Origin of the sequence: Stenotrophomonas sp. NPDC077420 (assembly GCF_044543385.1) — a bacterium.
Classification (GTDB): Bacteria; Pseudomonadota; Gammaproteobacteria; order Xanthomonadales; family Xanthomonadaceae; genus Stenotrophomonas.
In genome coordinates, this window is record NZ_JBITVZ010000003.1 from 72,891 (window position 1) to 128,320 (window position 55,430).

53 protein-coding genes and 1 pseudogene (1 of these 54 only partly in view) are annotated in these 55,430 nt (G+C 68.3%); 4 read left to right on the plus strand and 50 right to left on the minus strand.

The window, feature by feature from the left end; translation table 11 throughout:
* The 3 genes in view from ACIGII_RS03995 to ACIGII_RS04005 are tightly spaced (at most 22 nt apart) and all read left to right on the plus strand, a layout consistent with a single transcriptional unit that may run on beyond the window.
* Window positions 1-292, plus strand: the 3' end of a protein-coding gene (locus ACIGII_RS03995) for a carbohydrate porin (protein WP_399634154.1). It extends 989 nt beyond the left edge of the window; only the last 292 of its 1,281 coding nucleotides appear in the window; its start codon lies beyond the left edge, outside the window; the stop codon is at window positions 290-292.
* Between the two features lie 22 nt (window positions 293-314).
* A complete protein-coding gene (locus tag ACIGII_RS04000) occupies window positions 315-1,337 on the plus strand; it encodes an amidohydrolase family protein (RefSeq protein ID WP_399634152.1) in 1,023 nt (340 codons plus the stop codon).
* Between the two features lie 11 nt (window positions 1,338-1,348).
* Complete coding sequence (locus tag ACIGII_RS04005; protein ID WP_399634150.1) at window positions 1,349-2,224, plus strand: amidohydrolase family protein; 876 nt, start codon at window positions 1,349-1,351, stop codon at window positions 2,222-2,224.
* A 264-nt stretch (window positions 2,225-2,488) separates the two neighbouring features.
* On the opposite strand, the gene ACIGII_RS04010 is transcribed toward ACIGII_RS04005, so the two are convergent.
* The 24 genes from ACIGII_RS04010 to flhB all read right to left on the minus strand — a co-directional run bounded on the left by ACIGII_RS04010 (window position 2,489) and on the right by flhB (window position 31,180).
* Complete coding sequence (locus tag ACIGII_RS04010) at window positions 2,489-3,556, minus strand: chemotaxis response regulator protein-glutamate methylesterase (protein ID WP_399634148.1); 1,068 nt, start codon at window positions 3,554-3,556, stop codon at window positions 2,489-2,491.
* Complete coding sequence (gene cheD, locus ACIGII_RS04015) at window positions 3,553-4,149, minus strand: chemoreceptor glutamine deamidase CheD (protein ID WP_068851592.1); 597 nt, start codon at window positions 4,147-4,149, stop codon at window positions 3,553-3,555. Before cheD ends, ACIGII_RS04010 begins: the two co-directional genes overlap by 4 nt.
* Window positions 4,146-5,009 carry a CheR family methyltransferase gene (locus ACIGII_RS04020; RefSeq protein WP_399634147.1) on the minus strand — a complete coding sequence of 288 codons (864 nt, stop codon included), beginning with the start codon at window positions 5,007-5,009 and terminating at the stop codon, window positions 4,146-4,148. The genes cheD and ACIGII_RS04020 overlap by 4 nt, the downstream gene beginning before the upstream one ends.
* 85 nt (window positions 5,010-5,094) lie before the next feature.
* Window positions 5,095-7,359: a methyl-accepting chemotaxis protein gene (locus tag ACIGII_RS04025; protein WP_399634145.1), complete on the minus strand. Its 2,265-nt coding sequence runs from the start codon at window positions 7,357-7,359 to the stop codon at window positions 5,095-5,097.
* Between the two features lie 227 nt (window positions 7,360-7,586).
* Window positions 7,587-9,953, minus strand: coding sequence for a methyl-accepting chemotaxis protein (locus ACIGII_RS04030; RefSeq protein ID WP_399634143.1), 2,367 nt, complete (start codon window positions 9,951-9,953; stop codon window positions 7,587-7,589).
* Window positions 9,954-10,047: 94 nt separating this feature from the next.
* A complete protein-coding gene (locus ACIGII_RS04035) occupies window positions 10,048-10,431 on the minus strand; it encodes a hypothetical protein (protein ID WP_399634141.1) in 384 nt (127 codons plus the stop codon).
* 109 nt (window positions 10,432-10,540) lie between these two features.
* Window positions 10,541-11,032 (minus strand): chemotaxis protein CheW, encoded by a 492-nt coding sequence (locus ACIGII_RS04040; RefSeq protein WP_399634139.1) that lies wholly within the window; start codon window positions 11,030-11,032, stop codon window positions 10,541-10,543.
* Window positions 11,033-11,188: 156 nt separating this feature from the next.
* Window positions 11,189-11,965: a flagellar brake protein gene (locus ACIGII_RS04045; protein ID WP_399634137.1), complete on the minus strand. Its 777-nt coding sequence runs from the start codon at window positions 11,963-11,965 to the stop codon at window positions 11,189-11,191.
* A 149-nt stretch (window positions 11,966-12,114) separates the two neighbouring features.
* Complete coding sequence (locus ACIGII_RS04050; RefSeq protein ID WP_399634136.1) at window positions 12,115-14,358, minus strand: methyl-accepting chemotaxis protein; 2,244 nt, start codon at window positions 14,356-14,358, stop codon at window positions 12,115-12,117.
* Window positions 14,359-14,837: 479 nt separating this feature from the next.
* Window positions 14,838-16,814, minus strand: coding sequence for a chemotaxis protein CheA (locus tag ACIGII_RS04055; RefSeq protein ID WP_399634134.1), 1,977 nt, complete (start codon window positions 16,812-16,814; stop codon window positions 14,838-14,840).
* Window positions 16,815-16,862: 48 nt separating this feature from the next.
* Window positions 16,863-17,228 carry a response regulator gene (locus ACIGII_RS04060; protein WP_038688521.1) on the minus strand — a complete coding sequence of 122 codons (366 nt, stop codon included), beginning with the start codon at window positions 17,226-17,228 and terminating at the stop codon, window positions 16,863-16,865.
* Window positions 17,225-17,533, minus strand: coding sequence for a lipid asymmetry maintenance protein MlaB (locus tag ACIGII_RS04065; RefSeq protein WP_095363812.1), 309 nt, complete (start codon window positions 17,531-17,533; stop codon window positions 17,225-17,227). Before ACIGII_RS04065 ends, ACIGII_RS04060 begins: the two co-directional genes overlap by 4 nt.
* A 210-nt stretch (window positions 17,534-17,743) precedes the next feature.
* Complete coding sequence (locus ACIGII_RS04070) at window positions 17,744-18,805, minus strand: chemotaxis protein CheW (RefSeq protein ID WP_399634132.1); 1,062 nt, start codon at window positions 18,803-18,805, stop codon at window positions 17,744-17,746.
* The gene (locus ACIGII_RS04075) at window positions 18,802-19,584 is read right to left on the minus strand and encodes a ParA family protein (protein ID WP_399634131.1); all 783 of its coding nucleotides are present in this window, start codon (window positions 19,582-19,584) and stop codon (window positions 18,802-18,804) included. The genes ACIGII_RS04070 and ACIGII_RS04075 overlap by 4 nt, the downstream gene beginning before the upstream one ends.
* A gap of 4 nt (window positions 19,585-19,588) precedes the next feature.
* The gene (gene motD, locus ACIGII_RS04080; protein WP_399634129.1) at window positions 19,589-20,587 is read right to left on the minus strand and encodes a flagellar motor protein MotD; all 999 of its coding nucleotides are present in this window, start codon (window positions 20,585-20,587) and stop codon (window positions 19,589-19,591) included.
* Between the two features lies 1 nt (window position 20,588).
* Window positions 20,589-21,329, minus strand: coding sequence for a flagellar motor protein (locus tag ACIGII_RS04085; protein WP_399634127.1), 741 nt, complete (start codon window positions 21,327-21,329; stop codon window positions 20,589-20,591).
* A 79-nt stretch (window positions 21,330-21,408) separates the two neighbouring features.
* Window positions 21,409-23,235 (minus strand): chemotaxis protein CheA, encoded by a 1,827-nt coding sequence (locus ACIGII_RS04090; protein ID WP_399634126.1) that lies wholly within the window; start codon window positions 23,233-23,235, stop codon window positions 21,409-21,411.
* Window positions 23,236-23,239: 4 nt separating this feature from the next.
* Window positions 23,240-23,854 (minus strand): protein phosphatase CheZ, encoded by a 615-nt coding sequence (locus tag ACIGII_RS04095; RefSeq protein ID WP_399634124.1) that lies wholly within the window; start codon window positions 23,852-23,854, stop codon window positions 23,240-23,242.
* Window positions 23,854-24,246 (minus strand): chemotaxis response regulator CheY, encoded by a 393-nt coding sequence (cheY, locus tag ACIGII_RS04100; RefSeq protein ID WP_017357461.1) that lies wholly within the window; start codon window positions 24,244-24,246, stop codon window positions 23,854-23,856. The genes ACIGII_RS04095 and cheY overlap by 1 nt, the downstream gene beginning before the upstream one ends.
* Window positions 24,247-24,262: 16 nt before the next feature.
* Entirely contained in the window at window positions 24,263-25,009 is a 747-nt protein-coding gene (locus ACIGII_RS04105; RefSeq protein WP_399634122.1) for an RNA polymerase sigma factor FliA, read from the minus strand.
* Window positions 25,006-25,893 carry a MinD/ParA family protein gene (locus ACIGII_RS04110; protein WP_399634120.1) on the minus strand — a complete coding sequence of 296 codons (888 nt, stop codon included), beginning with the start codon at window positions 25,891-25,893 and terminating at the stop codon, window positions 25,006-25,008. The genes ACIGII_RS04105 and ACIGII_RS04110 overlap by 4 nt, the downstream gene beginning before the upstream one ends.
* Window positions 25,880-27,799 (minus strand): AAA family ATPase, encoded by a 1,920-nt coding sequence (locus ACIGII_RS04115; RefSeq protein WP_399634119.1) that lies wholly within the window; start codon window positions 27,797-27,799, stop codon window positions 25,880-25,882. The genes ACIGII_RS04110 and ACIGII_RS04115 overlap by 14 nt, the downstream gene beginning before the upstream one ends.
* A 148-nt stretch (window positions 27,800-27,947) precedes the next feature.
* Window positions 27,948-30,053, minus strand: a complete 2,106-nt coding sequence (flhA, locus tag ACIGII_RS04120) for a flagellar biosynthesis protein FlhA (protein ID WP_399657417.1) — start codon at window positions 30,051-30,053, stop codon at window positions 27,948-27,950.
* Complete coding sequence (gene flhB / locus ACIGII_RS04125) at window positions 30,050-31,180, minus strand: flagellar biosynthesis protein FlhB (RefSeq protein WP_399634115.1); 1,131 nt, start codon at window positions 31,178-31,180, stop codon at window positions 30,050-30,052. The genes flhA and flhB overlap by 4 nt, the downstream gene beginning before the upstream one ends.
* 90 nt (window positions 31,181-31,270) lie before the next feature.
* Here flhB and ACIGII_RS04130 point away from each other — a divergent pair.
* Window positions 31,271-31,645, plus strand: a pseudogene (locus tag ACIGII_RS04130) (EamA family transporter); the annotation flags it as partial.
* A 58-nt stretch (window positions 31,646-31,703) separates the two neighbouring features.
* Here ACIGII_RS04130 and ACIGII_RS04135 read toward each other — a convergent pair.
* The 26 genes from ACIGII_RS04135 to ACIGII_RS04260 form a co-directional block, all read right to left on the minus strand.
* Window positions 31,704-33,845, minus strand: a complete 2,142-nt coding sequence (locus tag ACIGII_RS04135) for a putative bifunctional diguanylate cyclase/phosphodiesterase (protein WP_399634114.1) — start codon at window positions 33,843-33,845, stop codon at window positions 31,704-31,706.
* Window positions 33,846-34,056: 211 nt separating this feature from the next.
* A complete protein-coding gene (gene fliR / locus ACIGII_RS04140) occupies window positions 34,057-34,848 on the minus strand; it encodes a flagellar biosynthetic protein FliR (RefSeq protein WP_399634112.1) in 792 nt (263 codons plus the stop codon).
* Window positions 34,849-34,855: 7 nt separating this feature from the next.
* The gene (locus ACIGII_RS04145) at window positions 34,856-35,125 is read right to left on the minus strand and encodes a flagellar biosynthetic protein FliQ (RefSeq protein WP_102945495.1); all 270 of its coding nucleotides are present in this window, start codon (window positions 35,123-35,125) and stop codon (window positions 34,856-34,858) included.
* A 7-nt stretch (window positions 35,126-35,132) separates the two neighbouring features.
* Window positions 35,133-35,915 (minus strand): flagellar type III secretion system pore protein FliP, encoded by a 783-nt coding sequence (gene fliP, locus ACIGII_RS04150; protein ID WP_399634110.1) that lies wholly within the window; start codon window positions 35,913-35,915, stop codon window positions 35,133-35,135.
* A gap of 2 nt (window positions 35,916-35,917) precedes the next feature.
* Window positions 35,918-36,319 (minus strand): flagellar biosynthetic protein FliO, encoded by a 402-nt coding sequence (fliO, locus tag ACIGII_RS04155; protein ID WP_399634108.1) that lies wholly within the window; start codon window positions 36,317-36,319, stop codon window positions 35,918-35,920.
* Window positions 36,316-36,657, minus strand: a complete 342-nt coding sequence (gene fliN, locus ACIGII_RS04160) for a flagellar motor switch protein FliN (RefSeq protein ID WP_399634107.1) — start codon at window positions 36,655-36,657, stop codon at window positions 36,316-36,318. The genes fliO and fliN overlap by 4 nt, the downstream gene beginning before the upstream one ends.
* Entirely contained in the window at window positions 36,654-37,661 is a 1,008-nt protein-coding gene (gene fliM, locus ACIGII_RS04165; protein ID WP_399634106.1) for a flagellar motor switch protein FliM, read from the minus strand. Before fliM ends, fliN begins: the two co-directional genes overlap by 4 nt.
* 9 nt (window positions 37,662-37,670) lie before the next feature.
* Window positions 37,671-38,204, minus strand: coding sequence for a flagellar basal body-associated protein FliL (gene fliL / locus ACIGII_RS04170; protein WP_399634104.1), 534 nt, complete (start codon window positions 38,202-38,204; stop codon window positions 37,671-37,673).
* A gap of 131 nt (window positions 38,205-38,335) precedes the next feature.
* Window positions 38,336-39,481: a flagellar hook-length control protein FliK gene (locus tag ACIGII_RS04175; RefSeq protein ID WP_399634254.1), complete on the minus strand. Its 1,146-nt coding sequence runs from the start codon at window positions 39,479-39,481 to the stop codon at window positions 38,336-38,338.
* A complete protein-coding gene (gene fliJ, locus ACIGII_RS04180; RefSeq protein WP_399634102.1) occupies window positions 39,481-39,936 on the minus strand; it encodes a flagellar export protein FliJ in 456 nt (151 codons plus the stop codon). Before fliJ ends, ACIGII_RS04175 begins: the two co-directional genes overlap by 1 nt.
* A 3-nt stretch (window positions 39,937-39,939) precedes the next feature.
* Window positions 39,940-41,322, minus strand: a complete 1,383-nt coding sequence (locus ACIGII_RS04185) for a FliI/YscN family ATPase (RefSeq protein ID WP_399634100.1) — start codon at window positions 41,320-41,322, stop codon at window positions 39,940-39,942.
* Window positions 41,319-41,954 carry a FliH/SctL family protein gene (locus ACIGII_RS04190; RefSeq protein ID WP_399634099.1) on the minus strand — a complete coding sequence of 212 codons (636 nt, stop codon included), beginning with the start codon at window positions 41,952-41,954 and terminating at the stop codon, window positions 41,319-41,321. Before ACIGII_RS04190 ends, ACIGII_RS04185 begins: the two co-directional genes overlap by 4 nt.
* Window positions 41,951-42,964, minus strand: coding sequence for a flagellar motor switch protein FliG (fliG, locus tag ACIGII_RS04195; protein WP_399634097.1), 1,014 nt, complete (start codon window positions 42,962-42,964; stop codon window positions 41,951-41,953). Before fliG ends, ACIGII_RS04190 begins: the two co-directional genes overlap by 4 nt.
* A complete protein-coding gene (gene fliF, locus ACIGII_RS04200; protein WP_399634095.1) occupies window positions 42,957-44,606 on the minus strand; it encodes a flagellar basal-body MS-ring/collar protein FliF in 1,650 nt (549 codons plus the stop codon). The genes fliG and fliF overlap by 8 nt, the downstream gene beginning before the upstream one ends.
* Before the next feature lie 12 nt (window positions 44,607-44,618).
* Window positions 44,619-44,978, minus strand: a complete 360-nt coding sequence (fliE, locus tag ACIGII_RS04205; protein WP_145477728.1) for a flagellar hook-basal body complex protein FliE — start codon at window positions 44,976-44,978, stop codon at window positions 44,619-44,621.
* Between the two features lie 336 nt (window positions 44,979-45,314).
* Complete coding sequence (locus ACIGII_RS04210; protein WP_399634093.1) at window positions 45,315-46,340, minus strand: YadA-like family protein; 1,026 nt, start codon at window positions 46,338-46,340, stop codon at window positions 45,315-45,317.
* Window positions 46,341-46,579: 239 nt separating this feature from the next.
* On the minus strand, window positions 46,580-46,753 hold the full coding sequence (locus ACIGII_RS04215; protein ID WP_399634091.1) for a hypothetical protein: 174 nt from the start codon (window positions 46,751-46,753) through the stop codon (window positions 46,580-46,582).
* Window positions 46,754-46,965: 212 nt separating this feature from the next.
* Window positions 46,966-48,459 (minus strand): sigma-54 dependent transcriptional regulator, encoded by a 1,494-nt coding sequence (locus tag ACIGII_RS04220; RefSeq protein ID WP_399634089.1) that lies wholly within the window; start codon window positions 48,457-48,459, stop codon window positions 46,966-46,968.
* A complete protein-coding gene (locus ACIGII_RS04225) occupies window positions 48,456-48,833 on the minus strand; it encodes a response regulator transcription factor (RefSeq protein ID WP_399634087.1) in 378 nt (125 codons plus the stop codon). The genes ACIGII_RS04220 and ACIGII_RS04225 overlap by 4 nt, the downstream gene beginning before the upstream one ends.
* A 13-nt stretch (window positions 48,834-48,846) precedes the next feature.
* A complete protein-coding gene (rpoN, locus tag ACIGII_RS04230) occupies window positions 48,847-50,256 on the minus strand; it encodes an RNA polymerase factor sigma-54 (RefSeq protein ID WP_399634086.1) in 1,410 nt (469 codons plus the stop codon).
* Between the two features lie 266 nt (window positions 50,257-50,522).
* Complete coding sequence (locus ACIGII_RS04235) at window positions 50,523-51,155, minus strand: response regulator (RefSeq protein WP_399634253.1); 633 nt, start codon at window positions 51,153-51,155, stop codon at window positions 50,523-50,525.
* Between the two features lie 268 nt (window positions 51,156-51,423).
* Window positions 51,424-52,005, minus strand: a complete 582-nt coding sequence (locus tag ACIGII_RS04240; RefSeq protein WP_399634084.1) for a PilZ domain-containing protein — start codon at window positions 52,003-52,005, stop codon at window positions 51,424-51,426.
* The gene (locus tag ACIGII_RS04245; RefSeq protein ID WP_399634082.1) at window positions 52,002-52,307 is read right to left on the minus strand and encodes a hypothetical protein; all 306 of its coding nucleotides are present in this window, start codon (window positions 52,305-52,307) and stop codon (window positions 52,002-52,004) included. Before ACIGII_RS04245 ends, ACIGII_RS04240 begins: the two co-directional genes overlap by 4 nt.
* Window positions 52,307-52,723 carry a flagellar export chaperone FliS gene (gene fliS / locus ACIGII_RS04250; RefSeq protein ID WP_145477720.1) on the minus strand — a complete coding sequence of 139 codons (417 nt, stop codon included), beginning with the start codon at window positions 52,721-52,723 and terminating at the stop codon, window positions 52,307-52,309. The genes ACIGII_RS04245 and fliS overlap by 1 nt, the downstream gene beginning before the upstream one ends.
* A gap of 94 nt (window positions 52,724-52,817) precedes the next feature.
* On the minus strand, window positions 52,818-54,200 hold the full coding sequence (fliD, locus tag ACIGII_RS04255; protein ID WP_399634080.1) for a flagellar filament capping protein FliD: 1,383 nt from the start codon (window positions 54,198-54,200) through the stop codon (window positions 52,818-52,820).
* A 389-nt stretch (window positions 54,201-54,589) separates the two neighbouring features.
* Window positions 54,590-55,430 (minus strand): flagellin (locus ACIGII_RS04260; RefSeq protein WP_399657420.1); only part of this gene is annotated, 841 nt, incomplete at its 5' end.

Here is a 55,430-nt window from a genome sequence, read left to right on the forward strand (position 1 = left end):
GGACACCCTGGCGATGTTCGTGTCCAACACCCACTTCAGCGATGAGCAGATCGCGTTCCTGCGCGACCGCCGTGCGCGCAACGGCGGCACTGGTGCGCCGAATGCCGACGAGATCATCGCCGAGCTCAGCTATGGCTGGGCGGTGCACAAGGGCATCCGGCTGATGCCCAACCTGCAGTATGTGATCAACCCGGACCCGATCTACGCGCCGACCCGCACCACCGACATTCCCGACGCGCTGATCGTCGGGCTGCGCGTGGACGTCCACTTCGCCCAGCTGTTCGGCTGGTGATTCCTCCCCCACGAGGCCTCTGATGATCATCGATTGCCACGGTCACTACACGACCGCCCCCGCCAGCCACGATGCGTTCCGCAAGGCGCAGGTGGCCCACTTCAACGACCCCACGCTGCCGGCGCCGGTGTACCCGGTGATCAGCGACGACGAACTGCGCGAGAGCGTGGAAGGCAACCAGCTGCGCCTGCTGCGCGAGCGAGGCGCGGACATGACGATCTTCTCGCCGCGTGCCAGCACCATGGCCCACCACATCGGCGACGAGGCGGTGAGCGCGGAATGGACCCGGCGCTGCAACGACCTGATCGCGCGGGTGGTGGCGCTGTACCCGGAGACCTTCATCGGCGTGTGCCAGCTGCCGCAGTCGCCCGGCGTGCCCATCGCCAACTCGATCGCCGAGCTGGAGCGCTGCGTCAACGAGCTGGGCTTTGTCGGCTGCAACCTCAATCCGGACCCTTCCGGGGGCCACTGGAACGGGCTGCCACTGACCGACCGGGCCTGGTACCCGTTCTTCGAAAAGATGGTGGAGCTGGACGTGCCGGCCATGGTGCATGTGTCGGGCAGCTGCAATGCCAATTTCCACGCCACCGGCGCGCACTACCTCAATGCCGACACCACCGCGTTCATGCAGTTCCTGCAGGGCGACCTGTTCCGTGACTTCCCGGCGCTGCGTTTCATCATTCCGCACGGCGGCGGCGCGGTGCCCTACCACTGGGGTCGCTTCCGCGGCCTGGCCGACATGCTGGGCAAGCCGCCGCTGAACGAGCACGTGATGAAGAATGTGTTCTTCGACACCTGCGTTTACCATCAGCCCGGTATAGACCTGCTGTTCAAGGTGATCGACATCGACAACATCCTGTTCGGCTCGGAAATGGTCGGCGCGGTGCGCGGCATCGATCCGGAAACCGGGCAGTACTTCGACGACACCCTGCGCTATGTGGAAGCGCTGGGGCTGTCGGCAGCGGACCGCAGCAAGGTGCTGTCGGGCAACGCGCGTCGGGTGTACCCGCGGCTGGACGCGCAGCTGAAGGCGAGGGGGCTGTAATGGCGGATTTCGTGAAAGATGCCGATTGGCTGGATTTCTGCCCCGACCCGGGCCGGCCGGTGTTCGTGCCGCCGCCGGGCGCGGTGGATGCGCATTGCCACGTGTTCGGCCCGGGGGACCAGTTCCCGTATGCGCCCGAGCGCAAGTACACCCCGTGCGATGCGGGCAAGGCGCAGCTGTTCGCGCTGCGCGATCATCTTGGGTTCGAGCGCAACGTGATCGTGCAGGCGACCTGCCACGGTGCCGACAACAGGGCGCTGGTGGATGCGCTGCGCAGCGCCGACGGCCGCGCGCGCGGCGTGGCCACGGTGCGCGATACGGTCACCGATGAGGAACTGCGCGAGCTGCATGCGGCGGGTGTGCGCGGGGTGCGCTTCAACTTCGTGAAGCGGCTGGTGGATCCGAAGCCGGATGCGTACTACCACGCCATCATTGAACGGATCGCGCCGCTCGGTTGGCATGTTGTCGTGTACTTCGAGGCAGCCGACCTGGCCGAGCGCTGGAATTTCTTCACCTCGCTGCCGACCACCGTGGTAGTGGACCACATGGGCCGGCCGGACGTGACCCAGCCGGTGGACGGGCCGGAGTTCCAGCGTTTCGTGCGGTTGATGCGGGAGCACCCGAATGTGTGGACGAAGGTGAGTTGTCCGGAACGGCTGTCGCAGTCCGGGCCCCCGGACTACGACGATGTGGTGCCGTTTGCGCGATACCTGGTGGAGCAGTTCCCGGACCGGGTGCTGTGGGGCACGGACTGGCCGCACCCGAACCTGAAATCGCATATGCCCGATGACGGCAAGCTGGTGGATTTCATCCCACGGATCGCGGTTACCGCCGACCAGCGTCAGATGCTGCTGGTGGACAACCCGATGCGGTTGTATTGGGCGTGACGGTTGAAAAGCGTCACGACCAACGGTCGTGACCTACCAGGCCAAGCCCGGTAGCGCACGACCAAGCCAAGCCCGGTAGCGCACGACCGTTGGTCGTGCAGCCAGCCCAGCCCGGTAGCGCACGACCGTTGGTCGTGCAGCCATCCCACCCCGGTAGCGCACGACCGTTGGTCGTGCGGCCAGGCCAAGCGCGGTAGCGCACGACCAAGCCAAGCCCGGTAGCGCACGACCGTTGGTCGTGCGGCGACGCGCAGCGTCGGGGTGTCATCCCCGCGCCAACGCCATCAGGCGTTCGGCGACCCGCTCCAGCGGAACCTGCTCTTCGGCAGCGCCCAGCTTGAACGCGGCGCCCGGCATGCCCCACACCACGCTGGTGGCTTCGTCCTGCACCAGGGTGGGCGCGCCCACGTTCTTCAGCTCCAGCAGGCCACGTGCGCCGTCGTCGCCCATGCCGGTGAGGATGGCACCGATGGCATTGGCCCCCGCGCTTTCCGCCACCGAGCGGAACAGCACGTCCACCGCCGGCTTGTGCCGGTTCACCGCCGGGCCGTCATCCACCCGGCAGCGCCAGCGCGCACCGTCACGGATCACCCGCAGGTGCTTGCCGCCCGGCGGCAGGTAGGCGTGGCCGGGCAGCACGGCTTCGCCGTCGCTGGCCTCGCGCACCGACATCGCCGAATGGCGGTCCAGCCGCTCGGCGAAGGCGGTACTGAAGGTGGCCGGCAGGTGCTGGGTCAGGACCACCGCCGGCGCATCGGCGGGCATCCCCTCCAGCACCACGCGCAGCGCCTCGGTGCCGCCCGCCGACGCACCGATGGCGATCAGGCGGTCGGTGGTGCGGAACTGGATGGAACGGGCAGGCGAGGGCGATACCGCGTCCAGGGTGATGCGCGGGGCGATCGGGCGGGCGAGGGTGCGTACGCGCGAGCGCGCGGCCATCTTCACCTTGCCGATGATCTCCTCGGCGTAACCCTGCAGGCCGCGGGCCACATCCAGCTTGGGCTTGGAAATGAAATCCACCGCACCCAGGGCCAGCGCCTGCAGCGTGGTGTCGGCACCGCGCTCGGTCAGCGAGGAGATCATCACCACCGGCAGCGGGTGCAGGCGCATCAGGTTTTCCAGGAAGGCCAGCCCGTCCATGCGCGGCATTTCCACGTCCAGCGTGATCACGTCCGGGGCCAGGCGCTTGATTTTCTCGCGCGCCAGCAGCGGATCGGCAGCGGTGCCGACCACTTCGATGGCCGGATCGCTGGCGAGGATCTCGCTGAGCATCTGCCGCACCACCGCCGAATCGTCGACGATCAAAACCCTGCAGGGCGAACCGGTAATCATTCGAACAACTCCACGCCACCGGTGACCGGGGCCTTGGACAGGCGGGCGCGCACGGCCGATTCGGTCGCGGCCACTTCGGCCTCGTGCGCGTGCGGCAGGCGCTGCACCACCACGCGGCCGGTGTCGGCGAAGAACCACACCTTGCGCGGGTGGATGCCGCACAGGTCCTCGGCCAGCACCGGGATATGTTCGGCCTGCAGGTACTGACGCACGAACTCGGCGTTGCGGGTACCGACGGGGTTGCTGGTGAAGCCCTTGAGCACGTTGGCGCCGCCGAACACCTTGGCTTCCAGGCGCTTGCGGTGCGCGCCGCGCTTGAGCAGGTCGTTGATCAGCAGTTCCATGGCATAGCTGCCATAGCGCGCCGGGGCGCCATCGCCGACATTGCCTTCGGGCAGCAGGAAATGGTTCATGCCGCCGATCTTCAGCACCGGGTCGCGCAGGCACGCGGCCACGCAGGAGCCGAGGGTGGTGGTCAACGCGGTCTCGTCATCGACGACCAGGTACTGGGTCGGCAGCAGCTTGGCGGCGGTGACCTTGAAGCGGCTGTCGAAGTAGCGCATCACATCGTCGGGGCGGGCGGCCAGGTTCATGCCGGGGCTCCGGGCGCGCGCTTGTACAGGGTGCGGCCGCATGGCTGGATCAGGTCGGCGGCGTGCAGGTAGTTCTCCGAATGGCCGGTGTACAGCAGGCCATCGTCGCCCATGTGCTGGATCAGCCGCGACAGGATGCCGCGCTGGGTGGGCTTGTCGAAGTAGATCATCACGTTGCGGCAGAACAGCGCATCGAACGGGCCGCCGACGTCGTAGCGTGGGGCAAGCAGGTTGAGCGGGCGGAAGTCGATCAGATCGCGCAGGGCCGGATGGACCCGGCACTGCCCTTCATTCGGACCGCTGCCCCGCTGGAAGTAACGTTTCTTGATTGCCACGTCCAGGCCCGACACACGGTCGATGGCGTAGACCCCGCGGCTGGCCGTGGCCAGCACCTGGGTGTCGACGTCGGTGGCCAGGATGCGCACCGGCGGCTTCAGCGTGCCGAACGCCTCGCAGGCGGTGATCGCCATGGAGTACGGCTCTTCGCCGGTGGAGGCGGCGCAGGACCACAGCTGCAGGGTGCCGTTTCCGGCCCGCGCGCGCAGTTCGGCGTCGAGCTTCTCGAAGTGGTGCGGCTCGCGGAAGAATGCGGTGAGGTTGGTGGTCAGCGCGTTGGTGAACGCCTGCCACTCATCACCGCCCTGGTTCTCCAGCTGGTCCAGGTAGTCCTGGAAGCTGCGCAGGCCGAGCGCGCGGAGGCGACGGGACAGCCGGCCGTACACCATGTCACGCTTGGCCGGCGCCAGCGAGATGCCGACGCGCTGGTAGATCAGGTCACAGATGCGGCGGAAGTCGCGGTCGGCGAACTCGAATTCGCGACCGTTCGCAGGGCTGGCGGCAGGAGGGGATGGCGGGGTCACGGGCGGCGTCCATCAAGGGGTTGGGCCGGGCAGGGCCCGGCGGTGCGTCGTTCAAGCGTGCAGCTGTGCGGGATATCGCGCGTCCTCAGAATTCCTGCCAGTTGCCGTCATCGCTCGGGGTCGTGCGCGGGGCACGGGCTGCCGACGGCTTGGCTGCGGCCTTTGCGGCGGCCGCCGGCTTCACGCTGCGCAGCGGCGCTGCCGGCGCCACCCGTGCGGCCACGGCGCTGACTGCCGCAGCCACCTGGTTGTCGAGTCGGAAGATGGACACCGCGTCGGCCAGCTGGGTGGCCTGCTCTTCCATGGCGCGTGCCGCAGCCGTGGCTTCTTCCACCAGGGCGGCGTTCTGCTGGGTGGTTTCGTCCATCTGCACCACGGTCTGGTTGACCTGTTCGATGCCGGCCGACTGCTCCTGCGAGGCCGCCGAGATCTCGGCCATGATGTCGTTCACGCGCTGCACCGAGGCGACGATTTCACCCATGGTGGTGCCGGCCTGCTGGACCAGTGCCGAACCGTCGGCCACGCTGGCCACCGAGTCGTCGATCAGGCCCTTGATCTCCTTGGCCGCACCGGCCGAACGCTGGGCCAGGGTGCGTACTTCCGAGGCGACCACGGCGAAGCCGCGGCCCTGTTCGCCGGCCCGCGCCGCTTCCACGGCCGCGTTCAGGGCCAGGATGTTGGTCTGGAAAGCGATGCCGTCGATCACCGAGATGATTTCGGCGATGCGCCGGGAACTGGCTTCGATGGCACGCATGGTGGTGACGACCTGGCCGACCACCTCACCGCCCTGCGAGGCCACGCTGTGCGCGCCGATGGCCAGCTGGTTCGCCTGGCGGGCGTGTTCGGCGTTCTGGCGCACGGTGGAGGTCAGTTCCTCCATCGAGGCGGCGGTTTCTTCCAGGTTGGCGGCCTGTTGCTCGGTGCGGCGCGACAGGTCGCTGTTGCCGGTGGCGATTTCGCCGGCGGCCAGGTTGATGTTTCCGGCGGCCTGCTGGATCTGGTCGACGATCTGGGTCAACTGGGCCACGGTGGCATTGGCGTCGTCGCGCATGCTGGCGAACACGCCCTGGTAGTCGCCGTGCATGCGTGCGGTGAGGTCGCCCTCGGCGATCGCCGAGAGCAGCTGGGACAGCTTGCCCAGGTTGTCGTCGCTGACCTGCATCATCGCGTTGAGGCTGGCGATCATCTGCGCGAAGTCGTGGTCGAAGCGGTCCACGTCGCCGCGCTGGCTGAAGTCGCCGGCGGTCGCGGCCGTGCCCAGGCGCTTGATCTCGGCGTTGATGCTGGCCAGGTTGTGCTTGACGGTGTCCACGGTGGTGCTGATGGCGGCCTTTTCGCCCGGGTAGCGGGCGATATCGGCGCTGAGGTCGCCCACGGCGTAGCGCTGCACCACGGCCAGCACGTCCTGCATGGTCTGCACGTGCGCACCGACCAGGGTGTTGGTTTCGTGCACCATCAGGCCGTATTCGCCCGGGAAGGCAGTGTCGTCCATGCGGTAGCCGGTCTGGCCGGCGTCGTGCTGGCTGGCCATTTCGCGCTGCGCGCCGATCACCGCGTGCAGCTGCTGCTGCATGCGGCCCATGCTTTCGAGCAGGCGGCCCGGTTCGTCCTGGGCCTGCGGGCCGATGCGGGTATCGAGCTTGCCGTTGGCAATGCTCTGGGCCACGCCGGTGGCCTGGCGCAGCGGACCGGTGATGCGGTTGCCGATCAGCCAGCTCAGGGCCAGCACCACCAGCACCAGCGCGCCGCCGCTGGCGGCCATGATGCCGGTGAACGCGAGCGCATCGGACTGCACGTCGTCCATGTAGACGCCGCTGGTGACCACCCACTGCCACGGAGCGTACATGCCGGCGTAGGTGGCCTTTTCAATCAGGTCGTCGCCGGCGCCCGGCTTGGTGGTGGAGTAGTAGGTGAAGCCACCGCCGGTCTTGGCCATGTCCACCTGCTGCAGGTAGATCGGCACGCCGTCCTTGGAGGTGTAGTCCTTCTGCACCTTGCCGACACGCGCGGGCGCAAACGGATGCATGAGCAGGGTGTAATCGGTGGCCAGCACGTTGTAGTACGCGCTGTCGCCGTCGGCGCGCATGCTGTTCAGCGCCTCGAGCGCCGAGGCTTTGGCCGCTTCTTCGGTCAGCTCGCCGGTGGCGGCCAGGCGCTTGTAGTGGTCGAAGATGCCGTAGGTCAGTTCGACCTGGGTCTTCAACCCTTCCTTGCGCGTCTCGGCCAGATCCAGGTACTGGATGCGCGCGGCAATGATGGCCAGGGCGATCACGCCGACGGCGATCAGGGCGGTGAGCAGGTTCAACTTGCCCCGGACGGACAGGTTGGAGAAGCGACTGGAAAGATTCATGGGCGTGGGGTCTTTTCGAACGGGGGCGTACTGCGATGCCTGGAGAGCGGGCGGAGGCCGTGGCGGCCGACGTCGACAAACGTGTCGAGGCAATGCTGTTATCGGCAGGAAACGCCAGCTATTGAGGTGCGTGAGCTGAGCGGATTCAGCTTCAGACATGGAAAGGCCCCGATGCCGGGGGCATCGGGGCCTGCGTTTTCCACCGCTGCACCGTGGCGCGGCGCGGTTTAGAACTCCTGCCAGTCGCCTTCGGCGAGCTCGGCGGCCACCGCGCGGCTGGCCGGCTTGCGCGACGGTGCCGGTGCGGCGGCCGGGCGGGCAGCCGCACGCGGTGCCGATACGGCGACCGGCGCGGCAACGGCCAGGTCCTGCTCGTCGAGGCGGAAGATCGACACGGCCTCGCTGAGGTGGCCGGCCTGTTCTTCCATCGAGCGCGCCGCAGCGGTGGCTTCTTCCACCAGCGCGGCATTCTGCTGGGTGGTTTCGTCCATCTGCACCACGGTCTGGTTGACCTGCTCGATGCCGGCGGACTGTTCCTGCGAGGCGGCGGAAATCTCGGCCATGATGTCGGTCACGCGCTGCACCGAGGCGACGATCTCGCCCATGGTGGCGCCGGCCTTGTGGACCAGCGCGGAGCCGTCATTGACCTTGCTGACCGAGTCGTCGATCAGGCCCTTGATTTCCTTGGCGGCACCGGCCGAACGCTGGGCCAGGGTGCGCACTTCCGAGGCCACCACGGCGAAGCCGCGGCCCTGTTCGCCGGCACGCGCCGCTTCCACGGCCGCGTTCAGGGCCAGGATGTTGGTCTGGAAGGCGATGCCGTCGATCACCGAGATGATTTCGGCGATCTTCTTCGACGAGGTCTGGATCGCGCTCATGGTGGTGACCACCTGGCCGACCACTTCGCCGCCCTGCGAGGCAACGGTGTGCGCGCCGATCGCCAGCTGGTTGGCCTGGCGGGCGTGTTCGGCGTTCTGGCGCACGGTGGAGGTCAGTTCCTCCATCGAGGCCGCGGTTTCTTCCAGGTTGGCAGCCTGCTGTTCGGTGCGGCGCGAGAGGTCGCTGTTGCCGGTGGCGATTTCGCTGGCGGCCGAGCTGATGGCCTGGCTGGACTGCTTGATGCGGGTGACGATGCCGGTGAGCTGTTCGGCGGTGGCGTTGGCGTCGTCACGCATGGTGGCGAACACGCCGTCGAACTCGCCGTGCATGCGCACGGTCAGGTCGCCCTGCGACAGCGCGGTGAGCAGGCCGGAGATCTGCTCGATGCTGGACGCGTTGGCGTCGAGCAGGCCGTTGATCTGCTGGGCCAGCTGCAGGAAGAAGCCGTCCTTGCCTTCGGCGGCGATGCGGCCGGAGAGGTCGCCGGCGGCGGCCTGGGCGATGACGCGGGCCACTTCGGCTTCGACCAGCGCTTCGGGTGTGCGGTCACGCCATTCGACGACGTGGCCGACGCTCTCGCCGTCCTCGTTGCGGATGGTCGACACGACCTGGGCGAACTGGGCATCGCCGAACTGCATGGCACGTCGGGCCACGCCGTGCTGCTTGAGGTTGGCCAGCAGGGTCGGGTCCATCTCGCCGCGGTGTTCCAGCACGGTCAGCGGGCGCCCGACGAGCGTGGTGGTGGCGTCGAAGTCGGGCAGCTGCTTGCGCAGTTCGTCCTGGTACTGGGACAGGGTCTGCTCCAACGCGCGGTTGGCATAGACGATGTTGAGGTGGTTGTCGGTGAGGTACACGCCGGTGGAGCTGTAGTCCAGCGCGGTGCGGATGCGCAGGTTCTCGCGGGCCACGGCCTGTTCGGTCTCGGTGCGTTCGCGCAGGTCGCGCTGCATGCGCTGCATGGCCTGCATCAGGTCGCCGACTTCATCCTTGCGGGTGACGTCGATATGGCCGTCGAGCTTGCCGCTGGCAACTTCGTTGGACACCGAGACCGCGCCGCGGACGGCACCGACCAGCGAGCGGGCGAACAGGTAGACCAGCACCAGGCCGAGCGCGGCACCGCCGAGCAGGGCGATGACGGTCAGCGTGGCCGAGGTGGCGTAGGTGCTTTCAGCCTCTTCGCGCGAGGCGCGGGCAAGGCGGTTGTCTTCGGCAATCAGGGTTTCGAGCGCGGTCGATGCCTTGAGATGCTTGGTGCGGGTTTCACCAACGAAGGTGTCGATGGCGTCGTCGGGCAGGTCCAGCTCGAGCATTTCGCTGACCGCGTCGTAGGAGGCGAGCGAGTCGTTCCAGTCCTTGGCGAAGGCGTCGAACAGCTTCTTCTGCTGGGGGCTGTCGATCAGGTCGGGGTACTTCTTGATCGACGCGGCGATCTTGCCGCGCAGGTCGGCGGCGCGGGTCTTGGCTTCGGCCTTGACGTCGTCGCTGGCGCGGATCAGGCCCTGGTAGGCCGAGTTGCGGTATTCACCGAGCATGCCACGCATTTCGCCGGCCATGCGGATGCTTTCCATCCGGTTGCCGGCCAGTTCGGTGGTCACGTTGTTGAGGGAGTGCAGGCCACGGTAGGCGACCACGCCCTGCAGCAGCATCACCAGCAGGATGACGCCGAACGTCAGCATCAACTTCGGCATCAGTTTGAGATTCTTGATCCATTGCATGGTGGTGCACTCTCCGGTGGCAGACGCGTCCGGGCAGCAGGCCCGGTTGCAACGACCACGCCGGCGCGGGCCGGCGTGGCAGGGCATGGGGCGGTTACTTGATGTTGGCGAGCTTCAGGCCGGCCGGCGAGCTGACTTCGATTTCAGCGCGCGAGGCGTCGCGGGCGATCTTGCCGATCACGCACACGGTCTTGCCTTCCAGCGTTTCCAGCGGGAAGTTGAACTTGCCGCGGTTGGCGCCGGCGATGCGGGCCGAGAAGGTGTGGCGCGGGAAGGCGCCGCCCATGTACAGGAAGGTCGGCTGGCCTTCGGAGCCTTCGGCGTAGCGGGCCTTTTCGACCTTGCCGCAGACCATGCCGTCCTTGCCGACGGCGCGCGGCGCCAGCTCCGGCGGGATCATTTCGGCGGACTGGGCGAAGGCGGAGGAAGTGGCCGTGGCGAGGACGGCGATCGACAGCAGGGTGGGCAGGGTCTTCATCGGGAGGTTCTCCGGGGGATATGGATAAATCCAGCTATCGGCCGTTGGCGACAGAACTGAAGGATTTTGTTGAATGAAAATCGATCCTGGCGTGCGCGGTGGGCGCGGATCAGGCGGCGGCGTCTTCGACGGCGGCGGCCTGGCCCATGTCGGCGCTGTCCAGCAGGGTTTCGATATCCAGCAGGATCAGCATGCGGTCGTCCTGGGTGCCGATGCCGGAGATGAAGCGGGTATCGACGGCGGCGCCGAATTCGGGGGTGGGGCGGATCTGGTCCGCATTGAGCGGGATGACGTCGGAGACGCTGTCGACGACGATGCCGACCACGCGGTTGTCGACGTTGAGCACGATCATCACGGTGAAGGCGTCGTAGCGGGCTTCGTCCAGGCGCAGCTTCAGGCGCAGGTCGATGACCGGGACGATGGTGCCGCGCAGGTTGATCACGCCCTTGATGTAGTCCGGGGCATCGGGAACGCGGGTGACCGAGTCATAGCCGCGGATTTCCTGGACCTTGAGGATGTCCACGCCGTAGTGCTCGGCGCCGAGGGTGAAGCTGAGGTACTCGCCGCCGCTGCTGGCGGCGTTGGGGTTGCTGTCGTTCATGGAAGGAATCCTGGGTCGGGCGTGGCGGTCGGAAAACCGGGGCGTCACGCTGGATATCGGCCTGGGATGCTGCGACTTTAGCGGGTGTCGCGAAAGGCAGCCGACCAACGGTCGGCGCTACCGGGACCTCGCCGCCCTGCGTCCGAAGCCCCGGGTTCAATCGCCGTTCTTGCGGGCGCTGCGCTGGCGGTCGATGCGGAAGATGTAGCGCTGGATGGCGCTGTCGCCGCCGCGGGGCAGGCCGTCGAAGCGCATGCCGATGCGCTTGGTCTCCACGCCATTGGGCAGCTTGAGGGCGAGCTGGTTGCAGACGATCAGCGAAATCTGCAGCGGCCCGGTGTCGGGCATGTCCAGGCGGGCGTCGTAACGCTTCTGGATGGAGAACACGTTGCAGTCCACCGGCACGGTCACCGCCAGGCCGCCGCCGCTGATGTCGACCACGCGCAGGTGCAGGGCCTCGCTGCGGTCTTCGTTGATCGGGAACACCAGGTGCGGGGAGTCGGTGACCGGTGTTTCCAGCCGGTACAGCTCGCGGCGCTGCAGGTGCACCAGTTCGGTGGGGAAGGGGACGCGGAAGGCCACATGGCCGTAGCCGCCGGTGCGCTCCAGGTGGTCCAGTCGGAACCGCACCATCACCCGGTCCAGCTGTGCGAAGCAGAGCAGGTGGCCGGCGTCTTCGGCCGCGCGGTTGGAGCTCTCCGAGGGGCTGCCGTCCAGCAGCAGGTAGTCCTCGTCCTCGTCCAGCTCCAGGATCGCGCTCGGGAAGGACTGGTCGCGGCCACCGAGGTGTGCGGTAAGCAGCGAGCGCTGGTCGATCAACGCCTGCAGCAGCTGGCGGATCTGCCGGGGATTGCGGACCAGGTAACGATCGTCCGTGCCGTCATCGTGGCCGGCATGGGACGCGTCGTGGGTTTCAAGGCTGCCTTCGGACATGGACTCTGCTGCATTGGGCGGGTACGGATGTCGTGCGAAATCCGGTCTCTGTCCGTTTATCGGCAGCGGTTCACAATAATGTAGGGGAAATCTGTGTAAACGCAGACACCCCGCCGAAGCGGGGTGTCCAAGGGCTGCAACCGGCAGGATCAGAACTCCTGCCAGTCGCCTTCGCCGGCCAGCGCCGGCTCGCGGACCGCCGGGCGGCGCACCGGTGCCGCGGCGCTGCGCGGGCGCGGCGGTGCCGGGCGGGCGCCGGGCGTGGCTGTGGCTGCGGCTGCAGGCGCGGCCACGGCCTGGCCGTCCAGCTTGAACAGCGCCACCGCGTCGGTGAGTTGGCCGGCCTGCTCTTCCATCGAGCGCGCCGCGGCGGTGGCTTCCTCCACCAGCGCGGCATTCTGCTGGGTGGTTTCGTCCATCTGCATCACGGTCTGGTTGACCTGCTCGATGCCGGCCGACTGTTCCTGCGAGGCCGCCGAGATCTCGGCCATGATGTCGGTTACCCGCTGCACCGAGGCCACGATCTCGCCCATGGTGGCGCCGGCCTGGTTGACCAGCGCCGAACCTTCGGCGACCTTGCCGACCGATTCGTCGATCAGCCCCTTGATCTCCTTGGCCGCACTGGCCGAGCGCTGCGCCAGGGTCCGCACTTCCGAGGCGACCACCGCGAAGCCGCGGCCCTGTTCGCCGGCGCGCGCCGCTTCCACCGCCGCGTTCAGCGCCAGGATGTTGGTCTGGAACGCGATACCGTCGATCACCGTGATGATGTCGGCGATGCGGCGCGAAGACGCGTCGATCTCGTGCATGGTGGTGACCACCTTGCCGACCACCTCACCGCCCTGCGACGCCACCGAGTGCGCGCCGATCGCCAGCTGGTTGGCCTGGCGCGCGTGTTCGGCATTCTGGCGCACGGTGGAGGTCAGCTCCTCCATCGAGGCGGCGGTTTCTTCCAGGTTGGCGGCCTGCTGCTCGGTACGGCGCGACAGGTCGTTGTTGCCCGAGGCGATCTCGCCGGCGGCCGTGCTGATGCTGCCCGAGGCATGCTGGATGCGGCTGACGATCCGGGTCAGCTGCGCCACGGTGGTATTGGCGTCGTCGCGCATGCTGGCGAACACGCCGTGGAACTGGCCCTGCATGCGGGCGGTGAGGTCGCCGTTGGCAATGGCCTGCAGCAGGTGCGACAACTGCGAGAGGTTGCCGTCGGCCACGTCCATCATGGTGTTGAGGTGCTCGATCATCACCCGGAAGTCGTGGTCGAAGCGCTGCGCGTCGCCGCGCTGGCTGAAGTCGCCGGCGGCGGCGGCCTGGGCCAGGCCCTGGATCTGGGTGTTGATCGCCAGCAGGCTGGCCTTGGCCGCGTCCATCGATTCGTGCAGGATCGCGCGGGTGCCGGGCAGGCGGCGCGCGTCCTTTGACAGGTCGCCGGCCGCGTACTGGTTGAGCACGTTGATGGCGTCCTTGATCGAGTCCAGGTGCTCGAAGATGACCGTGTTGACGCCCACCGCGAGCTGACCGTACACCCCGGGGAAGTCTTCCGGGATGCGGTGGCTGATGTCCGGGCCGGCGTGCATTTCCACCATCTGCTGGGTTTCGCTGGAATAGCGGCGCAGCATCAGGGTCATGTCGCGGGTCGCGGCGAGCATGCGCCCGGCCTCGTCGGCGGTGGTGCTGGTGGGGATGTTCACTGACAGGTCGCCACGGGCCACCGCCTGGATGGCCTGCATGGCCTGGCGGATCGGCCGGGTCACCGCGCGCGAGATGACAACGCCCATCGCCACCGCGAGCAGCGACAGCAGCACGATGCTGGTGATGATGGCGACCACGCTGCTGCGGTGGGTGGCATTGGCGTCGGCGATCTTGGCCTGCATCAGGCTGCTGCTGAAGGCGCCGAGTTCCTTGAGGTCGTCGAACATCTTGCGCCGCGCCGGACGCGACTTTTCGTCGGAGATCTGCTGGGCCAGCGCGCCATCGCCGGCGGCAACGGCCGCGCGCATGTCGGTGTTGGCGGCGAAGTAGGCCTCCAGGTCGGCGGCGACCCTGGCGTACAGGGCTTTTTCCTTCTCGCCAGCCGGCAGCGCGGCGTAGGCGCCGAGCTCGTCACGCACGGTCTTGGCGGTGGCATCCATGCGCTTGTTGTAATCAGCGACTTTGTCTGCCTGGTCCAGCATGGTCAGCTGGGCCAGTTCGAAGGTGCGGAATTCGCCCAGCTGCGCGCGGACTTCGCCCAGATGCTGCACGGACGGGATGTCGTTGCTCGCCATCTCGGCAAGCTCGGCGTTGACGCTGTTGAGCCGGACCAGGGCGAAGACGCCCAGCGCGACCGTCATCAGGGTGGTGAGGGCGAACCCGACCGCGAGTTTGCGGCTGATGGGCAGATCATGGAACCACTTCATGCGGGGAACTCCGGGCAGGGCAGGGACGCACAGCCGTGGGAACGCTGGGCGGGAGGGCAAAGGGCGAAAAGCGGCGAAGCGGCAGGGCGTCAAGCAGGCGATGAATGTCTCTTCGCTATTGCGGATAACGGCGGCGCGCGTCGGTTTCTTGAGTGCGCGATGTCACATTTTTTCGTGGTCCGCGCCGTGGCGCGGGTTGCGGTCGATGGTTGCGAAAGCAAGCAATACCAACGGGTTTGCCGTGCGGTGGCGAATGGCCCACCAATACGCGGCCGTATCGGGCCCGACCGACGTCACGGTTTTCCGTGGGCCGGACACCGCGCGCAGCGCGGCCCAAGCGTCCGAAGCCCACACGGGTACGGTTGCCGTCGTGGGTCCAACGTTCAGGGCAGACCGAAGCCGCCCAGCAGGCGTCCCGAACAAAAAAAACGCCCCCGTCACCAGACGGGGGCGTTTCGAGCGGGCAGCGCCCCAGGGCGTTACGCCGCCTGCGGCACCCGCAGCGAGCGCACCAGGCCGCCGATGTCCACGATCAGTGCGACGCGACCGTCGCCGAGGATGGTGGCACCGGACACGCCACCGATACGCCGGTAGTTGTTCTCGATGTTCTTCACCACCACCTGCTGCTGGCCGACCAGTTCGTCCACTTCCAGCGCGATCTTCTGCCCGTCGCCTTCGACCACCACCACCAGCGAGTCGTCGCTGGTGCGCCGCCCGTAGCCGTAGTACTCGCTCAGCGAGAGGATCGGCAGGTACTCGCCACGCACGCGCAGCACGCGGCCTTCGCCGGCCATCGAACGCACGTCTTCGGCCTGCGGCTGCAGCGCTTCGAGCACGTAGGCCAGCGGCAGGATCAGGGTTTCACCGGCCACCGAGACGGTCATGCCGTCGAGGATGGCCAGGGTCAGCGGCAGGCGGATCAGCACGCGGGTGCCGTTGCCGGCCCGGCTTTCCAGCTGCACTTCGCCGCCCAGCGCCTGGATGTTGCGGCGGACCACGTCCATGCCCACGCCACGCCCGGAGAGGTCGGTGACGGCGTCGGCGGTGGAGAAGCCGGGCTGGAAGATCAGGTCCCAGACCTGCGCGTCGGTGGGGTTGTCCGGCACGCTCAGGCCGCGCTCCAGCGCCTTGGCCAGGATCTTGTCGCGGTTCAGGCCACGGCCGTCGTCGCTGACTTCGATCACGATATGCCCGCCCTGGTGCGAAGCGGCCAGGGTGATGGTGCCGGTTTCGTCCTTGCCGGCGTCACGGCGGACGTCGGGCATTTCCAGGCCGTGGTCGATCGAGTTGCGCACCAGGTGGACCAGCGGGTCGGCGATCTTTTCGATCAGCCCCTTGTCCAGTTCGGTACCTTCGCCGACGGTGCGCAGGCGCACCTGCTTGCCCAGGCGCGAGGAGAGGTCGCGGACCAGGCGCGGGAAGCGGCGGAACACCGCGTCCACTGGCAGCATGCGCACGCCGATCACCGCTTCCTGCAGGTCTCGGGTGTTGCGCTCGAGCAGGTCCAGGCCGGCGAACAGCTGTTCGGCGTGGACCGGGTCCAGGGCGTTGGAGACCTGCTTGAGCATGGCCTGGGTGATGACCAGTTCGCCGACCAGGTTGATCAGCGCGTCGACCTTTTCCACGGCCACGCGGATGGAGGATTCCGCTTCCTGGGCAGCCGGGGCGCTGGCGGGCGCGGGCGCGGCGGCGACCGGCGCGACCACCGCGGCAGGCGCTGCCACCGGCGCGCTGGTGGCCAGGCTGGGCGGCGCGGCCGGACGGATGTCCAGTTCGCAGTCGTCCACGACCCAGGCGAAGGTGTCTTCGATCTTGCTGCGCGGCACCTTGCCGACCAGGCCCAGGTCCCAGGCCAGGTGCGCTTCGAGCGGATCGAGCTGGTCGAAGCCGGGCAGCCGCTCCAGGCGTGCGGCGACCTGCAGCGAACCCAGGTGTTCGAGTTCGCGGATGATGCGCAGCGGGTCGTTGCCGCTCATGAACAGCGACGGCGCCGGCACGAAGCCGATCTGCCACGCTTCGGGGGTGTCGTCGACCTTGGCGGCGGCCGGTGCCGCAGTGGCAGCGGCCTGGCCGGACAGCACCGCTTCCAGGCGCGCCTTGATCGCGGACACCGCCTGCGGGTCGGCCGGCTGGCCGTGTTCGGCTTCGCGCAGCAGCGCGCGCAGCACGTCCACCGAGGACAGCATCGCATCCACCGCGGCCGCTTCCAGGGCGCGCTTGCCGGCACGCAGCTCATCCAGCAGCGTTTCCAGCACATGGGTCAGGCCGGCGATGGCGTCGAAGCCGAACGTGCCGGCGCCGCCCTTGATCGAGTGCGCGGCGCGGAACACCGAGTTGATGATTTCCGGATCCTGCTGGCCCGATTCCAGTGCCAGCAAGCCGGCTTCCATGGCGTCCAGGCCCTCGCGGCTTTCCTCGAAGAAGGTGGCGTGGAAGCGTTGCAGGTCCATGCTCATGGCAGTTCGGGTCCGGTTACCAAAGGGGAAGGGGGGGGCGGGGCAGGATCAGCCCAGGACTTTCTGGACGGTGGCGACCAGCTGTTCCGGGTTGAACGGCTTGACCAGCCAGCCGGTGGCGCCGGCGGCCTTGCCTTCGGACTTCTTGTCGGCGGCCGACTCGGTGGTCAGCATCAGCATCGGGGTGAACTTGTAGTCCGGCAGTTGGCGCAGCTCGCGGATCAGCGAGATGCCGTCCATGTTCGGCATGTTGACGTCGGTGACCACCGCGTTGAAGCGCTGGCCCTTGGCGCGGCCCAGCGCGACCGCGCCGTCTTCGGCTTCCTCGACGGAAAAGCCAGCCGAAGTGAGGGCGAAGGAAACCATCTGGCGCATCGACGCCGAATCGTCCACCACCAAGATACGTGCGCTCATGCCGCGTTCTCCACAGATTTCAGGTTGTCATGGGTTGCATCCAGGCCCAGGGCCTGGGTGACGCCGAGCAGTCGCGCGGCGTCGCGGAAGGTGGCGGTGCAGCCGTCGAATGCGGTCGGGTGGCCGGCCTGGCGGCGGGCCTCGACGAAAGCACACAGGACCTGCACCGACGCGGTATGGATACGGCCGACCTGGCTGGCGTCCAGCGTCAGGTCGCCGCCCTGGTCCACCAAGGGGGCCAGGCGTGTTTTGAGCTCGGTGCTGGTCTCGATACCGAGATCATCACCCAGGGCCACAGTGCTCATCGTTGCTCCGGACAAACGGTTCCTAGGTCAATAACGGCGCAAGTTCCGAAACCTTTAGGGCGGGGTTGTTCCGGGATCGCTTCGCGCCGCGTGGGACACGCATGGCGTGTCGCTATGCATTTCCGGCCATGCACGCGATGCCGGACACAGCTGCGCTCAGCCTTGCGTAGCGACACGCCATGCGTGTCCCACGCACGGCCGGCGACATTCCTAATTCAACAGCTGCGTGGCATCCAGCAGGATCATCGGCTGCGCCGTGACCCGCGCCACGCCGCGGAACAGGTCGTTGGAGATCTGGCAGATGCGGGCGGTGTCGGGCGGTTCGATCTGCGAATCGGTCAGGTTGGCCACGTCCTCCACGGCCGACACGCGCAGGCCCATGGTTTCGCCGTTCTCTTCCAGCACCACGATGCGCGTGTTGGCGTCGTCCTGGGCCGGACCGGTGCCCAGGTGGATGCCCAGGTCCATCACCGGGACCACCTGGCCGCGAAGGTTCATGATGCCCAGCATCGCCGAGGCGGTGCCGCGCAGCGGCAGCAGCGGCACCGGCAGCACCACTTCCTGCACCTTCAGCAGCTCCAGTGCATAGGCCTGGGCGCCGCAGCGCAGGCGCAGCCAGCGCGAGGCGCGCTCGCTGGCGCGGCGGTCGCTGCGCGGGCTGGACGCGGGGTTGCGGGCCTGGGCCTGCAGTTCCTGCCAGCTGCTGGGGCGGCCGGACGGTGCCGGCGTCGTCGGCGCCGGGGCGCTGCGCGCAACCGGCGTGGGCACCACCGGCGCTGGCGCGGCAGCCGGGGCGGTCACCGGTGCGGCGACGCGGACCGGCTCGGCGGCCACGGCGGCGGCCGGGCTGGCCGCGACAGGCGCGCTGGCGAGCAGCTGCTCGGCGGGAAGGTCGTCCCAGCTCGGGCGCGGGGCGTCGTCGACCGGGCCCAGGGCGGGGTCGTTGAGGAGTTCGTCAAGCAGTGCCAGGTTGGCGGGCGCACCCGGCGAGGTGGGGGTGTCAAACGCGGCGGCCGCAGACGGCGTGGCCACCGGACCCAATGCAGGATCGTTGAGCAGCTCATCCAGCAGCGCCAGGTGGTCCGGTGCACCCGGTGAGGTGGGGGTGTCGAAACCGGGGGGTGCCGGGGCGGCGGCAAACTCGGCCCGGATGGCGTCGGCAACACCGGTGCCGTCGTCCTCGTCGGCACGGGCGGCCACGACCGGCGCCTCCGGCACGGCGTCGCCCAGCAGTTCCACCAGATAGTCGTCCAGTACGCCGGTGCTGCTCATGCCGCGCGCTCCATCTGTTGGGCATCGTCAGCCAGGATCCACTCCAGCGCGCGGCGGTAGGCCAGCAGACCCCGGCCCGGATAGTCATCCGAGGTCAGTGGAACGGTCAGGCTGGCGGCATTGCAGATGCGGGTGTCGACCGGAATCGCGTCTTCCCAGACCCGCTGGCCATGGCGGTCCTGCATCAGTTTGAGCGTTTCGTTGCCGGCGCGGGTGCGACGGTCGAACAGGGTCGGCAGGATCGACATCGGCAGCGGGCGACGGCGCGAACGCTCGACCATCTCTCCGGTGCGGACCATGCCGTCCAGCCCGTGCAGCGCCAGCGGCTCGGCCTGGGTCGGGATGATCAGGCGGTCGGCCGCGGCCAGCGCGTTGATCATCAGCAGGCCCAGGGTCGGCGCACAGTCGAGCAGGATGTAGTCATGCTGGCCCTGGTGACGGGCCATGGCGTTCTGCAGCGCCAGGCCGAGTCCGGGCTGGTTGGCGCTGCGCCGCTCCAGCGTGGCCAGCGCCGCCTGCGCGCAGATGTAATCCAGGCCCGGCACGGCGCTGCGGTGGGCAAGCGCGCCCAGCTCCGCCGGCGGGGTGCCGAACAGTTCCAGCACGCCGGCCGGCGGCGGGTCCAGCGGAACGTTGAACGCGCGGGTCAGCGACGAATGCGGGTCCAGGTCGATCAGCAGGACGCGGTGGCCCAGCGTGGCCAGGCCGCGGCCCAGCGCGAGGGTCGTGGTGGTCTTGCCCACGCCGCCTTTCTGGTTGGCGATTGCCCAGATACGCATCGGTTCACTCCTTCATTGCAGGGGGGACGGCGGCGCCAACACGGCTGCCGGCCGGCACCGGTGGCAGCTGCACCGGGGCGAGGGGGGAAACAGGGGCAGGTGCGGCCGGCGCCGGCGCCGGTGCGGCGCTGGTTTCGGCGGTGAGCTGCGGGCCCAACGGATCCGCGCCCTGCGCGGTGTCGGCCAGGATGATCACCATGACCCGGCGATTGCGGTTGCGGCCCTGGGCGCTGGCATTGTCCTCGCGTGGGCGGAACTGGCCATAGCCGACCATCGCCAGTCGTGCCGGCTGCACGCCCTGGTCGGCGAACAGGTGCACCACGCTGGCAGCGCGCGCGGCCGACAGTTCCCAGTTCGACGGGAACTGCGCGGTGGCGATCGGCACGTCGTCGGTGTGGCCTTCCACGCGCACCCCGTTGGGGGCGTCGTGCAGCACCTGGGCCAGCGAGGCCAGGGTGCTCCTGGCCTGCAGGTCCAGGGTGGCCGAGCCGGTGGCGAACAGGATGTCGCTGTTGATTTCCACTTCGATCCACAGCTCGGTGCGGCGCACGCTGATCATGCCGCGATCGATCAGCGGTGCCAGGGTGGCGGTGAGGCGGTCGGCGATGCCGTTGAGCTGGCGTTCGGCGCGCTGCAGCTGTTCCTGGTTGTGCACCGACACCGGCATGCGCATCTGCGAGGCCATGGCCGGCAGCAGGGTGGGGTCGTTGCTGGGCGACGGCGCCGAGGGCCCGACCCGATTGCCGGCCTTGATGACCGACGGGCTGTCCCAGCCGCCGCCCTGCACCTGCTGGTTGCCGACCTGCACCGGGTTGATGGTGCGCGGCGCGCCGCCGAAGGCGGTGGTCAGTGCGTCGGCCATGACCCGGTACTTGCCTTCGTTGAGCGAGGAAATGGCGTACATCACCACGAAGAAGGCAAGCAGCAGCGTCATCAGGTCGGCGTAGGGGATCGCCCAGGCCTCGTGGTTGGCATGCTCTTCGTGGGCTTTCCGGCGGGCCATGTCAGTGCAGGAACCCGGACAGGTTGGTTTCGATGTTGCGCGGATTCTCGCCCTGCGCGATCGAGATCAGGCCTTCGATGATCATCTCGCGGTCGCGGCTGTTGTGATGGATCACGCTCTTGAGCTTGGCCGACACCGGCAGGAACAGCAGGTTGGCCGAGGCGATGCCATAGATGGTGGCGGTGAACGCGGCGGCGATGCCGTGGCCGAGCTTGCTGGGATCGGCCAGGTTCTTCATTACCGCGATCAGGCCCAGCACCGCGCCGATGATGCCCAGGGTGGGTGCATAGATGCCCATGCCTTCGAACACCTTGGACGCGGCCAGGTCCTTGCTTTCCTGGCTGCTCAGTTCGATTTCCAGCATGTGCCGGATGGTTTCCGGTTCCACGCCGTCGACCAGCAGCTGCAGGCCCTTGCGCAGGAACGGATCGTCCTGGGCATCGACCTGCGTTTCCAGGCCCAGCAGGCCCTGGCGGCGGGCGATGTTGCTCCATTCCACGATCTGGCGGATCAGCTCGGCGCGGTCGCTGCTGGGCGGACGCACGATCCAGCGCACGATCCTGAAGGCATGTTTGAACACCGCCGGGGAGGTGTGCAGCAGGATCGCGGCCAACGTGCCGACGATGACGATGACGAACGCGGCCGGGGACCACAGCGACGCCAGCCCGGCACCCTTGAGGATGCTGCCGCCGACCAGCGAGGCCAGGGCGAGGAAAAGTCCGATGAGGCTGAGTCTGTCCATTGTTCCGTTATCGGCGCGCGTGAAGGGGTCTTGAGGTGGGGGTGGGTCGGTGGTTCAGCCACGCAGGGCGTGGCTCTACTCAGCGCAGACCATCCACGTCGAGGATCAGCGACATGCGGCCGTCGCCGATCAGGGTGGCGCCGGCATAGCCGCGCAGGCCGCGCAGGGCCTTGGGCAGCGGTTTGATCACCACTTCCTCGCGACCGCGGACCTGGTCCACCACCAGCCCGAAGCGCGCCTCGCCGGCCTGCAGCACCACGATGGTGAGCAGCGAGGAGGCGGCCGGTTCCACGTCCAGCCAATGGCGCAGGTCGACCAGCGGCAGGGTGTGCGAGCGGCGGTCCAGCACGGCGCGGCCGTCGAACCAGCCCAGCGAGGTGTTCGGTGCGTGCAGCACTTCCATCACGCGTGCCAGCGGCAGCGCGTAGATGTCTTCGCCGGCCTGCACCAGCAGGGTCGGCAGGATCGCCAGGGTCAGCGGCACCCGGATCAGGAAACGGCTGCCCCGGCCCAGCTCGGACTGGATCTGGATCTGTCCGCTCAGCTCGCGGATGCGCGACTGCACCACGTCCATGCCGACGCCGCGGCCGGAAATGTCGGTGACTTCCTGCTTGGTCGAAAAACCGGGCAGGAACACCAGGTGCAGGCACTCCTCGCTGCTCAGCCGGGCGGCGGCTTCGGGGTCGATCAGGCCCTTTTCACGCGCCTTGGCGCGCAGCCGTTCCGGGTCGATGCCGGCACCGTCGTCCTGCACTTCAATGCTGACGTAGTCGCCTTCCTGCTGCGCCGACAGGCGTACGTTGCCGCTGCGGGTCTTTCCCTGCGCTTCGCGCAGGTCCGGCATTTCGATGCCGTGGTCGATCGCGTTGCGCACCAGGTGCACCAGCGGGTCAGCCAGTGCTTCGACCAGGTTGCGGTCCAGTTCGGTTTCCGCGCCGACCAGTTCCAGCTCCACTTCCTTTTTCAGGTTGCGGGCCACGTCGCGGGCCACCTTGGGGAAGCGCGAGAACACCTTGCCGACCGGCTGCATGCGCGTACGCATCACCGCCGACTGCAGGCGCGCGGTGGCGATGTCCAGGGTCGACACGGCACGGTCCAGTTCTTCGTCATGCAGGCGTGCGCGCAGGGTCTTGAGCCGGTTGCGCGACAGCACCAGTTCGCCGATCAGGTTGACGATGGCGTCCAGGCGCTTGGTGTCCACGCGCACGGTGTGTTCGGCTTCAGCCACCGGCTTGCTGGCGGCGGGCTTGGCCGCTGCGGGGGCAGCCACCGCGCGCGCCGGCGCGACCGGGGCGGGTGCCGGTGCGGTCACCGCATGGGCACCGGGCGCCGCGCCGCCATGCAGCTGGTCGAGCAGTGCTTCGAATTCGTCTTCCCCGATCAGCCCGTCATCGGCCTTTTTCGTGGCGGTCACGGCGGTCGGCGCGGCGCCACCGTGCAGCGTGTCCAGCAGCGCTTCGAACTCGTCGTCGGTGATCAGGTCCGCATGGGCCGGCGCGGCGGCCGTTGCCGGCGCCGGCACGGCCGGGCCGTTGACGTCGAACTGGGCGATCAGCGCCGGTGGCGCATAGCCTGGCTCGGTACCGGCCGCGACCGAGTCCAGCATCGACTGCAGGTAGTCCAGCGACTGCTGCGCGGCGTCGAAGTGGTGCGCCTGCAGCACGGCCTGGCCGGAACGGGCCATGCCGAGGGTTTCCTCGGCGGCGTGGCACAGCTCCACCATGGCCTGGATGCCGAGGAAGCCGGCACCGCCCTTGAGGGTGTGGAAGCCGCGGAAGACCGCGTTGAGCTGGTCGCTGTCCTGGGGCGACTGCTCCAGCGACACCAGCTGTTCGCCGAGGCGATCCAGGATCTCCTGGGCCTCGAGGATGAAGTCGGCGGCAATGTCGTCTGGAACAGCACTCATGGTTTCAAAGCCCCAAATCGGAAAGCAGGTCGTCGGCGTCCACCTGCGACACCTGGTGGCGGTCCAGCCCGGTCACGGCCGGGCCTGCCAGGCCGTTGTCACGCTTGCCCGCGGCTGTCTCGGGCGGCGGCAGGCCAAGCGCGCCGAAGCCTTCGTGCACGCGGCGGACGATGCCGACCACGCGGCGGATGATCTGCCCGGTGAGATCCTGGTAGCTCTGGGTGAGCGCGATCTCGGTCAGGTTGTGGCGGATGCGGTCCAGCTGCTGGTCCTGGTCCGGGCTCAGCCCGTTGGCGCGCAGCTGCTCGGTCAGCGCCCGGCATTCTTCGGCCAGGTCCAGGGTGCGGTGGGTGGCCTGTTCGGTCATCGCCACCACGTGGTCCAGGCGCGCGCAGGCATCATCCAGCTCGCCGGCTTCGCTGGGCAGGGTGGGCAGTTCGCCCAGGGCCTGGCCCAGTTCGCGGGCAAGACGGTTCAGCCCGGCCATCATCGGCTGGGTGCGCAGCGCGGCAAGCGCGTCGATTTCCCGACGCCAACCGGCTTCGTCGCCGCCTTCCAGCGCGGCAAGGGCGTCCTGCAGGCGCTGCACCAGCGCCGATTTGTCGCGAAGGGTTTCCATCAGGCGCTCGCCGCCAGCCGTTCGAAGATCTTGCCGAGCTTTTCTTCCAGGGTCTGGGCGGTGAACGGCTTGATGATGTAGCCGTTGACGCCCGACTGGGCCGCTTCGATGATCTGTTCGCGCTTGGCTTCGGCGGTGACCATCAGGACCGGCAGGGTCTTGAGCTTGGCGTCGGCGCGGATCGCCTTGAGCAGGTCGATGCCGGTCATCACCGGCATGTTCCAGTCGGTGACCACGAAATCGAACGGCTGGCTCTGCAGCAGGGCCAGCGCGGCATGCCCGTCCTCGGCTTCGGCCGTATTGGTGAAGCCCAGATCGCCCAGCAGGTTCTTGACGATACGACGCATGGTCGAGAAATCGTCGACGATCAGGATACGCATGTTCTTGTTCAAAGCACTTTCCTCGGTATCAGTTGTTCTCGAGGCCGGCGTCGGCCGCCTCGAAGATCTTCAATCGCCCACGCAGGCGCAGTACGGCCTGGCCATGGATCTGGCAGACGCGCGACTCGCTGACCCCGAGCACCGCGCCGATCTCTTTCAGGTTCAGTTCCTGCTCGTAGTACAGCGACAGCACCAGCTGTTCGCGCTCGGGCAGCAGGCCGATCGCATGGCCCAGTTCGCGGCCGAACTCGCCGCGTTCCAGCACCTGCTGCGGGGTCGGGCCGCCCTGGGCCACGGTGTCCAGTTCGCCCTGGTCTTCGATGCGCGATTCCAGGCTCAGCACCTGGCCGCGCGCGGCGTCTTCCATCAGGCGCAGGTAGTCCGGCAGCGGCATGTCCATCGCCGCGGCCACCTCGGTGGCGCTGGCGGCGCGGCCGGTGGTCTGTTCCAGGCGGCGGATGGTGGAGGCGGCATCGCGGGCACGGCGGTGCACCGAGCGCGGCACCCAGTCGCCCCGGCGGATCTCGTCGATCATCGAACCGCGGATGCGGATCGAGGCGTAGGTCTCGAACGAGGCGCCCTGGTCGGCGTCGTAGCTGCGCGAGGCCTCGATCAGGCCCATCATGCCGGCCTGGATCAGGTCATCGACTTCGACACTGGCCGGCAGGCGCGCGGCCAGGTGGTGGGCAATGCGCCGGACCAGGTCCGAGTGCTGGGCGATGCACTCGTTGGCGGCGGCGCGCTGCACCTCCTTGTATTGTGCGGCGCCTTTCATGCGGCCACCCCGCGCTGCTTGAGGATGCGTTCCAGGAAGAACTCGACCCCGCCGCGTGGCTCGGTCGGGGCCTGCCAGCGCGCGGTGCGGCGGGCGATCTCGGCGATCGCCTGGGCGGCCGGGCTGGACGGGTAGGCCTTCACCACCGGCTGCTGGCGCTGCACCGACAGGCGCAGCCAGTCGTCCTGCGGTACGCAGCCGAGGTAGTTCAGCGACACGTCGGCGAGGAATTTCTCGCAGACCCGGCTGAGCTTCTCGTACAGCACACGGCCTTCGTTGGGGTCGCGGACCATGTTGGCCACCACCTGGATGCGGTCCACGCCGCGCTCGCGCGAGAGCACCTTGATCAACGCGTAGGCGTCGGTGATCGAGGCCGGTTCGTCGCAGACCACCACCACGGTGTCCTGCGCGGCCTGGCAGAAGGTCAGCACGCCGTCGGTGATGCCGGCGGCGGTGTCCACCACCATGAAGTCCAGGTCGCGCTCCAGTTCGGAGAACACGTTGACCAGGCCGACGTGTTCGGCCGGCTGCAGTTCGGCCATGTGGCGGCGGCCGGACGCGGCCGGCACCACCAGCACGCCGTTGGGGCCTTCCAGGATCACTTCGTCCAGGGTGCAGCGCCCGGCGACCAGGTCGGCCAGGGTCAGCTTGGGCTGCAGGCCCAGGATCACATCGATGTTGGCCAGGCCCAGGTCGGCGTCCAGCAGCAGGGTGCGCTTGCCCATGCCAGCCAGCGCCACGGCCAGGTTGGCCGAGACGTTGGTCTTGCCCACGCCGCCCTTGCCGCCGGTCACGGCGATGGTGCGGACCGGGCCGAGCGGCTGGCTGCGGGTGGCCGACAGCGGGAAGGTCCTGGTCAGGTTTTCATACTCACGCGACGGCATGGTTCAACTCCGGGTTGCAGGGCATATCGGCCGCGCGGCGCAAATCTTCAAGGCGAAGTACAAGATTGGCCGCACTGGCCCGGTGCAGGTCTTCGGGAACGTCCTGGCCGTCGGTCACCCAGGTGATCGGCAGGCGGTGGTCGACCGCCACCGACAGCGCGGTGCCGAAGCGGCCGGTCTCGTCCAGCTTGCTCAGCACCACGCCCTGCGGGTTGGCGGCGCTGAAGCGGCGGACCACCTCATCCATGTCGCTGAAGCTGGTGTTGGCCGGCAGCACCAGCAGGGTGCGGATCTGCCCGGCCGCACGCAGCCACTGCAGCTGGGCGGCCAGGGCACGGTCGCGCGGGCCCAGCCCGGCGGTGTCGATCAGCACCAGCTTGTAGTCCTTCAGGCGCTCCAGCAGCTGCGCCAGGTCGCTGCCACTGCTGGCTTCGTGCACCGCGATGCCAAGCTGGCGGCCGAAGCCGTACAGCTGTTCGCGGGCGCCGATCCGGGCGGTGTCGGTGGTGACCAGGGCAACGTCGCGGGCGGCATGGGCTTCGGCAAAGCGCGACGCCAGTTTGGCGATCGTGGTGGTCTTGCCGGCACCGGTGGGGCCGACCAGGGCGATCACGCCACCGGCCTCGAGCGGGTCGACCGGGGCGATCGGCAGTTTCCGGGACAGCAGGCCCAGCATCAGGCCGCGGCCACGGTGGGCTTCGGTGTCCAGCGGGATCTGCAGGGCCACGTCGCGGCAGATGCCGGCGTCGAAGCCATACTCGTCCATCAGGTCCAGCGCGGCGGCACGGACCGCCGAGCCACGCAGGCGCTCGTCGGTGAAACGGTTCATTTCGCGTTCGATGACCTGGCGCATGCCGGCCACTTCGTGACGCAGCTGGCGCAGCTCTTCATCATCGCGGACCAGGGTCAGGGCCGCCGGTGCGGCGACCACCGGCGGTGCGGGCACCGCTGCGGCCGGCGTCTCCCCCTCCGCGGCGTCTGCAACCGCGGTCGGTTCGTTGGCGGCCTGCATCGGGGGCAGCGTGGCCGCTGCCACGATCGGGGCAGCAGGCGCGACGGTGACCGCGGCGGGCGGTGCAGCCTCGGCCTCCGCAAGCGGGGCGGGGGGCGCGAACACGGCCGAGTCGTCGATGGCCAGGGCGGGAGTCATCGGCGCCGGCACTACCGGCACGGTTTCCCAGAGTGGAGCCAGCGGCACATCCAGTGGGGCGCGCTGCATCTGCTGCGACGGCATCTGCGGCAGCTGCGGCGGCAGGCTGCGGCCGGCCGGAGGGTGCATGTCGAACAGCGGGGCCTCGTCCAGCGGCGGGTCGATGATGAAGCGGGCGCGGTTGACCGGGGCGGCGGGGGTGGCGCGGACCGGAGACGGTGCGTCTTCGATCATGGGCCGGGCAGCAACCGGGGCTGCCTCGTGGGCGGCGGCCTGTTCCACGTTGAACGGGGCGAAGATCTGCTCCGGGAGCGTGTCGGCACGGGTCGGCGGCACGGCGGCCCGGGCCAGGGTTGCCGCGAAACCGGCGCTGCCGCGCGGCGGCACGATTTCGTTGGCGGTATCCAGGGTGCGGCCGGTGGCACCCACCGCCGCACGGGCCAGAGCGGCCACGGCCGAGGTGGTGGCCGCCACCGGTTCCGGTGCGGTCATCGGCGCCTTGCGGCGGGTGACCGCGGCGATCACCGCATCGGCTGCGTTGCGCGGGCGCGGCGCCGGCGGCGCCGGGGCAACGTCCTTGCGTGCCGCTTCCAGTGCACGCTGCACCGCGCCTTCGTCATAGTTCGCCGCCGCTACGATCTCCACGCCTTCCTCGATCCGGCGATTGGACAGGATCACCGCATCGGGACCATGTTCCTTGCGCACCAGGTTCATGGCCGAGCGCATATCGGGAGCGACGAAGCGTTTGATTTTCATGCTGTGGTACCGGGACGGGGGCTGTGGGGTGGAAGGGAAGCGCTGGTTGTCGGTGGTCTGCACGGTCCGGGGTTCCCTTCTTGTCCTGCTGCGGTGAATACGAAATGGAGGTGTCTGTTTTCTGACGCGGTGCTGTCGGCGTTCCGGCTCAGCTGATCGTGCCGACCAGCTTCAGCCGCTTGTCCTCGGGCACCTCGCTGTAGGCCAGCACGGACAGCGACGGAACGCTGTGGCGTACCAGCCGTGCCAGCGCGGCACGTACCGGACCGGGCACCAACACCACCGCGGGCTCGTTCTTCGCTTCCTGCTTGCCGACACATTCGGCCAGGCTCTGGTGCAGTCGCTCGGCGAGTCCGGGTTCCAGCGCGGCGCCGTTGCCCTGTGTGGACTCCTGCAAGACACGTTCCAATTGCGGGTTGAGGGTGAACACCGGCAGCTCCGCCGACATTCCGGCGATCTCCTGCACGATGAAACGGCCCAGCGCGTTGCGCACCGCGGCGGTCAGCACGCCCGGGTCCTGGCTCATCGGCGCGTTCTCCACCAGCGACTCGGCGATCTTGCGCAGCTGGCGCACCGGGATGCGTTCGATCAGCAGGTTCTGCAGCACCCGCACCACCACCGAAAGCGGCAGCGCCTTCGGCGTGAGGTCTTCGACCAGCTTGGGCGCGCTCTTGGCCAGGTTGGCCAGCAGCTGCTGGACCTCTTCGTGGCCGAGCAGTTCCGGGGCGTGTTCGCGGATGAGGTGGGAGAGGTGGGTGGCGACCACGGTGGCCGGGTCGACCACGGTGTAGCCCATCGATTCGGCGTGGGCGCGCTGGTGTGGCTGGATCCAGGTGGCATCCAGGCCGAAGGCGGGGTCCTTGCCGGCGATGCCGTCCAGCGCGCCCAGCGCACTGCCGGGGTCCAACGCCAGTTCGCGGTCGGGATGGATATCGGCGGTGGCCACCGGTACGCCGTGGATCAGCAGCCGGTAGGCAGTGGCGCCCAGCTCCAGGTTGTCGCGGATGTGGACCGAGGGAATCAGGAAGCCGATGTCGTGGGTGAGCTTGCGGCGCACGCCCTTGATCCGCGCCATCAGTTCGCCGCCCTGGTTCTTGTCCACCAGCGGGATCAGCCGGTAGCCCACCTCCAGGCCCAGCGGGTCGACCGGGCGCAGTTCGTCCCAGGTCAGCTCGGCAGTCGGTGAGGGGGTGCCTGCGGGCAGGCCGAGCGCGCTGCCGGGGCCGGCCGCGGCCGGCGCGGCGGCCGCGCGTTCGGCCGCGGTGCTCTTCTTCCACAGCTTCCAGGCAACGAAGCCGATGATGGCACCCAGCGTCAAGAAGGCGACGTTGGGCATGCCCGGCACCAGACCGACCAGGATCAGAATGCCGGCGGTGATGCTCAGCGCGCGGTGCTGGCCGAACGCCTGCCCCATCATGGCCTGGGCCATGTCCTGCGAGCGCGAGGCGCGGGTCACCAGCATCGCCACCGCCGAGGACACCAGCAGCGCGGGCAGCTGCGCCACCAGCCCGTCACCAATGGACAGCAGGGTATAGGTGGCTGCGGCTTCGCCGAACGGCATGCCGTGCTGGAGCACGCCCACCGCCAGGCCGCCCAGCATGTTGATGAACAGGATCAGGATGCCGGCGATGGCGTCGCCGCGGATGAACTTGCTGGCACCGTCCATGGCGCCGTAGAAGTCGGCTTCCTCGCGGACTTCTTCACGGCGCAGCTTGGCTTCTTCACGCGTCAGCAAACCGGCGTTGAGGTCGGCGTCGATCGCCATCTGCTTGCCAGGCATGGCATCGAGGATGAAGCGCGCGGTCACTTCGGACACGCGGCCGGCTCCCTTTGTGATCACCACGAAATTGATGATGGTCAGGATCGCGAAGACCACGATGCCGACGGCGTAGTTGCCGCCGATCACGAATTCGCCGAACGCGGCGATCACCTTGCCGGCGGCGTCGTGGCCGTTCTGGCCGTTGAGCAGGATCACGCGGGTGGAGGCCACGTTCAGCGCCAGCCGCAGCATGGTGGTGACCAGCAGCACGATCGGGAAGATGGTGAAGTCCAGCGGGCGCTTCACGTACACCACGGCCAGCAGCACCATCAGCGAGATGGCGATGTTGAAGGTGAACAGCGCATCCAGCACCGGCGCGGCCAGCGGCACCACCACCATGGCCAGCAGGGCCAGCACGATCAGCGGGGCGCCCAGGCCCTGGCGGATCATGTCCAGGGCGCGACGGGTGTTCATGCCGGCGGGCTGGGCGCTCATGGACGGCCACCCTTGCCGAACTCATCGATATCCACGTGCGGTGCGGCCGGCATCGGCCCGCCCCGCCAGGTACGCAGCTGGTAGACGTAGGACAGGACCTGGGCAACGGCCGAATACAGTCTCACGGGGATTTCCTTTCCAAGTTGACCTTCCCGATACAAGGCGCGTGCCAAAGGCGGCGCCGAGACGATGGCGACCCTGTTGCCGTCGGCCACTTCACGGATGCGCAGGGCGGTTTCGTCCACGCCCAGGGCGACAACGGTGGGGGCGCCCATTTTTCCGCCGTCGTACTTGAGGGCTACCGCGTAGTGGGTCGGGTTGACCACCACCACGTCGGCGGTGGGCACCGCTTCCATCATCTGGCGGTTGGCCATCTGGTGCTGCATCTGGCGGATGCGGCCCTTCATTTCGGGGCTGCCCTCGCTTTCCTTCATCTCCCGGCGCAGCTCTTCACGGGTCATCTTCAGCTTGCGCATCCAGTTCCAGCGCTGGTAGGGGGCGTCGATGGCGGCCAGCAGCATCATCGCGCCGCCGGTGGCCAGCATCAGCTTGAGGGTGAAGCCCAGGCCGTTGACGATGGCCGCTTCCAGCGGCTGGTGGACCAGGTCGCGCAGCGGACGGATGCCGTGCCAGACCACCAGTCCGGCGGCGGCGCCGACGAACAGGATGCGAAGCAGCGATTTGATGAACTCGGCGATGGCTTCGGCGCCGTACAGGCGCTTCATGCCGGCCATCGGGCTGAGCCGGTTGAACTGCGGCATCAGCGATTTGTTCGACCAGCGCAGCCCGCCCATCGCGACCGGCGCCAGGAAACTGGCCAGCAGGCAGACCAGCAGCAGCGGCCACAGGGCCAGCATCAGCTGCAGGAACAGGTGGCCGAAGTGGCTGAACAGCCCCTGCGGCTCGAACCGCAGTCCGGGTTCGGGGCTGAGCGCGGATTTCATCCAGGCCTTGCCGCTGCTGGCCATGCCGCCGGAAAACGCCATCAACGCCAGCACCGAGGCGCCGAACACGGCGGCGGTCGCCAGCTCGCGCGAGCGCGGGATGTTGCCCTCTTCACGGGCATCGCGCAGGCGTTTTTCGGTAGGTTGTTCGGTTTTTTCGCCGGCTTGTTCGTTTTCGGACATCGGGGCAGGGCACCACGGGGGGTACCCGGGGTGGTGCAAGAACCGTTCCGGAAGGCGGGGGGTGTACGTGCGGTCGATTGGAATGCGACCACCTACACGGTGGCGGACGCCTGGGGCGCACGCCAGTCGGGAGCGCCGGTCGCCTATACGCTGTGGCTGTTCCTGCTCTCGGGCCTGCCGCTTCCGCTCTGGGCCCTGTGGAAACGCAGGCCGCAACTGCGGGTCTACGCCCGGTCCAACTGGCAGTACGGTCTCGTGGACGGCATGGGTACGCTGATCGCCTACGGGCTGGCGCTGTGGGCAATGACCCAGGCGCCGGTGGCGATGGTCTCCGCGCTGCGTGAAACCTCCATCGTGTTCGCGATGATGATTTCCGCCTGGGTGCTGCGCGAACGCGTGCCGAGGCGCCGTTGGATGGCCGCCGGGCTGATCGTCACCGGGGTCGCTATCCTGCGCGCCGCCTGACCTTCAAGGCGTACCAGTCGATGTTGGCAGTAGAGCCACGCCCTGCGTGGCTGGCGCCTCACTCCAGGAAATGCCCGCCGCCAAGGGTGTTCAGTTCCGGGGCCAGGCTCATGCGCGGGCGGGGCAGGTCGTGCAGCTGCATGAAGCGCTCCGGGTCGACCGGGCGCCCGAGCAGGTAGCCCTGCAGGAAGTCGCAGCCGAGCCGCTCCAGGTAGGCACGCTGGCCGGCGGTCTCCACCCCTTCGGCGACGATGTCCATGTCCAGGGCATGGCCCAGGGCCACGATGGCCGAAACGATCACCACGTCTTCGGAGCTGTTTTCCAGGTCGCGGATGAAGGCGTGGTCGATCTTGATTTCGGTGGCCGGCAGCCGTTTCAGGTAGAGCAGGCTGGAATACCCGGTGCCGAAATCGTCGATGGAGATACCCACGCCCAGCCGCGCCAGCGACTGCAGCAGGCGCAGGCTGGTCTCGGTATCGCGCATCACCGCGCTTTCGGTGATTTCCAGCACCAGCCGGCGTGGTTCCACCCGGTGCCGCTCAAGCGCATCGCTGACTTCCTGCAGCAGGTAGGGTGAGCCGAACTGGATCGGCGAAAGATTCACCGAGATCGACCAGTTGTCGTGGCCGGCGTCGTGCCAGCGCCGCAGTTGCCGGCAGGCTTCATTGAGCGCCCAGCGCCCCAGCTCGTTGATCACACCGCTGCGTTCGGCCAGGCGGATGAACCGGTCCGGCGGGATCAGGCCCTGCTCGGGGTGCTGCCAGCGCAGCAACGCTTCGGCGCCACACACCTGGTGGGTACTGACCCGCACCTTGGGCTGGTACTGCAGGAACAGCTGCTTGAGTTCCACGGCACGTCGCAGGTCGGCCAGCAGGCGGAACTGCTGCTCGGCGCTGTCGCTCATCCACTCGGAAAACACCACGTAGGCATTGCGACCGGACTCCTTGGCCTGGTACATCGCCGCATCGGCGTATCCCATCAACTGGCGCTCGGTGGCGGCATGGTCGGGGCAGATCGCGATGCCGATGCTGGCGGTGATCTGCAGGTCGTGGCCGGGCACCAGGTTGCCCTTGCCGATGGCCTGGATGATGCGGCTGGCGACGGTGGCCACGTCTTCATCGTTCTCGATGGCCACCACCAGCACGAATTCGTCGCCGCCCAGCCGCGCCAGGATGTCGGCGGGGCGCAGCAGCTGGCGGGTGCGCGCGGCCACGGCCACCAGCAGCGAGTCGCCGGTCTGGTGGCCATAGGCATCGTTGACCTGCTTGAACCCGTCCAGGTCCATGAACATCACCGCGAAGCGACCGCCGCGCAGCTCGGCGTCCACCAGCGCCTGGTCGATGCGCTGCTGCAGCAGCAGGCGGTTGGGCAGGTGGGTCAGCGGGTCGTGCAGCGCGGCCTGGCTGAGTTCGGCTTCGGCGTCGTCCAGCGAGCTGCGCAGGCGCTGGTTGCGCAACCGCAGCAACTGCGCCTGCTGGCGCTGGTCCAGCCACGACACCAGCAGCACCACCGCGAGGATGCCGATGGTCAGCACCATCACCAGGGCCCCCAGCCATTGGGTCTGCAGGCCGTCCCCGGCGGCGGCGCCGCACACGCTGTTGGCCGGGAACCGCGCGGCGGCCATGCCGGTGTAGTGCATGCCGACGATCGCCGTGCCGAGCAGCACCGCGGGCACGATGCGGTGGTGCAGCCGGGTATCGCTGTGACGCAGGCGGAAGGCGACAAACAAGGCGACCCACGACGCCGCCACGGCCACCAGCACCGACAGCGTGAACCAGCCGGCGTGGTATTCGATGCCCGGCCGCATCAACATCGCGGACATGCCGATGTAATGCATGCTGGCAATGCCGCAGCCCATCAGCACCGCGCCCAGCGCCAGGCGCGAATGCGGCAGGGTGGGACGCGATACCAGCCACAAGGCGAAGATGGACGAGGCCATGGCGACCAGCAGCGATGCCGCAGTCAGCGCCAGGTCGTAGCCCAGTGGAATCGGCAGGCGGAATGCTAGCATGCCGATGAAGTGCATGGACCAGATGCCCAGGCCCATCGCGCACCCGCCGCCGAGCAGCCACAGCACGCTGATGCGTGGAGAGGGCGCGGTGGTGACGCGGTTGGCCATGTCCAGCGCGGTGAACGAGGCGAGGATGGCGACCAGCAGTGAAACCACGACCAACCATTGGGTGTAACTGCCGATCAGCATGCTGATTCTCCCTGGCGTACCCAGCAGACAACTCGACCGGCACGCGCGCGCGTCGACGCCGGTTGCTCCGGCACGCTTCCCCCTGCCGTAGGCGCATGAAACGACAGCGGGTGGGCGAAGGCAAGCGCAAAATCTGCCAAAAAGTTCATTTGGCGATCACGTCGTCATCACATCGCCGGCATACGCTGACGTATGTCGGGAGCGGGTCGCGCTACTGCGTCACGCTGTCAGCGGCCTGGAACGCGGCGTCGAACAGACGCTGTACCGGCGGTCCCATTTCGCCTGCCAGGACGGTGAGCAGGAACAGGCCCAGCAACAGTGCGACCGGCAGGCCGAGCTGGATCGGGTTGAGCGCGGGCGCGGCCTTGGAAAGCACGCCGAAGGCCAGGTTGATCGCCAGCATCGCCACGGTGAGCGGCAGGGCCAAGGTCAACGCTCCGCGGAAGACCTGTAGCAGGAACATCGGTGCGACATTGAGGAAGGCGTCGATATCGGGCAATGCGCTGCCGATCGGCACGGCTTTGTAGCTGTCCATCAACAGCGAAATCAGCGCGAGGTGGCCGTTGGCGGTGAAGAACAACAGGCCGAACAGCAGGTAGAACCATTGGCCGATCACGCCGGAGGTGCCGCCGCGCATCGGGTCGCTCATCTGCGCGAAGGCCAGGCCGGTGCCTTGCGACACCAGTTCGCCGGCCATCGCACCGGCTTCGAACACCAGCCGCAGCAGGAAGCCGATGGAGATGCCGATGGCCAGTTCGCGGGCGATGCTGAGGACGGTGGCGGCGTCGAACCCGGTCCAGGCCGGTACCGGTGGCAGCATCGGCGACAGGGCGATGGCCAGGGCACCGGACAGCATGACCTTCACCCGCGAGGGCACGGCACGGCTGCCGACCAGCGGCATCGCCATGATCATCGCGCCGATACGCAGCATGGTCCACAGCACGGTGCCGATCATGCCGAAGGCGTTGAGCCCGTCGGCGGCCATCTGGGTTGCCGAATCCATCGCGCGGCTATCCGATCAGGTGCGGGATGCGCTGGAACAGCAGGACGGTGTATTCGACCAGGTGGCCGATCAGCAGGCTGCCGAGTGCGAACAGCACGGCGGTGAGCGCGGCGGCCTTGGCGACGAAGGCGATGGTCGGTTCGTTGAGCTGGGTGGCGGCCTGCACCACGCCAACCACCACGCCGACGATCAGCACGGTGAGCAGCAGCGGGCCGGCAACCCACAGCACGGTGATCAGGCCACCGCGCAGTTCGGTCAGGGCAAGTTCGGGGGTCATGGCAACCTCAGACGGCGTTGAAGCTGGCGGCCAGGGTGCCGACCACCAGGACCCAGCCGTCGACCAGCACGAACAGCAGGATCTTGAAGGGCGCCGAGACCAGCATCGGCGAGAGCATCATCATGCCCATCGACATCAGCACGCTGGCCACGACCAGGTCGATGATCACGAACGGGATGAAGATCAGGAAGCCGATTTCGAACGCGGTCTTCAGTTCGCTGGTGACGAACGAAGCGACCAGCACCGGGAACGGAATGGCGTCGGGACTGGCGTAGGTGCCGTGCCCGGCCATGCCGGCGAAAGTCATCAGGTCGGTTTCGCGGATCTGGGCGAGCATGAAGGCGCGCAGGGGCTGGGTGGTGAGGGTCCAGGCGGTCTGGAAGTCGATCTCGCCGTTGAGGTAGGGCGCCATGCCGCTGCCCCAGGCCTTCTGCCAGACCGGCAGCATGACCATGGCGGTGAGGAACAGGGCCAGGCCGAGCAGGACCTGGTTGGAGGGGGTCTGGCCGGTACCCAGCGCCTGGCGCAGCAGGCCGAGCACGATGATGATGCGGGTGAAGGCGGTGAGCACCAGCAGCATGGACGGGATCAGGGTGATCGCGGTCATCAGCAGCAGGGTCTGCAGCGGCAGGCTGACCGGTGCGCCGCCGATCTTGCCGACGTTCACGTCGGGCAGGTTGGGCACGGCGGGCGCGCCGGGCGCGGCCCAGGCCAGTGCGGGCAGGGCGCACAGCAGCAGCGCGAACAGCAGCGGCAGGTAACGAAGGCAGGATGCTCGGCGGCGACGCATGATCATTTTTCCTTGCGCAGCCGCTGTTGCAGCAGCTGGGCGAAATTCGGCAGGTTCTTCAGATCCGGCAGGCGCGCCGGTTCCGGGGTGGGCAGGGGGTCGGGCAGGTGGTGCAACGTGGTGATGCCGCCGGCGGTGACGCCGAGCAGCAGCTGCTGGCCATTGACGTCGACAACGACGACGCGTTCCTTGGCACCGACGTTGAGGCTGGCGACGATGCGCAGGCCTTCGGCGGGCTTGAAGCCGCTGCCGGGCATGCGCTTGAGCAGCCAGCCAAGGCCGACGATCAGGGCCAGCACGCCAAACAGGGCCAGCACGGCGCCGAACATGCTCGGCGCGGCGGCGGCATGCTGGCCGACCTTGCCTGCGGGGGCGGCGGCGGCGAGGAGGACCGAGGCGATCAACGCAGTCTCCGGATCCGTTCGCTGGGGCTGACCACGTCGGTGAGGCGCACGCCGAAGCGGTCGTTGATGACGACCACTTCGCCGTGGGCGATGAGCGTGCCGTTGACGAACACGTCCAGCGATTCGCCGGCGCCGCGTTCGAGTTCGACCACCGAGCCCTGGTTGAGCTGCAGCAGGTTGCGGATCGGCAGGCGGGCGCGGCCGACTTCGAGCGACAGGGTGACCGGGACGTCGAGGATGACGTCAAGGTTCAGGTCGGAGCCGGCATGGGTGTCGTCGGACTGCAGGGTGGTGAACTGCGCCGGTGCCGGTTCGTTGGACTCGAGGATGTCGTTCATTGCGGGTCTTCCTGGATGACGGGAACACGCGGGCGGGTGCCCGGCGGGTGGGTAGCGGTGATCTTTACGGCGTTCATGCCGTTGGCGACGCCGAACTGGCCGGTGAAGACGGGGATGTTCTCGACGCAGACCGGGACCTGGGCGGGCAGGTCGATGGGCAGGATGTCGCCGATCTTCAGCGTGGTCAGGTCGCGCAGGCTCATGCGCTTGGTGGCCAGGACGCTGGACAGGGTGACTTCGGCGATGTTGAGCTGTTCGCGCAGCATGGTGCCCCAGCTCTCGTCGCGGTCGTTGCGGTCGCTCTGGATGCCGGCATCGAGCAGCTCGCGGATCGGTTCGAGCATGGAGTACGGCAGGGTGACGTGGATGTCCCCGCCGCCACCGTCGAGTTCGACGTGCAGCCGGCAGACCACGACGTATTCGCGGGGGGTGACGATGTTGGCGAAGTGGGGGTTGATCTCGGAGTTGATGTATTCGAACTCGACATCCATCACCGGGGCCCAGGCTTCGCGCAGGTCGGCGAAGGTCTGCTTGAGCAGGAGGTGGATGACGCGCATTTCGGTGGCGGTGAATTCGCGGCCTTCGATGCGGGTGGGGTAGCGTCCGTCGCCGCCGAAAAAGTTGTCGACGATGGCGAACACCAGGGTGGGTTCGAAGACGATCAGGCCGGTGCCGCGCAGGGGCTTGAAGCGGATCAGGTTGAGGTTGGTGGGGACGTACAGGGAGTGCATGTACTCGTTGAACTTGATCAGTTCAATGCCACGCACGGACAGTTCGGCGGAACGGCGGATGAGGTTGAACAGGCCGATGCGCCAGAGGCGGGCGAAGCGTTCGTTGACCATCTCCAGGGTCGGCATGCGGCCACGGATGATGCGGTCCTGGCTGGCGAAGTCGTAGTTGCGCGCTTCGCCGGGGGCGAGGGTATCGACTTCGGTTTCGACGGCGCCGGAGTCGACGCCGTGCAGCAGGGCATCGATTTCGTCCTGGGAGAGCAGGTCGTTCATGGGAGGCCCTTACTGGGTGACGAAGCTGGTGAACAGCAGTTCGTCGACGCCCTTGCTGCCGGTTTCGGCCTTGAGCAGTTTCTGTACTTCGGCGAGGGAGTCGGCCTGGAGCTTTTCCTTGCCGGCACGGTCGGCGATCTGGGCCGGTTCGACCTGGGAGAAGAGCATGAGCAGCTTGGCGCGGATGGCCGGGGCGTGCAGCTTGATGGCTTCGAGGGCGGCGGGGTCGCGGGTCATCAGCTGGACCTCGACCTGCAGGTAGCGGGGACCGTCGAAGCTGCTGCTGAGGTTGACCACGAAGGGCGGTTCGAGGCCGAAGTACTGGGCGGGGGCGGGCACGGCCGACTTGGCGGTGGCGGCCTTGGCGGGGGTCTTCTCGTCGTGGGACTGGGTGAAGTACCACACGCCGCCACCGGCGGCGCCAGCGGCGACGACGGCGATCAGGGCGGTGACCAGGAGGGGGCTGCGCGGCTTGGCGGCCTTGTCCTTGTCGGTGGATTTCTTGGTTTTGTCAGCGGCTGCGGCCACGAGGGGAAGCTCCATAGGATTGCTTCCTGGCTACATGCAAACGCTGTGCCGAACCCCGACGGTTTTTCGTTGCCGGGAATTTGACGGCCTTCGAAGGCGCCATGGCAGGCAAGAGCGGTAGGGCCCGACCGTTGGTCGGGCCGGCTTTACGCGTATGCGTCAACCAATCCGCGCTGTCGCATCAACTGGGATGGCGACAGGGTGGTTTCGACCAATGCCGTGTCTCCGTCGGCGTTTCCGTGACCTGCCTGCCCGCCGTTTGCCTTGCCATCCTGCGCGGTCTGCTGGTGGCCTACGTCGGCATTACCCAGCTGGAATCCCTGGTCGTTCAGCATCTCGCGCAGGCGCGGAATGCTGGATTCGAGGGCGTGGCGGACGTCGGCGTGGGCGCTGCTGAAGGTGGCGTGGACCTTGTCGCCGTCCATCTGCAGGCGCACTTCGATCAGGCCGAGGTCGTGCGGGGTGACCTTGATGGTGGCGTGGCCGATCTTCTGGTCGGCCAGCCAGCCGATGCGGGCGCTCATGGCGTCGTCGAAGTCGTCGCCGCCGATGTGCGGGGTCGCGGTCGGCTCGCCCTGGAACGGCGTGCTGGCGGTGGCGGCGGCCTTGAGTTCGGCGGCGGCGTGCAGGGCGTGCAGGAGCTGGGGGGCGGGGGTGTCGGCGTCGCCGGCCGCGTGGGCGATGGCATCGGCCAGGGCGTCCGGCACGGCGGTGTCTTCGCTGACCAGGGCGTCGGCTGGCAGGGCAAGGGGCGCGGGGGTGCCGGCGGCGCTGTTGGCGTCGACGCCGGGCAATGCGGATGCGGTCACTGCACTGGTGGGGGCGGTCTGCGCGACGGGCAGGGCCGCGGCGGTGTTGGCCAGTGCGGTGTCGGCGTTGGCGGCGGGCGCGGCCATGACGGTAACGGCTTCGACGCCCGCCAGGGCCAGGCCGGCCAGGCCGAGCGGCGGCCACGGGGCGGTGTCGGTGTCGTCGCTGGGCTCGCTGCCGGCCGGCGTGTCGGTGGCGGCCGCGGCCGGTGTGGCGGCGGCGTCGCTGGTGTCGCTGGTGGCGTCGGCGGCGGGGCGGCGAGGGGCGTCGCCGGGAGTGCTGCTGGCGTTGTCGGGGGTGGGCTTGTCGGCGGCGGCTTTGGCCGGCGCGTCCTTGCTGCCAGCGTCGGCCTTGAGCAGGGCGTCAAAGTCCCGACGGTCGCTGCGGGCGCCGCTGGCGTTGCTGCGGCTGCCCGGGGTGGCGGGGCTGGGGCTGCTGCTTGCAGCGGTGCCAAGGCTGCTGCCGGGCAGGCTGGGGGGCATCACGGGGCATCTCCGGTGTCGGTGTCTGCGGCGCGCGCCAGGCGGCTGCGGCGGGCGCCGATGTCGTCCATGTCGCGCTGGTCACGGCGATCGACCAGGACCTTTTCCTGGGCGCGATAACTGGCGGCGAGCTGTTCGAGGACGGCTTTGTCGCGGCTGGCCAGGATCAGGCGGGCGCGTTCGGCTTCGACCTTTTCGCGGTTGCTGTCCACGGTCTGGCGCTGCTGGGCGACGGCACTGTCGAGGCGGTCGAGGAAGGCGCGGCGGTTGAGCAGCTGGGCCGGGCTGGTGGCGGCCATCTGCGCGCTGGCGTATTCCTCGGCATAGCGGCGCAGTTCGTCCAGGCGCGACAGGTGGGTGTCGAGCGCGCGCTGGCGTTCGGCGAGGTCGCGGGCGACTTCGTCTTCATGGTCCTGGGCCCGCTTGAGCAGGGGGTCGATGCGCTTGGATTGCATGGCTTAGCCCTCAGGTTCCACCAGGCGCTTGAGCGCGGCCTGGCTGTGCGGCAGGTCGGCGGCCTTGCCGACGTCCTGACCAAGGAATTCAACGATGTCCGACCAGCGTTCCAGTGCTTCGTCGGTGGCCGGATCGTTGCCGCGCTGGTAGGCGCCGATGGCGATCAGGTCGCGGTTGCTGGAGTACGCCGAAACCAGGCGCTTGAGCTTGCGGATGCGCAGGCGCCAGGGTTCGTCGGCGATGTCGGTGACCACGCGGCTGACCGAGGATTCCACGTCGATGGCCGGGTACAGGCCGCTGTCGGCAACCCGGCGCGAAAGCAGGATATGGCCGTCGAGGATGGCGCGGGCGGCGTCGGCGATAGGGTCCTGCGGGTCGTCGCCTTCGGTCAGCACGGTGTAGAAGGCGGTGATCGACCCGCGTCCCTTGGCGCCGTTGCCGGCGCGTTCCACCAGCGCCGGCAGTTTGGCGAACACCGACGGCGGGTAGCCGCGGGTGGTGGGCGGTTCGCCCACCGACAGGCCGATTTCGCGTTGGGCCTGGGCAAAGCGGGTCAAGGAGTCCATCAGCAGCAGTACATTCAGGCCCTGGTCGCGGAACCATTCGGCGATCGCGGTGGCGCGGTAGGCGCCGTGCAGGCGGGCCAGCGGTGGGCGGTCGGCCGGGCTGGCCACGACCACGGCGCGGCGCAGGCCTTCCTCGCCTAGGGTGCTTTCGACGAAATCGCGCACTTCGCGGCCACGTTCGCCGATCAGGCCGACCACGATCACGTCGGCGGCGGTGTAGCGGGTCATCATGCCGAGCAGGGTGGACTTGCCGACGCCGGAGCCGGCGAACAGGCCCACGCGCTGGCCGCGCCCGATCGGCAGCAGGGCGTTGATGGCGCGCACCCCCACGTCCAGGGGCTGGGTGATCGGTTCGCGCGCCAGCGGGTTGATGGACACGCCGGCCATACCGACGGTGCCTTCGGCGCGGATCGGCCCCTTGCCGTCCAGCGGCACGCCGTCACTGTCGATGACGCGGCCGAGCAGGCCTTCGCCGACTTCGACGCCGCCACGGCCCAGCGAGGGCACCACGCGGGCATTGGGCAGCAGGCCGTGCAGTTCGGCGCTGGGCATCAGGTAGGTGCGTTCGCCGGCGAAGCCGACCACTTCCGCGTCGACCCAGCCGCCATCGGCCACTTCGACCTTGCAACTGGCGCCCATCGGCGATTCGCAGCCGACCGCTTCCAGGGTCAGGCCGACCGCGCGGCGCAGCACGCCTTCGCGGATCAGGCCGCGACCATGCGCGCCGTCGGGTTTGATGCCGTCCAGGCGCGCGGCCAGGCGCAGGTTGCGTGCCGCCGACCAGTCGGCGGCGGGCGGGGGCAGGGGCTCGGTGTTCATGCGGCGGCTCCGGATTTGCGCAGCACCGCGTCCAGCGCGCCGCGCAGGCGCGCCTCCAGGGTGCCGTCGATGCGCACGGCTTCCGCATGCACGCGCAGGTCGCCACGGCTCAGGGTGAGGTCGGGGGTGAGGCGCTGGTTGGGCGAGAGCTGCAGCAGCGGCGCCAGCGCGGCGATGTCGTCCGGGTGCAGGCGTACTTCCACCTCGCGGTTGGCACCGCCGACCGCATCGACGGCTTCGCCGACCAGCTGGGCCAGCAGGGCCGGGTCGGCCTCGTAGGCACGGCCGACCAGGGTGCCGGCAATGCGTACCGCCAGTTCGCCCAGCGCGGCCACGACTTCGTTTTCCAGGCGAACCAGCGGCCGGCTGAAGTTGTCCAGGATGCCTTCGATCTGGGCGACCAGGCGGCGCACTTCGGCCTGGCCCTGGGCGTGGCCGTCGGCATGGCCCTGTTCGAAGCCGTCCTTCTGTGCGGCGTCCTGGATCGCCTGGATCTCCTCCAGGGTGGGCAGCTGCAGCAGCGGTTCGGGATCGTGCTCGGGCACCTCCTCGAACGTGTCAAAGGGGTCATCCTGCACGGCGGCCGGGTCGGCCAGCAGGTCGGGGGCAAGCCAGCGCACGGCAGTATTCACAGCATGGCCTCCGCGTTGCCGCCCAGGGTGACGGTGCCTTCATCGGCCATGCGCTTGACGATGGCCAGGATCTCGCGCTGCGCCGCTTCCACGTCGGACAGGCGCACCGGACCGCGTGCCTCCATGTCTTCGAGCAGGATCTCGGCGGCACGCTGGGACATGTTGCGGGTGATCTTGTCGCGCACCTTGATGTCGGCGCCGCGCAGGGCCAGACCCAGGCGTTCGCCGCTGACTTCGCGCAGCACCAGCTGCAGTTCGCGGTCTTCCAGGTCGATCAGGTCGTCGAACACGAACATCTTTTCCTGGATGCGCGCGCTGAGCGGGGCATCGATGCGCGAGATTTCGCCCAGGATGGCCTGGTCCTGGCCGCTGTCCATGAAGTTCAGGATGTTGGCCGCGCACTGCACGCCGCCGATGTTGGACGACTTCAGGTTCTGGTTGCCGGCGAACTGGCGCTCCATGATTTCGTTCAATTCATTCAGGGCATTCGGCGGAATGCCGTCCAGGGTGGCGATGCGCAGCAGCACGTCCACGCGGGTGCGTTCGGGCAGCAGCTTGAGTGCTTCGGCGGCCTGGTCGGTTTCCAGGTGGGCCATCACGATGGCGATGATCTGCGGGTGTTCGTTGCGGACCAGGTCGGCCACCGCACGCGGGTCCATCCATTTCAGCGCGTCCAGGCCGGTGGTGTTGCGGCCCAGCAGGATGCGGTCGATGAGGTTGCCGGCTTTTTCGCTGCCCAGCGCCTGCACCAGCATGTTGCGGATGTAGTCGTCCGAGCCCACGCCCAGCGAGGTCTTGGAGCCCAGCTCGGTGTTGAACTGGTCCATCACCCGCTCGACCTGCTCGCGGGTGATGTCGCTCATGGTGGCCATGGCGATACCGATCTTCTGTACTTCCTTGGGCTCCATGTGGCGGAGCACATCGGCGGCTTCCACTTCGCCGAGCGAGAGCAGCAGGACGGCGGCGCGCTGCACGCCGCTGAGCGGAGCGGGGGCGGCGGCGTCAATCATTGGCCACCCAGCCCTTGACCACCTGGGCCACGCGCTTGGAGTCGGTCTTTACGGCTTCACGCGCCATGCGCAGTCGTTCCTCATAGGAGTCCACCGGCAGGGCCAGCGGCTCCTGCCCTGAGAGATGTACGCGATCACTGCCCAGGGCGGGCAGGCCTTCGCCGTCGTCGACCAGCTGCACGTCGGCGCTGTGCGGTTCCAGGCTCTCGTTGCCCTGCGCCTTCTTCGGGGTGCCGGTGATCGAGCGCAGCGCCGGGCGCAGCACGCCGAACACCAGCGCCAGCACCACGATGGCACCGAGCAGCAGTCGCAGCCCGTCCTGGACCTGCGGCAGTTCCCACCACTTCGGGCCTTCCACCGGGGTCACTTCACGCACGAACGGGGCATTCATCACCGACACGGTGTCGCCACGTTCGGCATCGAAGCCCACCGCCTGCTTGACCAGCGCTTCGACACGGGTCAGTTCGGCGGCCGACAGCGGCTGCTCGGTGGTCTTGCCGTTGGCGCCCGGGCGCGGCACGTTGTCCAGCAACACCGCCACCGAGACGCGCTTGATGCGCCCGGCCGGCTGGCGGGTGTGCTGCAAGGTGCGGTCCAGTTCGTAGTTGCGGGTGGCGTTGCGCGAGGTTTCGGTCGGCGCGGCGGCCGGCGTCGGGGCGGCTGCGGCCGCGCCCGGCGGGGTGTTGCTGGCCGCGCCCGGCACGCCCTGCGGGCCCTGGGTGCTGGTGCTGTTTTCGCTGGTCTGCTCGCTGCGGATCTTCTGCGGCTCGCCGTTGTACAGCTCGCGGGCTTCTTCGATCACCGAGAAGTCCATGTCCACGCTGACTTCCGGGTTGACCCGGCCGGGCCCGGTCATCGGTTCCAGCAGTTCGCGGATGCGCTGATTGAACGAGGTTTCCTGGCGGCGTACCTGTTCGAACTGGGCGGCATTCATCGCCGCGTCGCTGTTCGGGTCGGACACGCTGAGCATGCGCCCGCTCTGGTCGACCACGGTGACCCGTTCCGGGGCCAGGTCGGGAATGCTGGCCGCGACCATGTGCACGATGGCGTCGATCTGGCCACGCTCCAGCTGCTGGCCGCCGCGCAGCTCCAGCACCACCGAGGCGCTGGCCACGTCGCGCTGGCGGGTGAAGGCGCTGGGCTTGGGAATGGCCAGATGCACGCGCGAATCGCGCACCGGGCGAAGGGTGTTGATGGTGCGCGACAGCTCGGTTTCCAGCGAATGCTGGTACCGCGCGTTTTCCATGAACTGGCTGACGCCGAAGCCCGGGTCGCGCTCCATCAGCTCGAAGCCCAGCCGGCCGCTGTCGGTCAGGCCGGAACCGGCCAGCTTCAGGCGGGCGTCGTGCAGGTTCTTTTCCGGCACGGTGATGCCGCCGGTGGCCGGGTCCAGTTCGAACGGAATCTGCGCGGCGCGCAGCAGGTCGGTGGCCTCGGCGGTGGCCTTCTGGTCCAGGCCGGTGTACAGCGGCACCATGCCCGGCTTCTGCGACCAGAAGAACACGAACAGGCCTGCCGCAACGGCCACGGCGATCATCGCCATCAGGCCAAGCCGACGGGTGATCTGCAGGCTTTGCAGCCGGTCGAACCACTGGCCCGCCTTTTCGGCGTTCAGGGATTCCTTGGTGAGCGACAGGGCCATGCGGTTCTATCCTTACAGCGGCATGTTCATCACGTCCTGGTAAGCCTGGACGAGACGGTTGCGGACTTCCACGGTGGCGCGGAAGGCGATCTGGGACTGCTGGGAGGCGACCATGACCTTGGCCAGGTCGGCGCCGGGCTCGCCCAGTTCGAACGCGCGGGCGAGGGCGCCGGATTTCTGCTGCGCTTCGTTGACCCCGGCAATCGCGCCGCGCAGGGTGTCGGTGAAGCTGGGGCCCTGCACGTCCTGCGGGGCGACCAGGCCCTTCAGCGCATTGGTCTGCGGGCTCTCGGCGAGCGGGCTGACCGGCTGCCCGACCTGGGTCTGGTAGCTGCGGATCTGGGAGAGGATCGAGGTGACGGAGTGTGACATCTGGAACGTTCCGGCTGATTGGGGGATCTCGAGTGATGACGTTGCAAGCCCCGTGCCGAAACGGCTGAGTGGTTCAGCGATGTGGTGATAGCGGGCTGCAGGGACCCGATGCGCAACCGGTCACCTGGCGGGCGCGACGGAAAGCCGATGTGTCGGTACGCCGCCGGGCTGCCGCCGGCGCCCCGGCGTCGGGAAACCGACGCCGGGCCGGTGGCGCGGGTCGCGCGCCGTTGCGGTGCATCTTGGCTGGCATGGCGGGGGCCGGCCAACGGCCGGCGCTACCGGAGACAACGACGCCCGGGCTGGCCGGGCATCTGGACCCGTTGCGGGGACCGGTTACCAGGTGAAACCGGCGCCCACGCCTACTGAGCTTTCATCGCCGCTCCTGGCGCCACCGACGGACGCCGTGAAATGCTCGGTGAACCGGCGGCGGAACGTGGCGGCAAATGCGTTTTCGCCCTCCGACCAGCCCACTCCGGCACCCAGGTAGTTGCGGCCGACATCGGGCATGCCGGAGCTCTGTACGAATGCGGCGGTCATGGCCGCCTGGCGACTGATGCGCTTGTCCATCGTGCGCAGGCTGTCATCCATGGCGTTCAATCGGGAATCGATGCCCGCGAAGCGGTCGTTGGCCTCTGCCCTGAATTGTTCCAGTGCGGCTGCTGCGCCGCTCGCCATTCCGCCGATCTGGTTGATCTGCTGGTCGGTGTACTGGTTGGCGGCCACCAGGGTGTCGCCGGCGACCTGGTCGGCGTAGGTGTTCGCTTCGGTCAGCGTGGCGTCGGCCTGGGCATCGGTGTAGGCGTTGGCCGAGTTGAGCGTCGTGGCTGCCGTGTCGTTGAGTTGGCTGACATTGACGCCGTCGGTGCCCGCAGTGCCCGCGCCGACGTTGGTGATGCGGCGCTCGGCGCCCGCTGCGCCGACCGATACGGTGTCTGCCTGGTCAGCGACCGAGTTGGCGCCAATGGCGATGGAATTGCTTCCCGTAGCGGCACTGTTGAACCCGACCGCGGTGGTGGCGTCTCCACTGCTGGTGGCACTGCGGCCCAGGGCAGTAGTGAACTCACCGGAGGCGTTGGCCAGACCGCCGACAGCGACCGCGTTACCGCCGGCGGCACTGCTGTCGGTACCGAAGGCTGTGCCAAGCCCTCCGCCCGCTGTCGCGCCGTCACCGCAGGCGAAGGCGCTGCCGCCGGTCGCGGTCGGCGCGGTGCCGCCGGTCTGGTTGCAGACCGACTGGGCCAGTACGGGAGACGCTGCTGACAGGAATACGCCAAGCGCCGCGCCGGTGATGAGGATGGAACGGGCGAGGGCGACGCGCGAAACACCACGCAGTGCAATGCGATACCAGGAACGATCCATGGCGGAGATCCTCGGGTGGCAGCGCGCCCGCCGGGGCAAGGCCGGTCAGACGATCTGCATGAATCCCCCGATTCCCCGTACGCGTCTCCCCCGCATACGGCTGCTGGCGACGCTATGCCCGGTGCCGTCACGAACAGGTGAAGGAGGCAACCTGCCGGACACCCGCTGGAAACACGCACGGCGTGCAGCGTGACCGAAGGTCCGGGAATATCCCGGGCCTCCTGTGCCTGGTGTCCGCCTCAGGTCTCTGCGCCACGCGAAGCCGATACCTGCTGGTTCACGAGCATTTTCAACGTCGCCAACTGCTCGGCAGTAAGCTGTTGCAGACCTCCCTTGGTCAGCGTTTCGAAGCTCTGTGTGGCACTGGATGACGTCGTCCCATCGTAGGTCGGCGGTTTGTTGTCGGTAGCCATGGTCATTACCCTCGAACGAGCGAGCGTCGACCACCGCTGCCGATGGCGACGCCGCTGCAACTACCCCCGGTTCCCCGCGCAAGGCGGGTGCGGCGACTGTTTCAGGTCATCCGTTCGGCGTGGGTGAAAGAGACGGGAACGAAATCCATCGGCCGAAACGGACAAGGCCCGGGACGAGCCCGGGCCTTGCGCTGTATTCCAGCCTGGGGCGATCAGCCGGCCAGTTCTGCCTGGTCGCGTTCGATGCCGTACTTGCGCAGCTTCTCCACCAGGGTGGTGCGGCGCAGGCCGAGCAGCTGGGCGGCGTGGGCGACCACGCCCTGGGTCCGCTCGAGCGCCTCGTTGATCAGGGTCAGCTCGATGTTGGCCATGTGGTTGCGCAGATCCAGGCCGGCATCGGGCAGGGCCGGGGCCTTGGCATCCGCTGCGCCGCCATTGGCCGCGGTGGCCGCATCGGCGGCCGGGGCATGGAACGAGAAACTGCGCAGGTCGAGCCGCTCATCGCTGGGCGCTGCCGCGGCAGGCGCGGCGGCCGGTGCAGCCACGGCGAAGTCGCCGCGGTAACGGGCCGGCAGGTCCTGCACGCGCACGCTGGCGCCGGGATGCAGCACCGCCAGGCGCTCCACCAGGTTGGTCAACTCGCGCACGTTGCCCGGCCATTCGTAGGCGGCCAGGGCCTGCAGTGCTTCAGGGCTGAAGCGCACTTCGCCACGGCCGGTGCGGGCCAGCTGTCCGGCGATGGTGGTGACCAGCGCCGGCAGGTCCTCGCTGCGCTCGCGCAGTGCCGGCACCTCGATCGGGAACACGTTGAGGCGGTAGAACAGGTCCTCGCGGAACTTGCCCTCGGCAATGCGCGATTCCAGGTCGCGGTGGGTCGCGGCGATCACCCGCACGTTGCAGCGGATGGTCTGGTTACCGCCGACACGCTCGAAACTGCGCTCCTGCAGCACGCGCAGCAGCTTGACCTGCATCGGCAGGCTCATGTCGCCGATTTCGTCCAGCAGCAGGGTGCCGCCCTCGGCCATTTCGAAACGGCCCTTGCGCGCGCTGAGTGCGCCGGTGAACGCGCCTTTTTCGTGACCGAACAGCTCGCTTTCCAGCAGCTCCGCCGGAATCGCACCGCAGTTGATCGCCACGAACGGACCGTCGCGGCGCGGCGAGCGCTGGTGGATGGAACGCGACACCACTTCCTTGCCGGTGCCCGACTCGCCCAGCACCAGCACGGTGGTGTCGAATGCGGCCACCTGTTCGATCATCTGGCGCAGCGCGCTCACCGCCGCACCGTCGCCGGTCGGACCCTGGTCCTGCACGGCACCGGCCTGGTGTTCGGCATCCAGCCGCTTCAGGCTGGCACGGCGCAGCAGCGCTTCCATCTGTGCGTGGCGCAGCGGCGCTTCCAGCGGCCACACGTTGGCTTCATGCAGGCCGTGGCGTTGCGCGAAGGCGCTGGCGTCGCCGTCGATCAGCATGACCGGTGGCGGCAGTGCACCCTGGCCGGCCCAGGCGAAGAGAGCCTCGCTGCGCTCGCCGGGTTCCAGCCCGCCGATGATCACCGCCATCCAGTCGGTGGCGCGGTGGCGGGTGGTATCGAAGTCGGCCGCGTCGGCGACCCAGCGCGGGTTGAAGTCCATGAATTCCAGCAGGCTGACGGTGCGTTCGGCGCGCACGGCGTCGTTGTCCAGCACCAGGATGCGCGACTCGCTCATGGCGTGGCCTCCTTCAAGCCTTCCAGAATCGGCATGACCTCCTGGATGTAGGACAGTTTGCTGACGAAGTTGTCGGCGCCGGCGCGCAGCGAGTGCTCGCGGTGCTCGACGTCGTCGAAATGGCTGGCGATGACGATGTACGGCGCGTCGTCCTGGCTCTTGATCAGGCGCGTGGCCTGCAGCCCGCCCATTTCCGGCATGGCCAGGTCCATCAGCACCACCTGCGGGCGCAGCGCCTCGGAGCGCTCGATGGCTTCCAGGCCATTGCCGGCACTGCCGACCACGTCCAGCCAGTCGACCTTGCGGAAGTGGCGCATGGCCGCGTTGATGAAGCCTTCGTGGTCGTCCACCAGCAGCACGGTGAGCTTGTTCATGTCGTGTACTTCCTCAGCCCACCCGGGCCAGTAGCGGGGTGCGGGCACTGTGCCGGCGGCGTTCACGGGCCGGCGCGATGTCCAGTTGTTCGCGGTATTTTGCAACGGTTCGGCGGGCAATATTCACCCCCTGGCGTGACAGAAGTCCCGCAATGGCTTCATCGGCCAGCGGTTTGCCGGCCGGTTCGGCGTCGATCAGGCGCCGCACCATGGCCTTCACCGCCTGGCCGGAGACGCTGGCGCCTTCCAGGCGCACGGCGAAGAAGTGCTTCAGTTCGAGGGTGCCGCGCGGGGTCTGCAGGTACTTTCCGGTGGTGATGCGCGAGACCGTGGACTCGTGCATGCCGATCGCATCGGCCACTTCCTTCAGGGTCAGCGGCGCCATGGCTTCCTCGCCACGGCTGAGGAAACCGGCCTGGCGTTCAATGATGACCCGGGTGGTGCGCAGCAGGGTGTCATAGCGCATCGACAGGCCGCGGGTCAGCCAGCGGGCTTCCTGCAGCATGTCGCGCAGCGGCTGGGCGCTGTCGCCTGCGTCGGCCAGGGCGCTTTCATAGCTGGCATTGATGCTGAGGCGGCGGCTGGTGGCCGGGTTGAGGGCGACCCGCCACTGACCGTCGGCATGCCAGGCCACCACGTCCGGGATGACCGCCCCGGCGGTGTCCGGCAACAGGCTCTCGCCCGGGCGCGGCTGCAGCGACAGGATCAGGCGCACCGCTTCGTGGATGTCGGCCACTTCGGCGTCCAGCTGGGCGGCGAGGGCGGCGTAGTCATGCGTGGCCAGCAGCGCCAGGCCGTGGTCGAGTACGCGCTGGGCCAGGGGCCGGGCCGGCACGCGGCCGTGCAGGGCACGCAACTGCACCGACAGGCATTCGTACAGGTCGCGGGCGGCCAGGCCGGCCGGGTCGCCGTGCAGGATCTGCTGGCGCACCGCTTCCACGCCCGCCGCGTCGACGTCGCAGTGGGCGCTGGCCAGCAGGGTCAGCTGCTCCAGTGGCGCATCCAGGTAACCGGCGTCGTCGCAGTGCTCCAGCCAGAAACGGGCCACGGCAAGTCCGCGTGCGTCCAGCTCCAGCGACAGGCGCTGCAGGGCGCGCAGCTGCGGGTCGCTGGATTCGTCGGCGGCGATGCGCTGCAGGCGGTCGTCGTCGCCGTCGTGCCAGCTGGCGCCGGCCACGTCCCACATGGCCGGCTCGGGCAGTTCGTCGAACGCGGCCACTTCCACCGTGGTGCCGGCGTCGGTGCTGGGCGCCGCTTCCGGCGCCGGGGCTTCGTCCAGCTCCAGCAGCGGGTTGGCCTCCAGCGCACGGGTGATCTCCAGCTCCAGCTGCATGCCGTCCAGCTGCAGCAGGCGGATCGACTGCAGGAGCTGCGGCGTGAGGTGGAGCTGCTGACCCAGCTGGGTCGACATGGTCGGCTTCATGTGTGTATTCCCCGTCGCACCGACTCCCCGGTGCGTTATGGAACACATCTTGCTTGTGATCCCCTGTGGGGGAAATCAGGGGGTTCCTGAGTGGGGTCGTCAGGTTCCTGACAGGGTGTAGGGAAATTCCCTACCGTATTCCGGTTTTTTGACGCCGTTTTCGGGCGAAACCCCTGTCGTTGCGTGGACCGGGGGCGGCGTGGCTGGATCGGAATTCCGACGGCGGCCGCGCTGATGGCCTTCTGGTGTCGGGGAACCGACGCCGATCACTCCAGTTCGTGCTGGTGCCGGGCGGCCAGCAGCAGCAGATCGTTGGCGCGGCGGCAGCCGAGCGACTCCATCATGCGGGCGCGGTGCGTCTCCACGGTCTTGACGCTGATGCCGAGGTCGGCGGCGATTTCCTTATTGCTTTCGCCCTTGCCGATCTGGCGCAGGATCTCGCGCTGGCGCGGCGACAGGGCGGCCACGCCCACCGGCTTTTCGCGGCCCAGCATCGGGGCCAGCATCTTGGCCGAGATCTGGGGGCTCAGGAACACCTGCCCGGCATGTGCGGCGCGCAGGGCCAGCTCCAGTTCCTGCGGGGCAGCGTCCTTGACCACGAAGCCGACCGCGCCGCGGTCCAGCGCGTCGCGCACGTGCACGGCATCGTCGTGCATGGTCATCATCACCACGCGGGTCCCGGGCGCACGCACCAGGATGTCGCTCAGCGCCTCCAGCCCGGTGCGGCCGGGCAGGGACAGGTCCATCAGGATCACGTCGGGCGAATGCAGCAGGGCCATCTGCAGGGCCTGTTCGGCATTGCTGGCCTCGGCCGCCACTTCCACGTCGGCAAAGCCCTGGAGCAGGCGACTGAGGCCGGCGCGGACCAGGGTGTGATCGTCGACGATGAGAACGCGCACGGGCAGGAGGGTTGCGAAGGTCAAGAAGTTCTTCACATTACCGGACCTGGCGCCGGGAGCCAAGCGCGAGGCAAGGCCAGGCGCGAGGCAACGCCAAGCGCGGTAGATCCGACTGTTAGTCGGATTCGGCGTTTCGCGGATTGCCTGGGCCGGCCAACGGCCGACGCTACCGGGACCTGGCGTTTCGCGGATCGCCAAGGCCGGCCAACGGCCGGCGCTACCGGGACCTGGCGTTTCGCGGATCGCCAAGGCCGGCCAACGGCCGGCGCTACCGGGCCCGGCGCGCGTCCGCTACCTGTCGGCGATGCAGCCTGAACAGATGGCGCTCCAGGGCCATTTCCAGCCCATCGCTCATGGGTTCGAAGCGCAACCACAGGAAGTACGAACCACTGCCGCTGGCGGCTTCGGCCGCAACGGACACCGGCAGGTCGATGTGATCGGGCAGCCAGTCGGAGGGCTGCAGGCGGATGGTTCCCAGGCTGCCGGCCGGGGCGCCGGTGCGCGCGCCGAGTTCAAGCCGGATGCCCCGGTGCGACCAGCGCAAGGGGCGCAGGTCGAGGTCCTCGGCACGCTGCCGGACCAGGCGGCCCAGCAGCACCATGGTCAGGTCGAGTTTGGCTTCCAGGCGCTGCAGCTGGGTGCTGGTCTCGCCCCGGTCATCATGGCCGTCGTCGCCGCGGGCGTCCTCGACCAGGGCGACGCTGCGCAACAGGGTTTCGGCGCTGCCCGGACGGATCACCGCGCTGCCCAGGCGGAATTCGGCCGGCAGCGCGAGTTCGCAGCTCAGCGTCTCATCGAACAGCTCGCTTTCGGCCGGGTGATGGATGTCGCTGGGGCGCGGTTCGTTCATGACAGGGATTCGGCGGTGAGGTAGGCGCGCGCGGCGCGGCCGGCGGCAACGCCCTGGCGCAGATGGCGCGCCGCGTCATCGCGCTGCTCGCCCATCATCCGCAGGATGCGCTGCTGGCGGCCTTCGAGCGCGGTCAGGCCGGCCACGTCGGCCAGCGCGTCGGGCTGCGCCAGCCAGGCCCGCTGGTGGCGGTCCAGGTCATCCAGCGATTCACCGGCGGCCAGGTAATCGTCCACGCGCAGGGCGGCTTCCACCGCGTCCAGGTCGGCGTTGAGGCAGGCCAGTGAAAGCCCGGCGTCCATCACAGGGCAACCGCAGCGGGCTGGCGCTGGTCGTGCGGAATGGCATTCCACGCCGCGTCGATCTCGCCCAGCAGTTCCAGCGATTCGCGCAACGCCTCGGGGTCGTTATGCAGGTTGGCTTCGGTCAGGCGCTGCATGACGTAATCGTACAGAGCCGACAGGTTGCCGGCGATTTCACCGCCGGCCTCGTGATCCAGCGAACCGTTCAGATGGCCGACGATGGCGCAGACCTCGCCGATCGCTTTGCCTTTGCGCGCCTGGTCGCCGCCTTCGAGGCAGGCCTGGGCCAGGCGGACGCGTTCAAGCGCGCCCGACAGCAGCAGGGCGACCAGTTTGTGCGGGTCGGCATCGATGATCGAGCTCTGCACGCCGACCTTGCGGTACTGCTCGGTGAATTGACGGTTCGAACCGTACATGGATCCTGTCTCCTTCGTGCGGGCCGGGGCGCCTCGCGGTATGCATCGTTGGTACCGATATCGGCCGAGCGCGCGCCCAACTTGAGCGCCTGGCTCAACCCGACAGCTGGCTCAGCTGCTGGCTCAACGCCGAACTGCTCTGGCTGAGTTTGCCCATCAGGGCGTCCAGTGCGAGGAACTGCTTCTTGTAACGCTCCTCGACACCGGTCATGCGCACGTCCAGCGCGGCGCGGCGCTTGTCGATGTCGGTCAGGGTGGCGTTGATGCTCTTGGTGCGGGAGACGAAGGCGCCTTCCTTGCCGACCGTCGTGCTGGTGTAGCCGTCGACCATGTTGAACAGCTTGGTGGCCGCACCGTCGTCGCCGGTGAAGGCCTGGCGTACCGCACCGGCCTGGTTGACCAAGGCCGCTTCGAACTTGGTGTTGTCCAGCACCAGGCTGCCGTCGGCATTGGGGTAGGCGCGGGTCTGCAGGCCCAGGGTCTTGGGGTCGAGGCCGTTGGCCGTCAGGTCCTTCAGCACACCGCTCATCATCGAGCGCAGCTGGCTGGCGGCGCCGCGCATCTGCGCGTCGCCGGTCAGCGAGGACGGCTCTTTGTTCTCGATGTCGTACTTGGTCGCCGTGTTGATCGCCGCGAGCGCGCCGTTGTAGGCGGTCACGAAGTCCTGCATCACCTTGCGCGCGGCCGCCACGTCGCTGCTAATGGTGACGTTGCTCTCGCCAACCTTCTTCAGGTTCAGGGTCAGGCCGGGGACCACGTCGGTGACGGTGTTCTCGCTGGCGACCACGGCCACGCCGTCGATGGTGAGCTTGGCGTCGGCCGCCGGGGTGCGCTCGGACATGCTGGCAGCAAGCGCGGTCAGGTCGGCGTTGCCGCTGCCGGCACGGAGCTTGATCGCGTTGGCGGTGCCGGACTTCTCCTGCGACAGCGAAAGGTACTGGTCGTCGCCGGAGGCAATCAGGGTGGTCTGCACGCCCAGGCTGCGCGCGGCCTTGTCGATCTTGGTGCGGATGGAGGACAGGGTGTCGTCGGCCTCGACCTGGATGTCCAGCGACTTCATCTTGTCGCCCACGCCAACGTCCAGCGTCAGGGTTCCGGCGCCGAAGGCCTTGGTCTTGGGGATCGCAGTATCGGCGATCCACTTGTTGGCGGTCGCCAGCTGCTCGACCTTGACCACGTGGGTGCCGGTGGCGGCATCGTTGGTGCCACTGGCGGTCAGGATCTCGTCGGTGCCGCTCTTGGTCACGTTGAACAGGCGCGCGTCGAAGGCAGTGGAGGCCTTGAGCGCCTTCAGCGAGGTGCTGAGCACGTCGAACGCGGATTTGACCGTGCCCACCGCCGACAGCTGCATCTTGGCCTTCGACTGCTGCAGGTTGAGCGCGTTGTCCGCAGGTTTGCGGTCGGCCGCGACCAGGCTGGCCACCATGCCGGAAATATCCAGTCCCGAACCGATGCCGCCGTAACCAAAGTCAGCCACGCTGTTTCTCCTGTCTGTCAACGAAATTAGCGGCCACGGCCGCCGGGTCTTTAGATCCACGTTGATGCAGGAGTTGTGCCAGCGGCAGGGCGCGGAAGATTGGCACGCGCATTGCAGGGCATATAGGGCGGGACGCGGTACGGTCCGGCCAGGGGTCTGTAAAAAACCCTCCCCCAATGCAGGGGAGGGCTCAGGCTACTGAAAAAAGCGGGGGGAGACGAAGCCACCCGGGGAGTTCAGTCAAACTTACAGCGCTGATAACGGTTCGGCCGCAGGGGCGGGCGATGGCCACGGATGCCATGGACATGGCCCGGTCCTGCAAGGGGTTTGGTGCTTCCTGGGGTTTGCCCGCGCCGCCGGCGGAAATGCCGGCGGCGTGGACGCGTGGCTCAGCGCAGCAGGCTGAGCACGTTCTGCGGCACCTGGTTGGCCTGGGCCAGCATGGCCGTACCGGCCTGCTGCAGGATCTGGGTACGGGTCAGCTCTGCGGTTTCCTTGGCGAAATCCGTGTCCTTGATGCGGCTGCGCGAGGCGGACAGGTTTTCGGTGGAGGTCTGCAGGTTGGCAACGACCGAGGTGAAGCGGTTCTGCACCGCGCCCAGGTCGGCACGGGTGTTGTTGATCGAGCTCAGCGCCTTGTCGACGATTTCCAGCGCCTGCTGGGCACCGGCAACGGTGTCGATCTTCAGGTCGGACAGGTGCGAAGCGGTGGTGTTGGCGGTGACGTCGGTGGTGGTGACGCCGGCCACCGAAGCGCCCGCGCCGGCCACGGCCAGGTCGGCCAGCTTGGCATCGGCCTTGACCGAGGTCAGGGTGATCTCGCCGGCGATGGCGGCACCGTTGGCATCCACCGCCTGCGCGGCGAGCAGGCCGGTCTCACCCAGCTTGCTGCTGATGGCGGCGGTGATCGCCTTCACTGCGTTGGCCTGGTTGGCCGCATCGGCGCCGGCGACGTAGTCGAACTTCACATCGCCCAGCGCTATGCCGCCGACGGTCATCGCACCGATCGTGCCGCTGGCCAGATCGGCCCCGTCCACTTCGATCTTGCCGGCGGTGGCGAAGGTTGCCGCGCCGAGCGCGCTGGCCTTGGCATTGACCACCTTGTCGATGGCGATGGCCTGGCCTGCGTTGGCACCGACCTGGAACAGCTGGCTGGAGAACGAACCGTCCAGCAGCTTGGTGCCGTTGAAGTCCGACTGCTTGGCGACGCGGTCGATTTCGCTGACCAGC

Coding starts and splice junctions, on each gene's coding strand:
- ACIGII_RS04220 (WP_399634089.1), bottom strand. CDS start 48,459: ATGAGCGAGTCGCGCATCCTGGTGCTGGACAACGACGCCGTGCGCGCC.
- ACIGII_RS04145 (WP_102945495.1), bottom strand. CDS start 35,125: ATGACCCCCGAACTTGCCCTGACCGAACTGCGCGGTGGCCTGATCACC.
- ACIGII_RS04000 (WP_399634152.1), top strand. CDS start 315: ATGATCATCGATTGCCACGGTCACTACACGACCGCCCCCGCCAGCCAC.
- motD (WP_399634129.1), bottom strand. CDS start 20,587: ATGGCCCGCCGGAAAGCCCACGAAGAGCATGCCAACCACGAGGCCTGG.
- fliE (WP_145477728.1), bottom strand. CDS start 44,978: ATGTCACACTCCGTCACCTCGATCCTCTCCCAGATCCGCAGCTACCAG.
- ACIGII_RS04245 (WP_399634082.1), bottom strand. CDS start 52,307: ATGGACGCCGGGCTTTCACTGGCCTGCCTCAACGCCGACCTGGACGCG.
- ACIGII_RS04035 (WP_399634141.1), bottom strand. CDS start 10,431: ATGAAGACCCTGCCCACCCTGCTGTCGATCGCCGTCCTCGCCACGGCC.
- fliN (WP_399634107.1), bottom strand. CDS start 36,657: ATGAACGACATCCTCGAGTCCAACGAACCGGCACCGGCGCAGTTCACC.
- fliL (WP_399634104.1), bottom strand. CDS start 38,204: ATGGAGCTTCCCCTCGTGGCCGCAGCCGCTGACAAAACCAAGAAATCC.
- fliM (WP_399634106.1), bottom strand. CDS start 37,661: ATGAACGACCTGCTCTCCCAGGACGAAATCGATGCCCTGCTGCACGGC.
- ACIGII_RS04090 (WP_399634126.1), bottom strand. CDS start 23,235: ATGAGTGCTGTTCCAGACGACATTGCCGCCGACTTCATCCTCGAGGCC.
- ACIGII_RS04025 (WP_399634145.1), bottom strand. CDS start 7,359: ATGAATCTTTCCAGTCGCTTCTCCAACCTGTCCGTCCGGGGCAAGTTG.
- fliJ (WP_399634102.1), bottom strand. CDS start 39,936: ATGCAATCCAAGCGCATCGACCCCCTGCTCAAGCGGGCCCAGGACCAT.
- fliR (WP_399634112.1), bottom strand. CDS start 34,848: ATGGATTCGGCAACCCAGATGGCCGCCGACGGGCTCAACGCCTTCGGC.
- ACIGII_RS04045 (WP_399634137.1), bottom strand. CDS start 11,965: ATGTCCGAAGGCAGCCTTGAAACCCACGACGCGTCCCATGCCGGCCAC.
- ACIGII_RS04110 (WP_399634120.1), bottom strand. CDS start 25,893: ATGCCGTCGCGTGAGTATGAAAACCTGACCAGGACCTTCCCGCTGTCG.
- fliS (WP_145477720.1), bottom strand. CDS start 52,723: ATGTACGGTTCGAACCGTCAATTCACCGAGCAGTACCGCAAGGTCGGC.
- ACIGII_RS04075 (WP_399634131.1), bottom strand. CDS start 19,584: ATGCGTATCTGGGCAATCGCCAACCAGAAAGGCGGCGTGGGCAAGACC.
- ACIGII_RS04070 (WP_399634132.1), bottom strand. CDS start 18,805: ATGAGCAGCACCGGCGTACTGGACGACTATCTGGTGGAACTGCTGGGC.
- ACIGII_RS04085 (WP_399634127.1), bottom strand. CDS start 21,329: ATGGACAGACTCAGCCTCATCGGACTTTTCCTCGCCCTGGCCTCGCTG.
- ACIGII_RS04115 (WP_399634119.1), bottom strand. CDS start 27,799: ATGAAAATCAAACGCTTCGTCGCTCCCGATATGCGCTCGGCCATGAAC.
- ACIGII_RS04060 (WP_038688521.1), bottom strand. CDS start 17,228: ATGAGCGCACGTATCTTGGTGGTGGACGATTCGGCGTCGATGCGCCAG.
- ACIGII_RS04055 (WP_399634134.1), bottom strand. CDS start 16,814: ATGAGCATGGACCTGCAACGCTTCCACGCCACCTTCTTCGAGGAAAGC.
- cheD (WP_068851592.1), bottom strand. CDS start 4,149: ATGAACCTGGCCGCCCGCCCCGACGATGTGATGCGCTACTTCGACAGC.
- ACIGII_RS04095 (WP_399634124.1), bottom strand. CDS start 23,854: ATGGAAACCCTTCGCGACAAATCGGCGCTGGTGCAGCGCCTGCAGGAC.
- flhB (WP_399634115.1), bottom strand. CDS start 31,180: ATGTCCGAAAACGAACAAGCCGGCGAAAAAACCGAACAACCTACCGAA.
- ACIGII_RS04225 (WP_399634087.1), bottom strand. CDS start 48,833: ATGAACAAGCTCACCGTGCTGCTGGTGGACGACCACGAAGGCTTCATC.
- ACIGII_RS04030 (WP_399634143.1), bottom strand. CDS start 9,953: ATGCAATGGATCAAGAATCTCAAACTGATGCCGAAGTTGATGCTGACG.
- ACIGII_RS04240 (WP_399634084.1), bottom strand. CDS start 52,005: ATGAACGAACCGCGCCCCAGCGACATCCATCACCCGGCCGAAAGCGAG.
- flhA (WP_399657417.1), bottom strand. CDS start 30,053: ATGAGCGCCCAGCCCGCCGGCATGAACACCCGTCGCGCCCTGGACATG.
- fliP (WP_399634110.1), bottom strand. CDS start 35,915: ATGCGTCGCCGCCGAGCATCCTGCCTTCGTTACCTGCCGCTGCTGTTC.
- ACIGII_RS04105 (WP_399634122.1), bottom strand. CDS start 25,009: ATGAAAGGCGCCGCACAATACAAGGAGGTGCAGCGCGCCGCCGCCAAC.
- ACIGII_RS04185 (WP_399634100.1), bottom strand. CDS start 41,322: ATGAACACCGAGCCCCTGCCCCCGCCCGCCGCCGACTGGTCGGCGGCA.
- ACIGII_RS04050 (WP_399634136.1), bottom strand. CDS start 14,358: ATGAAGTGGTTCCATGATCTGCCCATCAGCCGCAAACTCGCGGTCGGG.
- ACIGII_RS04215 (WP_399634091.1), bottom strand. CDS start 46,753: ATGGCTACCGACAACAAACCGCCGACCTACGATGGGACGACGTCATCC.
- ACIGII_RS04040 (WP_399634139.1), bottom strand. CDS start 11,032: ATGAACGACAGCAACCCCAACGCCGCCAGCAGCGGCGGCGAGTACCTC.
- rpoN (WP_399634086.1), bottom strand. CDS start 50,256: ATGAAGCCGACCATGTCGACCCAGCTGGGTCAGCAGCTCCACCTCACG.
- fliF (WP_399634095.1), bottom strand. CDS start 44,606: ATGGCCCTGTCGCTCACCAAGGAATCCCTGAACGCCGAAAAGGCGGGC.
- ACIGII_RS04210 (WP_399634093.1), bottom strand. CDS start 46,340: ATGGATCGTTCCTGGTATCGCATTGCACTGCGTGGTGTTTCGCGCGTC.
- ACIGII_RS04175 (WP_399634254.1), bottom strand. CDS start 39,481: ATGCCCCCCAGCCTGCCCGGCAGCAGCCTTGGCACCGCTGCAAGCAGC.
- ACIGII_RS04010 (WP_399634148.1), bottom strand. CDS start 3,556: ATGATTACCGGTTCGCCCTGCAGGGTTTTGATCGTCGACGATTCGGCG.
- ACIGII_RS04135 (WP_399634114.1), bottom strand. CDS start 33,845: ATGCTGATCGGCAGTTACACCCAATGGTTGGTCGTGGTTTCACTGCTG.
- ACIGII_RS04065 (WP_095363812.1), bottom strand. CDS start 17,533: ATGAGCACTGTGGCCCTGGGTGATGATCTCGGTATCGAGACCAGCACC.
- fliG (WP_399634097.1), bottom strand. CDS start 42,964: ATGATTGACGCCGCCGCCCCCGCTCCGCTCAGCGGCGTGCAGCGCGCC.